Source organism: Mesorhizobium sp. WSM4829, from assembly GCF_055811475.1.
Map to the genome: position 1 here is coordinate 61260 of NZ_JBVVQJ010000008.1, position 55895 is coordinate 117154.

53 protein-coding genes and 1 tRNA gene (2 of these 54 cut by a window edge) are annotated in these 55895 nt (G+C 61.8%); 27 read left to right on the forward strand and 27 right to left on the reverse strand.

What is annotated here, in order from left to right; genetic code table 11:
• On the forward strand, window positions 1-193 hold the final stretch of the coding sequence (dapB, locus tag AC0L17_RS10175; RefSeq protein WP_473515825.1) for a 4-hydroxy-tetrahydrodipicolinate reductase. Its footprint begins 590 nt before the window's first position; the window shows 193 of its 783 coding nt (coding positions 591-783); its start codon lies off the left edge, out of view; it ends in the stop codon at window positions 191-193.
• Window positions 194-269: 76 nt separating this feature from the next.
• Here the strand turns inward: dapB and AC0L17_RS10180 are convergent, their stop codons facing one another.
• Entirely contained in the window at window positions 270-1391 is a 1122-nt protein-coding gene (locus AC0L17_RS10180; RefSeq protein WP_473515727.1) for a DUF2336 domain-containing protein, read from the reverse strand.
• Window positions 1392-1630: 239 nt separating this feature from the next.
• On the opposite strand from AC0L17_RS10180, the gene AC0L17_RS10185 reads away from it, so the two are divergent.
• Window positions 1631-2107 (forward strand): MaoC family dehydratase, encoded by a 477-nt coding sequence (locus tag AC0L17_RS10185; protein ID WP_473476934.1) that lies wholly within the window; start codon window positions 1631-1633, stop codon window positions 2105-2107.
• 3 nt (window positions 2108-2110) lie between these two features.
• A complete protein-coding gene (locus tag AC0L17_RS10190) occupies window positions 2111-2992 on the forward strand; it encodes an HpcH/HpaI aldolase/citrate lyase family protein (protein ID WP_473515728.1) in 882 nt (293 codons plus the stop codon).
• 12 nt (window positions 2993-3004) lie between these two features.
• On the opposite strand, the gene AC0L17_RS10195 is transcribed toward AC0L17_RS10190, so the two are convergent.
• Window positions 3005-3613, reverse strand: a complete 609-nt coding sequence (locus tag AC0L17_RS10195; RefSeq protein WP_473515729.1) for a flavin reductase family protein — start codon at window positions 3611-3613, stop codon at window positions 3005-3007.
• A complete protein-coding gene (locus tag AC0L17_RS10200; protein ID WP_027156268.1) occupies window positions 3614-4198 on the reverse strand; it encodes a nitroreductase family protein in 585 nt (194 codons plus the stop codon). It lies immediately after the preceding gene.
• A 155-nt stretch (window positions 4199-4353) separates the two neighbouring features.
• On the opposite strand from AC0L17_RS10200, the gene AC0L17_RS10205 reads away from it, so the two are divergent.
• A complete protein-coding gene (locus AC0L17_RS10205) occupies window positions 4354-5319 on the forward strand; it encodes a hypothetical protein (protein ID WP_128168969.1) in 966 nt (321 codons plus the stop codon).
• Between the two features lie 52 nt (window positions 5320-5371).
• Here AC0L17_RS10205 and AC0L17_RS10210 read toward each other — a convergent pair whose 3' ends face one another.
• The 5 genes from AC0L17_RS10210 to AC0L17_RS10230 form a co-directional block, all read right to left on the reverse strand.
• Window positions 5372-6310, reverse strand: coding sequence for a lysophospholipid acyltransferase family protein (locus AC0L17_RS10210; protein WP_473515730.1), 939 nt, complete (start codon window positions 6308-6310; stop codon window positions 5372-5374).
• Between the two features lie 100 nt (window positions 6311-6410).
• The gene (gene thrS, locus AC0L17_RS10215) at window positions 6411-8387 is read right to left on the reverse strand and encodes a threonine--tRNA ligase (protein ID WP_473515731.1); all 1977 of its coding nucleotides are present in this window, start codon (window positions 8385-8387) and stop codon (window positions 6411-6413) included.
• 165 nt (window positions 8388-8552) lie between these two features.
• On the reverse strand, window positions 8553-9392 hold the full coding sequence (gene blaOXA, locus AC0L17_RS10220) for a class D beta-lactamase (protein ID WP_473515732.1): 840 nt from the start codon (window positions 9390-9392) through the stop codon (window positions 8553-8555).
• Window positions 9393-9516: 124 nt separating this feature from the next.
• Window positions 9517-9894, reverse strand: a complete 378-nt coding sequence (gene yidD, locus AC0L17_RS10225) for a membrane protein insertion efficiency factor YidD (RefSeq protein ID WP_473515733.1) — start codon at window positions 9892-9894, stop codon at window positions 9517-9519.
• Between the two features lie 7 nt (window positions 9895-9901).
• Window positions 9902-10348 carry an iron-sulfur cluster assembly scaffold protein gene (locus AC0L17_RS10230; protein WP_023801044.1) on the reverse strand — a complete coding sequence of 149 codons (447 nt, stop codon included), beginning with the start codon at window positions 10346-10348 and terminating at the stop codon, window positions 9902-9904.
• A 240-nt stretch (window positions 10349-10588) separates the two neighbouring features.
• On the opposite strand from AC0L17_RS10230, the gene folE reads away from it, so the two are divergent.
• From folE to AC0L17_RS10245, 3 genes are all read left to right on the forward strand, one after another.
• The gene (gene folE, locus AC0L17_RS10235; protein ID WP_023801043.1) at window positions 10589-11224 is read left to right on the forward strand and encodes a GTP cyclohydrolase I FolE; all 636 of its coding nucleotides are present in this window, start codon (window positions 10589-10591) and stop codon (window positions 11222-11224) included.
• Between the two features lie 138 nt (window positions 11225-11362).
• Complete coding sequence (gene hisI / locus AC0L17_RS10240; RefSeq protein WP_473515734.1) at window positions 11363-11833, forward strand: phosphoribosyl-AMP cyclohydrolase; 471 nt, start codon at window positions 11363-11365, stop codon at window positions 11831-11833.
• Between the two features lie 84 nt (window positions 11834-11917).
• Window positions 11918-12886, forward strand: coding sequence for a patatin family protein (locus AC0L17_RS10245; RefSeq protein ID WP_473515735.1), 969 nt, complete (start codon window positions 11918-11920; stop codon window positions 12884-12886).
• Window positions 12887-12931: 45 nt separating this feature from the next.
• Here the strand turns inward: AC0L17_RS10245 and recJ are convergent, their stop codons facing one another.
• The 5 genes from recJ to AC0L17_RS10270 form a co-directional block, all read right to left on the reverse strand.
• Window positions 12932-14716: a single-stranded-DNA-specific exonuclease RecJ gene (gene recJ, locus AC0L17_RS10250; protein ID WP_473515736.1), complete on the reverse strand. Its 1785-nt coding sequence runs from the start codon at window positions 14714-14716 to the stop codon at window positions 12932-12934.
• A gap of 29 nt (window positions 14717-14745) precedes the next feature.
• On the reverse strand, window positions 14746-15762 hold the full coding sequence (glpX, locus tag AC0L17_RS10255; protein ID WP_473515737.1) for a class II fructose-bisphosphatase: 1017 nt from the start codon (window positions 15760-15762) through the stop codon (window positions 14746-14748).
• A gap of 142 nt (window positions 15763-15904) precedes the next feature.
• A complete protein-coding gene (locus AC0L17_RS10260; protein WP_473515738.1) occupies window positions 15905-17218 on the reverse strand; it encodes a homoserine dehydrogenase in 1314 nt (437 codons plus the stop codon).
• A gap of 47 nt (window positions 17219-17265) precedes the next feature.
• Window positions 17266-18483 (reverse strand): LL-diaminopimelate aminotransferase, encoded by a 1218-nt coding sequence (locus AC0L17_RS10265; protein WP_077383891.1) that lies wholly within the window; start codon window positions 18481-18483, stop codon window positions 17266-17268.
• Window positions 18484-18575: 92 nt separating this feature from the next.
• On the reverse strand, window positions 18576-18893 hold the full coding sequence (locus tag AC0L17_RS10270; protein WP_353682513.1) for a hypothetical protein: 318 nt from the start codon (window positions 18891-18893) through the stop codon (window positions 18576-18578).
• Window positions 18894-19065: 172 nt separating this feature from the next.
• Between AC0L17_RS10270 and phaC the strand changes: the two genes are divergently transcribed.
• From phaC to AC0L17_RS10295, 5 genes are all read left to right on the forward strand, one after another.
• Window positions 19066-20904, forward strand: a complete 1839-nt coding sequence (phaC, locus tag AC0L17_RS10275; RefSeq protein ID WP_473515739.1) for a class I poly(R)-hydroxyalkanoic acid synthase — start codon at window positions 19066-19068, stop codon at window positions 20902-20904.
• Between the two features lie 213 nt (window positions 20905-21117).
• On the forward strand, window positions 21118-22362 hold the full coding sequence (locus tag AC0L17_RS10280) for a YcbK family protein (RefSeq protein ID WP_473515740.1): 1245 nt from the start codon (window positions 21118-21120) through the stop codon (window positions 22360-22362).
• 190 nt (window positions 22363-22552) lie between these two features.
• Window positions 22553-22627, forward strand: a tRNA-Glu gene (locus AC0L17_RS10285).
• A gap of 122 nt (window positions 22628-22749) precedes the next feature.
• Complete coding sequence (locus AC0L17_RS10290; protein WP_473515741.1) at window positions 22750-23022, forward strand: hypothetical protein; 273 nt, start codon at window positions 22750-22752, stop codon at window positions 23020-23022.
• Between the two features lie 115 nt (window positions 23023-23137).
• Window positions 23138-23488, forward strand: a complete 351-nt coding sequence (locus AC0L17_RS10295) for a hypothetical protein (RefSeq protein ID WP_473515742.1) — start codon at window positions 23138-23140, stop codon at window positions 23486-23488.
• Between the two features lie 47 nt (window positions 23489-23535).
• On the opposite strand, the gene AC0L17_RS10300 is transcribed toward AC0L17_RS10295, so the two are convergent.
• Both AC0L17_RS10300 and AC0L17_RS10305 read right to left on the reverse strand, forming a co-directional pair.
• Window positions 23536-23682, reverse strand: a complete 147-nt coding sequence (locus AC0L17_RS10300; RefSeq protein ID WP_473515743.1) for a hypothetical protein — start codon at window positions 23680-23682, stop codon at window positions 23536-23538.
• A gap of 167 nt (window positions 23683-23849) precedes the next feature.
• Window positions 23850-24197, reverse strand: coding sequence for a hypothetical protein (locus tag AC0L17_RS10305; protein WP_473515744.1), 348 nt, complete (start codon window positions 24195-24197; stop codon window positions 23850-23852).
• 77 nt (window positions 24198-24274) lie between these two features.
• Here AC0L17_RS10305 and AC0L17_RS10310 point away from each other — a divergent pair, with 77 nt between their 5' ends.
• Together AC0L17_RS10310 and AC0L17_RS10315 are read left to right on the forward strand one after the other, a co-directional pair.
• Entirely contained in the window at window positions 24275-24481 is a 207-nt protein-coding gene (locus tag AC0L17_RS10310) for a ribbon-helix-helix domain-containing protein (protein WP_236374471.1), read from the forward strand.
• A gap of 325 nt (window positions 24482-24806) precedes the next feature.
• Entirely contained in the window at window positions 24807-25595 is a 789-nt protein-coding gene (locus tag AC0L17_RS10315; protein ID WP_473515745.1) for a S1 family peptidase, read from the forward strand.
• Here AC0L17_RS10315 and AC0L17_RS10320 read toward each other — a convergent pair.
• The gene (locus AC0L17_RS10320; RefSeq protein WP_473515746.1) at window positions 25592-25951 is read right to left on the reverse strand and encodes a hypothetical protein; all 360 of its coding nucleotides are present in this window, start codon (window positions 25949-25951) and stop codon (window positions 25592-25594) included. The genes AC0L17_RS10315 and AC0L17_RS10320 overlap by 4 nt on opposite strands.
• A gap of 332 nt (window positions 25952-26283) precedes the next feature.
• Window positions 26284-27216 carry an alpha/beta hydrolase family protein gene (locus tag AC0L17_RS10325; RefSeq protein ID WP_473515747.1) on the reverse strand — a complete coding sequence of 311 codons (933 nt, stop codon included), beginning with the start codon at window positions 27214-27216 and terminating at the stop codon, window positions 26284-26286.
• Window positions 27217-27353: 137 nt separating this feature from the next.
• Here AC0L17_RS10325 and AC0L17_RS10330 point away from each other — a divergent pair, with 137 nt between their 5' ends.
• A complete protein-coding gene (locus AC0L17_RS10330; RefSeq protein ID WP_473515748.1) occupies window positions 27354-28418 on the forward strand; it encodes a DUF2332 domain-containing protein in 1065 nt (354 codons plus the stop codon).
• A 58-nt stretch (window positions 28419-28476) separates the two neighbouring features.
• On the opposite strand, the gene AC0L17_RS10335 is transcribed toward AC0L17_RS10330, so the two are convergent.
• The 4 genes from AC0L17_RS10335 to AC0L17_RS10350 form a co-directional block, all read right to left on the reverse strand.
• On the reverse strand, window positions 28477-30189 hold the full coding sequence (locus AC0L17_RS10335) for a GNAT family N-acetyltransferase (RefSeq protein WP_473515749.1): 1713 nt from the start codon (window positions 30187-30189) through the stop codon (window positions 28477-28479).
• A gap of 51 nt (window positions 30190-30240) precedes the next feature.
• Complete coding sequence (locus tag AC0L17_RS10340; RefSeq protein ID WP_473515750.1) at window positions 30241-31245, reverse strand: D-alanine--D-alanine ligase family protein; 1005 nt, start codon at window positions 31243-31245, stop codon at window positions 30241-30243.
• A gap of 194 nt (window positions 31246-31439) precedes the next feature.
• Window positions 31440-32504 (reverse strand): glycoside hydrolase family 88 protein, encoded by a 1065-nt coding sequence (locus tag AC0L17_RS10345; protein WP_473515751.1) that lies wholly within the window; start codon window positions 32502-32504, stop codon window positions 31440-31442.
• Between the two features lie 335 nt (window positions 32505-32839).
• Window positions 32840-33334: a hypothetical protein gene (locus AC0L17_RS10350; RefSeq protein WP_473515752.1), complete on the reverse strand. Its 495-nt coding sequence runs from the start codon at window positions 33332-33334 to the stop codon at window positions 32840-32842.
• A 492-nt stretch (window positions 33335-33826) separates the two neighbouring features.
• Between AC0L17_RS10350 and AC0L17_RS10355 the strand changes: the two genes are divergently transcribed.
• Window positions 33827-34354, forward strand: a complete 528-nt coding sequence (locus AC0L17_RS10355; protein WP_236389063.1) for a transglutaminase-like cysteine peptidase — start codon at window positions 33827-33829, stop codon at window positions 34352-34354.
• A 193-nt stretch (window positions 34355-34547) separates the two neighbouring features.
• Here AC0L17_RS10355 and AC0L17_RS10360 read toward each other — a convergent pair whose 3' ends face one another.
• Both AC0L17_RS10360 and AC0L17_RS10365 read right to left on the reverse strand, forming a co-directional pair.
• Window positions 34548-35030, reverse strand: a complete 483-nt coding sequence (locus AC0L17_RS10360; protein ID WP_027156248.1) for a hypothetical protein — start codon at window positions 35028-35030, stop codon at window positions 34548-34550.
• Between the two features lie 8 nt (window positions 35031-35038).
• Complete coding sequence (locus AC0L17_RS10365) at window positions 35039-35749, reverse strand: helix-turn-helix transcriptional regulator (protein ID WP_473515753.1); 711 nt, start codon at window positions 35747-35749, stop codon at window positions 35039-35041.
• A gap of 662 nt (window positions 35750-36411) precedes the next feature.
• Between AC0L17_RS10365 and AC0L17_RS10370 the strand changes: the two genes are divergently transcribed.
• Window positions 36412-38496, forward strand: coding sequence for a hypothetical protein (locus AC0L17_RS10370; protein ID WP_473515754.1), 2085 nt, complete (start codon window positions 36412-36414; stop codon window positions 38494-38496).
• Between the two features lie 147 nt (window positions 38497-38643).
• A complete protein-coding gene (locus AC0L17_RS10375) occupies window positions 38644-40647 on the forward strand; it encodes a type I secretion protein (protein ID WP_473515826.1) in 2004 nt (667 codons plus the stop codon).
• 585 nt (window positions 40648-41232) lie between these two features.
• On the opposite strand, the gene AC0L17_RS10380 is transcribed toward AC0L17_RS10375, so the two are convergent.
• Window positions 41233-41823 carry a hypothetical protein gene (locus AC0L17_RS10380; RefSeq protein ID WP_473515833.1) on the reverse strand — a complete coding sequence of 197 codons (591 nt, stop codon included), beginning with the start codon at window positions 41821-41823 and terminating at the stop codon, window positions 41233-41235.
• On the opposite strand from AC0L17_RS10380, the gene AC0L17_RS10385 reads away from it, so the two are divergent.
• From AC0L17_RS10385 to AC0L17_RS10395, 3 genes are read left to right on the forward strand one after another with little or no spacing between them, the layout of a single operon-like run.
• The gene (locus AC0L17_RS10385; protein WP_473515827.1) at window positions 41813-43696 is read left to right on the forward strand and encodes a type I secretion system permease/ATPase; all 1884 of its coding nucleotides are present in this window, start codon (window positions 41813-41815) and stop codon (window positions 43694-43696) included. The genes AC0L17_RS10380 and AC0L17_RS10385 overlap by 11 nt on opposite strands.
• A 14-nt stretch (window positions 43697-43710) precedes the next feature.
• Entirely contained in the window at window positions 43711-45048 is a 1338-nt protein-coding gene (locus tag AC0L17_RS10390) for an HlyD family type I secretion periplasmic adaptor subunit (RefSeq protein WP_473515755.1), read from the forward strand.
• Between the two features lie 21 nt (window positions 45049-45069).
• A complete protein-coding gene (locus tag AC0L17_RS10395) occupies window positions 45070-46758 on the forward strand; it encodes a GNAT family N-acetyltransferase (protein ID WP_473515756.1) in 1689 nt (562 codons plus the stop codon).
• 36 nt (window positions 46759-46794) lie between these two features.
• Here AC0L17_RS10395 and AC0L17_RS10400 read toward each other — a convergent pair whose 3' ends face one another.
• Both AC0L17_RS10400 and AC0L17_RS10405 read right to left on the reverse strand, forming a co-directional pair.
• Window positions 46795-47475, reverse strand: a complete 681-nt coding sequence (locus AC0L17_RS10400; protein ID WP_473515757.1) for a DUF2161 domain-containing phosphodiesterase — start codon at window positions 47473-47475, stop codon at window positions 46795-46797.
• A 134-nt stretch (window positions 47476-47609) separates the two neighbouring features.
• Window positions 47610-47906, reverse strand: a complete 297-nt coding sequence (locus AC0L17_RS10405; protein WP_236377189.1) for a DUF982 domain-containing protein — start codon at window positions 47904-47906, stop codon at window positions 47610-47612.
• A gap of 301 nt (window positions 47907-48207) precedes the next feature.
• Here AC0L17_RS10405 and map point away from each other — a divergent pair, with 301 nt between their 5' ends.
• Window positions 48208-49035, forward strand: a complete 828-nt coding sequence (gene map / locus AC0L17_RS10410) for a type I methionyl aminopeptidase (protein WP_023802538.1) — start codon at window positions 48208-48210, stop codon at window positions 49033-49035.
• Window positions 49036-49084: 49 nt separating this feature from the next.
• Complete coding sequence (gene radC, locus AC0L17_RS10415; RefSeq protein ID WP_023802539.1) at window positions 49085-49849, forward strand: RadC family protein; 765 nt, start codon at window positions 49085-49087, stop codon at window positions 49847-49849.
• Between the two features lie 45 nt (window positions 49850-49894).
• Here the strand turns inward: radC and AC0L17_RS10420 are convergent, their stop codons facing one another.
• A complete protein-coding gene (locus AC0L17_RS10420) occupies window positions 49895-51343 on the reverse strand; it encodes an MFS transporter (protein ID WP_473515828.1) in 1449 nt (482 codons plus the stop codon).
• A gap of 147 nt (window positions 51344-51490) precedes the next feature.
• Here AC0L17_RS10420 and AC0L17_RS10425 point away from each other — a divergent pair, with 147 nt between their 5' ends.
• The 4 genes from AC0L17_RS10425 to AC0L17_RS10440 form a co-directional block, all read left to right on the forward strand.
• The gene (locus AC0L17_RS10425) at window positions 51491-52399 is read left to right on the forward strand and encodes a LysR family transcriptional regulator (RefSeq protein WP_473515758.1); all 909 of its coding nucleotides are present in this window, start codon (window positions 51491-51493) and stop codon (window positions 52397-52399) included.
• A gap of 444 nt (window positions 52400-52843) precedes the next feature.
• Window positions 52844-53659, forward strand: coding sequence for a cytochrome c oxidase subunit II (gene coxB / locus AC0L17_RS10430; protein ID WP_023802543.1), 816 nt, complete (start codon window positions 52844-52846; stop codon window positions 53657-53659).
• 89 nt (window positions 53660-53748) lie between these two features.
• Window positions 53749-55518 (forward strand): cytochrome c oxidase subunit I, encoded by a 1770-nt coding sequence (ctaD, locus tag AC0L17_RS10435; RefSeq protein WP_023802544.1) that lies wholly within the window; start codon window positions 53749-53751, stop codon window positions 55516-55518.
• Window positions 55515-55895: the 5' portion of a cytochrome c oxidase subunit 3 gene (locus AC0L17_RS10440; protein WP_091596997.1), read on the forward strand. It continues 324 nt past the right edge of the window; 381 of the gene's 705 nt are visible here — the first part of the coding sequence; its start codon is at window positions 55515-55517; its stop codon lies off the right edge, out of view. Before ctaD ends, AC0L17_RS10440 begins: the two co-directional genes overlap by 4 nt.

Here is a 55895-nt window from a genome sequence, read left to right on the forward strand (position 1 = left end):
AGGCGGCGGCATCATTGGAGAGCACAGTGTGGTATTTGCCGCCGACGAAGAGATTCTGACACTGTCGCATTCCGCTTTGGATCGCGGCATGTTCGCGCGCGGTGCGTTGACTGCCGCACGCTGGGTTTCAGACCATGAACCCGGCGAATACGACATGCAGGACGTTCTTGGGATGTCGCCAATCTCCCGCTGAGTTTGCAACTGCCGCAAAGACTGCTCTTCACCCATTGCTGCAATTCGATTGGGTATCAACCGTCAGATTTTCACCACTAGGCCGCCGCGATCGCCAGCGCGTGACCGCGCGCGTTTTCGCGCAGCGCATCGAGGTGGATCGATTTGACCAATCCGGCGAGATCGCCTTCGGCGGACTGCCCGCCCAATTCCTTCAGCATCAGCCAGCTGACTTCCTGGACGCCGGCGAGGCGCTTGCCATTGGCGACCTCGCGCCAGACCTTCAGCGCGCGCAGGATGATGGCGTGCGTGGCCGCGGCCAGGCCAGCGCTGCGGAGCAGTGCCTGCAGCGCCACGTCGTGCCCGCCGGCCAGCAGCGCCCTCACCCGTTGTTCGGATTGCTGGCTGAGCGCGACCAGCGCCGAGCCGAAGAAATCGACCTTGCCGTGCGCGATGGTGCGAATGATGAAGCTTGCGGTCAGGTCGCCGCGCAGGCGCAGATGCTCGATGAGCGCCGCATGTTCTTCCTGGCGCGTGCCTTCGATCAGCGTCAGGGAAGCCTTGACGCAGGCGTCGCGCATGACGCGCTCGGTTCTGGCACGGCCCATCAGCGCCAGGACCAGCGGCGAACCCTTGAGCGTTTCACCAAGTTTTATCAGCAGCATATGCCGGCAGTCAGCGGGCAGACGCGCATCCGATATCAGCGCTTCGCGCAGCGAAGGCAGATGGCCGTGGCGTTCGGCGATACGGCGGAAGCTGAGCGAAGCAATGTCGGCGCCGCTGTTGGCGAGAAGCGTGGCGCAGGCTTCCGGCTCGCCGATTTCGGCGATCGCGGCGGCGACCGCCATGGAGACGCGCGGACGATCGGCGATCACTTTCTGGATCGCCTTCTGGCCGCCGGCAACCCGGTCGATCAGATCGGCATCGGTAAGCAGCGGCGAACGTGCCAGCACCAGGCTGGCGACTTCCGGCTGATCAGACGCCAGCGCGCTGATGATCTGCAGCGGCGCGTGATGGCTCATCGACAGCGCCTCTGCAATCGCCAGCCGCACTTTCGACGAGGCATCGTCGAGCAGCAGCGTCAGCGCCGCCTCCGCCGCGCAGCGATCCTCGAAAGGCAGCTCGGCATTGATGTAGGCGTGAGCCAATGCGCTTGCTGCCGCGGCGCGCTCAGAGACCCTTGCCGTATGAATCCATTTCAGGAAATGCGAAACAACCATGCCGTCCGCTATGCCCCTAGCCCGAGTCCGTTCCCGCCCCAGTGAAGACCGTAGGCAGAAATGGTTTACGAACGGTTCACCATGTTTGTTAACTGGCCCATCTTTGTTAACTGGCTTGCGAGCGCGGTAGGCAGCGCCTATCAACCCTTCGAGCGACTTGCGCGCTTTCGGACGCACAAAGCACGCTAACACTTTGAAGCATCGTGCTTTCCAAAAAATCGATTCCGATTTTCGGGGCGATGCGGCAGCGGAGGAGATCGACCATGGCCGGGCTTTATCTGGAAGAGTTCGTCGTCGGCCACGTCTTCCAGCACACGCTGCGGAAAACCGTCACCGAAAGCGACAACATGCTGTTCTCGGTAATGACGCTGAACCCGCAGCCGCTGCACATCGATTTCGATTTCGCCGCCAAAAGCGAATGGGGCAAGCCGCTGGTCAATTCGCTGTTCACGCTGGGCCTGATGATCGGTATTTCGGTGAACGACATCACCGTCGGCACCACCGTCGCCAATCTCGGCATGAAGGAAACGGTGTTTCCGCATCCGGTCTTCCACGGCGACACCATCCGCGTCGAGACGACGGTGGTGTCGGTGCGCGACTCCAGGTCGAAGCCGGACCGCGGCATCGTCGAATTCGAGCACCGCGCCTACAACCAGGATGACGTGCTCGTCGCCAAATGCACGAGGCAGGCGATGATGATGAAGAAGGCGGCGTGACCGATGCGCTCGCTGCTGTTCGTTCCCGGCGATTCGGAAAAGAAGCTGGAAAAGGCGATTGGCGCCGGCGCCGACGTGGTCATCGTCGATCTCGAGGATTCGGTCGCGCCACAAAACAAAACCTTGGCCCGCGATATCGCCGCACGCTTCATCAGCGGACACGGGCATCAAACCAGATCCGCAATCTATGTCCGCATCAACGATCTTTCGACAGGCCTGGCGGATGACGATCTGGCGGCACTCGTGCCAGTGAAACCCGACGGCATCATGCTGCCGAAGTCGAACAGCGGACAGGATGTCCAGCAGCTCTCGGCCAAGCTCAGGGTGCACGAGGCCGAAAGCGGGGTGCCGGACGGTGCGATAAGAATCCTGCCGATCATCACCGAAACGGCTGCCGGCGTGCTGGCGGCCGCGAGCTACGCCAACGCAAGTGCGCGGCTTGTCGGCGTGACCTGGGGTGCGGAAGATCTCTCGGCAGCAATCGGCGCGCGCACGGCGCGCGACGAGAATGGCCGCTACACCGATGTGTTCCGCTTCGCCCGCACCATGACCATCCTCGCCGCCGGTGCCGCGGAAGTCGCGGCGATCGACACGGTTTTTCCGCACTTCCGTGACATGGCCGGCTTCGAGGCGGAATGCGCCGAGGCCGAGCGCGACGGCTTCACCGGCAAGATGGCGATCCATCCGGCGCAGGTGCCTGTCATCAACGCCGCCTTCACGCCGTCGACCGAGGCGGTGAAACACTCCCTGGCGATCGTCCAGGCATTCGAGGCGGCTGGAAATCCCGGCGTCGTCGGCATCGGCGGCAAGATGTACGACCGGCCGCATCTCAAGCTGGCAGAGCGGCTTCTGGCACGCGCCAGGGCGGCAGGGATTTCGGCCTAAAATTTTCCCAGCCTAGTCTTTTCCCCAATGAGGCCGGCGCATCGAGAAGATCTCGCTGACGCTGGCATAATCCATATAGCCGAGACGGCCGACATTGCCGGCCCTGACGATATCGAAGATGCCGTCTATCAGGAAGGCATCGTCGATATGCACACCGACGACTTCGCCGGCGACGACGATGGCGCCGGTCGGTGTCCCGTCCAGCGCCTTTGGACGCATGATCTCCGTCACCCGGCATTCAAGCGCCGCGGGCGCCGCCGCCACGCGGGGTGGCGCAACCAGCCGCGACGGCGCCATGGCGAGATCGGCATAGTCGAATTCGGTGACGCCGCGCGGCGCATCGACTGCGGTGCGGACCATTTTTTCAGCGAGATCGCGGCTGACGAGATTGGCGACGAACTCGCCCGTTTCTTCGGCGAAGGTGGCGCTGTCCTTCTCGCCTTCGGACGAAAACCAGACGATAAAGGGCCGCGTCGAAAACGCATTGAAGAAAGAATAGGGGGCGAGGTTGACCTCGCCGGCCTTGTTCACCGTCGAGATCCAGCCGATCGGCCGTGGCGCCACGATCGCCTTGGACGGATCATGCGGCAGCCCATGCCCCTTTGCCGGCTCGTAGAACATTCAGCCCACCCATGGCCCTGCATAATCGGCATAGAGTTTTGCCGGATCCGGCCGCGGCCGCTCCGGCGCCGGCCCTTGGTAGGTGCCGATATGGATGAAGCCGACCACCCGCTCATGCGGCGCCAGCCCCAGGATCGCCCTGCCCTCCGGCACGTCGGAATACCAGTTGCTGATCATGTTGGTGCCATAGCCCAGCGCATTGGCTGATAGCATCAGGTTCATCGCCGCCATGCCGCCGGACAGGAACATCTCCCATTGCGGGATTTTTGGGTTCTCCTTCGGGCTCGACACCACGCCGATCACCAGCGGCGCGCGCGAAAAACGCGCCAGTTCCTGGTTATGGCGGCCTTCCGGCAGCGGCCCTTCGCGCTGTGCGGCAAGGGCTGCCAGCTTCTTGCCGATCTCGACGCGCGCCTCGCCCCGGTAGAGGATGAAGCGCCAGGGCTCGAGCCGGCCGTGGTCCGGCACCCGCGAGGCGGCTGCAATCATCGTCGCGATGTCAGCGTCGCTGGGCGCCGGTTCCTTCAACTCCGGGATCGGCGCGGAATTTCGGGTCAGCAGAAAGTCGATGATCGGCGACGCCATGGGCGCAAGACTCCTTGGAATTTAAGCTGAAGCGCACCATCGGGGCATCGGGCGGCTCGGGCATTGGCGCGGCGCGCCGACAAAGAGCCTCTGGCAGAAGCTGATCAGACTCTTAAGCCTTGAAATTGCCACCGCCTTGGGCTTCAACGCAAGCCATGTTTGAGGGGACATTGCGACTTTTCCTGATCTGGCTCGCAGCCGCACTGTTGATGGTGCCGGTGTCGCTTGCCGTCGCGCAGGATGCGGACGGCCTCGGTGATCTGAAACTTCCCGGAATGTCGAACTATGCGCCCCCGAAAAGCGATGCACCGCTGGCAGCGGCGAGCAGCGGGGCGATCACGCTGTCGGCGCAATTGACCGACAAGGGCGCCGACATCACACGCGGCATCGTCTGGCGCGTCTTCAAGCCTGACGCCACCGGCGACGGCAAGCTGCCGATGGTCGCTTCCGCCCATGGCGGCAGCGCGGTGTTCCAGCTCGAGCCCGGCAGCTATCTGGTCCACGCCTCTTACGGCCGGGCCGGAGCCACCAAGCGCATCACCGTCGGCAAGGACGCCAAGCGCGAAAGCCTCGTGCTCGATGCCGGCGGACTCAAGCTCGACGCCGTGCTGTCAGGCGGGGTGCGCATACCGCCGAAGAAATTGCGCTTTTCGATCTATGAAGGCCAGGCCGAGGCCAATCACGATCGCGCCCTGATCATACCCGACGTCGAGCCGAACAGCGTCGTGCGGCTGAACGCGGGCGTCTATCATGTCGTCTCGACCTATGGCTCGGTGAATGCGGTCATCCGCTCCGACATCCGCGTCGAGGCCGGCAAGCTGACCGAAGCGGCCGTCGAGCATCGTGCGGCGGAGATGACCATGAAGCTGGTGCGCGAGCCGGGTGGAGAGGCGATCGCCGACACCTCCTGGTCGTTGCTCAACGAATCCGGCGATCCCATCCAGGAAACCGTCGGCGCCTTTGCTTCGATGGTGCTTGCCGAGGGCGACTACACAATCATCGCCAAGAACCGCGACCGCATCTACCAGAAAGATTTTACGGTCGTGGCCGGGCAGAACCAGGAAATCCAGGTTTTGGCCACGGAGGCCTCGGCGATCGATCCTCAGGAAGGCGCGGACTAGACGTCCGAACCCTGTGCGGGAACCGGTCCAGCAGCGTATGATTGATTGCCGATCAAGCCGCGTTGCGCATGCGTTGCGGCAGAAACTGGCCGCGGCCGCGCGGTTCCGCCGGAGCCAGATCGAAGACAGCCCGGTAAAGCCGCTCGAGCAAAGCCTTGCGGTCGCCCACCTGCTCCAGTTCGTCCCATCCCAGCACGTCGCCGACGCGCACGTCGATCGATTTGCCGGACAGCCGACCGAATTCGTGGATGAGCAGCGAAGTACGCAGCGTCAGCGAAGCCCTGCCGACGAACTTCGCGACGCGCCCGTCACGCTCGGCCAGGTTCATGGGTCCGCTGACCAGGTGGAACAGCCGCCCGTTCTGGCCGGAAAAGTGCATTGGGACAACCGACGCCTTGGCATCCCTAACGAGACGGGCCGGAAACATCTTCCACGGCAGGTCGCGCGCCCGGCCAAAACCTTTCGGCGCGGTGGCGACGCCGCCCGCGGGGAAGACGACGATGATGACGCCGTCTTTCAGCAGCCGCACCGCCTCATGGCGCACCGCCATGTTGTTCCTGAGCGCGTCCTTGGTCTCGGAAAAGTCGATCGGCAGCGAATAGGGCTCCATCTCGCGGATCTTGAGCAGATCCTTGTGGATCATGACACGGAACGGGCGCTGAAGCTGCTCGGCCAGCGACAGCACCGCAATGCCGTCGCCGATGCCGAACGGGTGGTTGGCGACGATCACCAGCGGCGTGTCAGGCAATTTTTCCGGCGGCCATTGGCCGGTGGTCCGCACCCTGACATCGATCAGCTCCAGCATGCGGCTGAACACGTGCTCGCCGGTCGGTACCACATGGCGGCGCCAAAAGTCATAGAGCGCCGCGAAGCGGTCGCGGCCGGACAGGCCTTCGATGGAGTGGATGAACCAGCGCGTCAATGTCGGCTGATGCGGGCTGGCATAGGAGAGCTCGGGAAACGGTCTTTCGCGCATCTTCAGCTTGAGCATGAGGCTCGTTACTAGGCTGGCGTGACAAGCGTATGAAATGGGTGCAGGTGAAAAGGCGGCGGATCGCTCCACCGCCATTTCGTCGACAATCCAGCTGAACTCAGGCCGCTCGTTTGCGCTTGCGGTCGGGCGTCACCGCCTCTTCGGCAAGCATCGCCACCGCCTGGCCAAGGCCAAGCGACTCCTGGTCGCGCGAGCCGAGCCGGCGGATGTTGACGGTCTCTTCCTCCGCCTCGCGCTTGCCGCAGACGAGGATGACCGGAACCTTGGCCAGGCTGTGCTCGCGGACCTTGTAGTTGATCTTCTCGTTGCGAAGATCGGCTTCCGCCAACAGTCCGGCCGCCTTCAGCTGCGCGACGACCTTTTGCGCGTAGTCGTCGGCATCGGAGGTAATCGTTGCAACCACCACTTGCAGCGGCGCGAACCACAGCGGGAAATGGCCGGAATAGTTCTCGATCAGGATGCCGAGGAAGCGCTCCATCGAACCGCAGATGGCGCGATGCACCATCACCGGCTGCTTTTTTTCCGAATCCGAGCCGATGTAGAAGGCGCCGAACCGTTCCGGCAGGTTGAAATCGACCTGCGTGGTCCCGCATTGCCAATCGCGGCCGATGGCATCCTTCAGCACATATTCGAATTTTGGCCCGTAGAACGTGCCCTCGCCCGGATTGACGCCGGTCTTGATCCGGTTGCCCGACCGCGCTGCGATCTTGTCGAGCACGTCCTGCAGCACGCCCTCGGCATGATCCCACATAGCGTCGGTGCCGACCCGTTTTTCGGGACGCGTCGCCAGCTTGACGGTGATTTCGTCGAAGCCGAAATCGGCATAGGTCGACAGGATCAGGTCGTTGATCTTGATGCACTCGTCGGCGAGCTGTTCCTCGGTGCAGAAGATGTGGGCATCGTCCTGGGTAAAGCCGCGCACGCGCATCAGCCCATGCAGCGCGCCGGACGGCTCATAGCGATGCACATTGCCGAATTCCGCAAGTTTTACCGGCAGATCGCGGTAGGACTTCAGGCCGTGCTTGAAGATCTGGACGTGGCCGGGGCAGTTCATCGGCTTCAGTGCAAACATCCGGTCGTCGTCGGTGTCGTCGCCGGCAACCGTCACCTTGAACATGTTGTCCCGGTACCAGCCCCAGTGACCTGACGTCTCCCACAGACTCTTGTCGAGCACTTGCGGCGCGTTGACTTCCTGATAGCCCTGCTCGTCGAGGCGGCGGCGCATGTAGTTGACCAGGTTCTGGAACAGTCTCCAGCCCTTGGCATGCCAAAAGACGACGCCCGGCCCCTCCTCCTGGAAATGGAACAGGTCCATCTCGCGGCCGAGCTTCCTGTGGTCGCGCTTTTCGGCTTCCTCCAGCATGGTCTGATAGGCATCGAGCTGCGCCTGATCGGCCCAGGCCGTGCCATAGATGCGGGTCAGCATCGGGTTGCTCGAATCGCCGCGCCAATAGGCGCCGGCCACCTTCATCAGCTTGAAGGCGCTGCCGATCTGTCCGGTCGAGACCATATGCGGGCCGCGGCAGAGGTCGAACCAATCGCCCTGCGCATAGATTTTTAGGTCCTGATCTTCGGGAATGGCGTCGATCAGTTCCAGCTTGTAGCGCTCGCCCTTGTCGGCGAAGATCTTCTTCGCCTTCTCGCGCGACCAGACCTCTTTGGTGAACGGCTTGTTACGCGCGATGATCTCGCGCATCTTCTTCTCGATCACCGGGAAATCGTCGGGCGTGAACGGCTCGGTGCGGGCAAAATCATAGTAGAAGCCGTTCTCGATCACCGGGCCGATGGTCACCTGCGTGCCCGGCCACAATTCCTGCACGGCTTCGGCCAGCACGTGCGCTGCGTCATGACGGATGAGCTCCAGTGCGCGCGGGTCTTCGCGGGTGATGATCTCGACCTTGCCGGACTTGCCGAGCGGGTCGGAAAGATCGCGCACTACGCCATCGATCGAGTAGGCGACCGCCTTCCTGGCCAGCGACTTCGAGATCGATTCCGCCAGGCCGGCGCCGGTCATCGCCGCTTCGTAGTCGCGGACGGAGCCATCGGGAAATGTCAGGGAAACGGCATTCAGCATAAAATTCTCCTATCCAGTCCCGCAAACGAGCGCGGGTGGTGAAATGCATGTCGCCCAAAAGTGTGCAGCGGTTTTTGCCGACGACATGCATAAAGTAAAAAGCCGGATGCGTCCGGCGGCAGTCTTTTATGGGCAGATTTTCGTGCCGTAAAGGCGAATGGCCGATCACTTGCTGTTGTTGATGAGATTCGGCAGCTCTTTCAGGAACATCGCCCGCGCCTGAGGCCCCTTCGGCGTATCGGAACGTTTCGTATCGATTACCAGGCGGGCAAAGACGATGCTGCGCGCATCCTTGTTCGCCCAGCCGACAAACCAGCCAAGCGAGCGCCAGCCAAGCGGGCCCTTGTCGGCGCTGTCGCCAAGCCTGGTGGTCCCGGTCTTGCCCTGCACCGTCCAGCCACCTGACCGGAAGGTCGGCAAGATCGCTTTGGTCATCGCGTGGGCTTTGGCCGAAACCGGCAGTTCGCCGGCAAGCAGCCGGCGCATGAAATTCACCTGTTCGACCGGCGATATCTCAAGGGAAGAATTCACCCAGGACCGGGTGAGGCCATCATTCTTGCCGGCATTGCCGGCAACATCGGTGTTGCCGTAGTCGAATTTCGAGACATAGCCGGCAAACCGCTCGTTGCCGAGCCGGCGGGTGATTTCCTGCGAAAACCACAGCACCGAGTCTTTTTCCCAGATCGTCGGGTCGACGGTTTTCTGATCCCGCTTTGCCGCCTTGAACTCGGGCTTGTAGTCCCAGGCCGGCGTGTGCTCGTCGCTCAGGATTCCCGCGTCATAGCCGATCAGGGCCAAGGCGACCTTGAAAGTCGAGGCGGGACTGAAGCGTTGGTCGCAGACCCCGTCCCGATACAGCGTTTCACCGCTTGCAGCATCCAGGATCAGCGTGCATTCGACCTCCCCCAGCGGCGCCGATTGTGCGCGGATCGGAAAACCAAAAAGCCAGGCCAGAAGGTAGATAACCAAGGCGAAAACGAATGGACGGCGGTCTATCTGGCGCATTGGCAATCTCTCCTGATGGCGATCAGGAGCGGCTTAGCGAGGCGTCTTGTCTCGATTTTGTCTTAAATGCGCAACGTGCGGTTAACCCTAGCAAATCGTAAAGATCCTGCTCTGGTTGCAGAGCTTACGTCCCACCGGCATCGGTTTCCGGATCACTGCGCTTTTTCCCGATCCGCCAGTACCGCCAGGGTGTGAACCAGACATAGCGCTCGGCCAGCACCTCCGGCACAAGGTCGATGCCATGCGTTCCGCCCGGCCCGCAGCGCAGCACGCGGAAAAACCCCATCCAGCCGCCGGCCCATAGCCCATGGCGGGCGATCGCTTCGTGCGCGTATTCGGAACAGGTCGGCAAATGCCGGCAGGAATTGCCGACAAAGCCGGACAGCGTCAGCTGGTAGAAGCGCACGAGTGAGGTGCCGAGGATTCGGCCGGGCGTCTTGCGCCAGGGGCCCGGCCAGTTGCGTGTATATCGCGGCCTCTGATGCGTGTGATCCGTCGCCATTTGACGGCTACGCCGCCTGTTCGGCGCGCTTCTTCTCGATCTGGCCGATCGCGTCGACCACCGCATCGAAGGTCAGCATGGTCGAGGCATGGCGCGCCTTGTAGTCGCGCACCGGCTCGAGGTATCTGAGATCGGCGAAGCGGCCTTGCGGCGGTGCGCCGTTTTCCTTCAGCATCTTCAGCATCGTCTCGCGAACGCTGCGCAACTCATCCGCGCTGGCGCCGACGACATGCTGCGCCATGATTGAGGACGACGCCTGGCCAAGCGCGCAGGCTTTGACGTCATGGGCGAAATCGGTGACGATACCGTCATCCATCTTCAGATCGACGGTCACCGTCGAGCCGCACAGCTTGGAGTGCGCGCGCGCGGTTGCATCGGGATGGTCGAGCCGGCCGATCCGCGCGATATTCCCGGCAAATCCCAGAATTTTCGCATTGTAGACGTCGTCGATCATATTTTTCCAATCCGTCGCCGCCGAGCGAACAGCGATTGCCGCAGACGGCCTTCCTTTCGCTCGCAACGATCATATATAATGCTGGTACTCGGGTATGGACAAGGCGACCAACGACCGCGTCCCTGCTCAATTCACTTCACGCCGCTTACGGGCTGGAAACAGGGCACGTTTCTAACACCCGAAAGGTCGTGGTCCGTTCAACTCGTTCCTCCTGAGAGGGGAACTACGGGAGACGCCTTTATGGATGCCGTCATCAAGAAATTCATGCCCCCTTCCGCCTATATGGAAAAGCCGGTCACCGATCGGCCGACCGAAGCCGAAGCCGAGGCCGCGGTGCGCACGCTGTTGCGCTGGACCGGCGACAATCCGGACCGGGAGGGCCTGGTCGATACGCCAAAGCGTGTGGTGAAGGCCTATCGCGAAATGTTCGGCGGTTACGACAAATGCCCGGCCGAAGAACTCGGCCGCACCTTCGAGGAGGTCGCCGGCTATGACGATCTTGTACTCGTCAAGGATATAACCTTCCATTCGCATTGCGAGCACCACATGGTGCCGATCATCGGCAAGGCGCATGTCGGCTATCTGCCGGACGGCAAGGTCGTCGGCCTGTCCAAGATCGCCCGCGTCGTCGATATCTTTGCCCAGCGCCTGCAGACCCAGGAAGCGATGACCGCACAGATCGCCGGCGTCATCCAGGATGTGCTCAATCCCCGCGGCGTCGCCGTCATGCTCGAAGCCGAGCATATGTGCATGGCCATGCGCGGCATTCGCAAGGAAGGCTCGACGACGCTGACCTCGACCTTCACCGGCGTCTTCAAGGACACGCCCGAGGAACAGGTCCGTTTCGTCACCATGGTGCGCGGCGGCAGGGGCTGAACGAGCCTCGCCGGCCGCCAGCCGTGGTCGCGAGAAATGAGAACCGGTTCTCGGATCAGATCATGGCCAAACAACAAGACAGAGCCTCGCCCATTCCGATCCTTTCGGACTGGGCGAGGTTCTGAACAAGGACCGGCGATGTCGGCAGTGGAATTTCCGAAAGCTCCATCAGACAAGAAAACACTGGAAGAAAGCACGGTCTTTTCGCCGCGCTTCGATGCCGGCGGCCTGATCACGGTCGTCGTCACCGATGCCGAAGACGGCATGCTGCTGATGGTCGCGCATATGAACGCCGAGGCGCTGGCGCTGACGCTGGAAACCGGCATCGCCCACTACTGGTCGCGCTCGCGCAGCGCTCTGTGGAAGAAGGGCGAAACATCCGGGAATGTCCAGAAAATCGTCGAGATCCTCACGGATTGTGACCAGGACGCAATATGGCTGCGCGTCAAAGTGATGGGCCACGACGCAACCTGCCACACCGGCCGGCGTTCCTGCTTTTATCGGACGGTGGGACTGATCGACGGCAAGGGGACGCTTGCCAGCGATGGCAGCAAGCCGCTGTTCGATGCGCAAGAAACGTATCGAAAGCCTCATGAACCATCTATTTGAACCATTCGCCGAACTGCAATCACGTATATTCATGATTTCGATACGGCCTGCCGATAATTTAGCCGCGGGACAAGGGAGATTGTGATGCTCGAATGGGCGTCATTGCATAACAGACCAGACGTTCGGGAGGCCAATGGCCTGTCATCGTCCGCCGGTGCATTCGAAAAGAGCCCCGCCGGGAAAACAGGCATTTCGCTGGCATTGGGCGGCGGCTGCGCGCGTGGCTGGGCCCATATCGGCGTGCTGCGCGCGCTCGACGAAGCCGGCATCGAAGTGACGATGATCGCCGGCACCTCGATCGGCGCGCTGGTCGGCGGCTGCTACCTTGCCGGCAAGCTGGATGAGCTGGAAGAATTCGCCAGAAGCCTGACCAAGCGGCGCATTTTTGGTCTTCTCGATCTCAACCTGCGCGGCAGCGGACTGTTCGGTGGCATGAAGCTCGATGCACGGCTGCGCGAGCACATGGCCGGCATCCGTTTCGAGGATCTGCCAAAACCTTTCGTCTGCGTCACCACGGAGATCCGCACCGGCCATGAAATCTGGCTGTCGGGCGGCTCGCTGATCACCGCCATGCGCGCCTCCTACGCCCTGCCCGGCGTGTTCGAACCGGTCAGTTGCAACGGGCGCGTGCTGGTCGACGGCGCGCTGGTCAATCCGGTCCCAGTCTCGGTCTGCCGCGCCTACGAGCAGCCGCTCGTGGTCGCGGTGAACCTTCACTACGATCTGTTCGGCCGCGCCGCCGTCATCAAGCACAGCGCCGGCGAACTGGTCGTCGAGAAGGACGCGCCAAGGCCCGGCCTGATCGACACAGGGCATCAGTACCAGACACGGCTCGGCATCACCGGGGTTATGGTCGAAGCCTTCAACATCATCCAGGATCGCATTTCGCGGGCGCGTCTTGCCGGCGACCCGCCTGATATGTCGCTGCAGCCAAAACTCAGCCATATCGGCCTGACCGAATTCCATCGCGCCGACGAGGCGATCCGCATCGGCTACCAGGTGACGATGGCGCAGATCGACGAGTTGGCCCGCCTGCAGGCGGTTCTCGCCTGAAGCGCGACCCGAACTGAAGGTCCGCGCAGAAAACGGAAGCTATCCTCAGGCGCGCGCGGCATCGACGATGCGGAACTGCACCGTGCGGTTGCCGTTCCAGTGATTGCCCGACAGCGAACCGGCGACATGCACCGGCTTGCCCCTGTTCTTGAACAAGAATTCGCCGAGCGCCGTATCGACGGCGCGAAACGCGATCGCCTGGATGCGGCCGCCGCTTTCCGACTGCAACTCGGCGCGGATGTGATTGGTGCCGACCGGCCTTGCATCGGCAAGGCGATGGCGCGGCAGCGCGAAGACCGGTGCGACATGCCCGGCGCCGAACGGGCCGGCTTTCTCCAGTGCATCGAGCAGGCCAAGCGTCGCGCCTTCGGCGGCGAGCGCGCCGTCGATCGCCAGGCTTTCCTCGCCTTGCAGCCGGAACACCTCGGCCGCCGCTCGTTCCTCGAAGAAGGCCCTGAGCGCGCCAAGTTTCGCCCGCTCCACCGTGATGCCGGCCGCCATGCCATGGCCGCCGCCCTTGACGATCAGCCCGGCAATGGCCGCCTCGCGCACCAGCCGGCCAAGATCGAAGCCCGACACCGAACGGCCGGACCCGGTGCCGACACCATTGGCGTTGAAGGCGATGGCGAAAGCCGGCCGGCGCGCATGGTCCTTGAGCCGCGAGGCCAGCAGGCCGACGATGCCCGGATGCCAGTTGGAGCTCGCGGTGACGACGATGGCCGGGCCATTGCCGCCGGCAAGCTCGGCATCGGCCTCGACGCGCGCCGCGGCCAGCATTTCCAGTTCCATCTGCTGCCGCTCCTGATTGAGCCGGTCCAGCGTCTCGGCGATGGTGCGGGCCTCGACGGGATCGTCGGTGGCGAGCATGCGGCTGCCGAGTGCTGCGTCGCCGATGCGCCCACCGGCATTGATGCGCGGGCCGATCAGATAGGCCAGATGAAAGGTGCTGACCGGCTCGCCGATGCGCGAGACCCGCGCCAACGCCGCCAATCCTTCGTTCCTCTGCTGGCGTGCGATCTGCAGTCCCTTGACCACGAAGGCGCGGTTGACGCCGGTCAGCGGCACCACGTCGCAAACGGTGGCCAGCGCAACGAGGTCGAGCAAGCCGAGCAGGTCCGGCGGTGCGGCATCGGGCAACCGGCCGCGCAGGATTCTCGCCGTCTGCACCAGCGCCAGGAAGACGACGCCGGCGGCACAAAGATGGCCCTGCCCCGAAAGGTCGTCCTCGCGATTGGGATTGACGACCGCAACCGCTGCCGGCAACGGACCGCCGAGCTGGTGGTGGTCGAGCACCACGACATCGGCGCCGGCAGCGTTCGCCGCGTCGACGGATACGGCGCTGTTGGTACCGCAATCGACGGTGACGATCAGCGTCGCGCCGCGCGAGACGAGTTCGCGCATCGCTTCCGGATTGGGGCCGTATCCTTCGAAGATACGATCCGGTATGTAGATCTCCGCAGGCACCGAGAAATGCGTGAGGAACCGCTTGAGCAGCGCCGACGAGGCGGCGCCGTCGACATCGTAGTCGCCGAAGATCGCCACCTTTTCCCTGGCAACGACTGCCCCGGCGATGCGGGCGGCGGCCTTGTCCATGTCGGTCAGCGACGCCGGGTCCGGCAAAAGATCGCGGATGGTCGGATCCAGGAACCGCTCGGTCTGCTCGGCGGTCACGCCGCGCCCGGCAAGCACGCGCGCAACGATGTCCGGCACGCCATAGCCTTGCGCTATGGCAAGCGCGGTCATGTCCTGCCGCTCGGTCAACCGGTGCTCCCAGGAAACACCTGATGCCGACTGCCTGACATCGAGGAAGATACGGTTTTCGCCCGTCATGCGACGCGCCGTCTGCGGATTGTCATTTCTCACAATATGCGACGGCCACCCGAGTCGGGAATCAAAACCTTTTCCAGATCCTGGTGCCTGGCCTTGATCTCGCGCACGGTGCGCGACGACGAGCGCAGCACGATCGTATGCGTTGTGATAAAATTGCGGCCGAACTTGACGCCGGCCAGCATGTTGCCGTCGGTCACGCCGGTTGCTGCGAACAGCACGTCGCCGCGCGCCATGTCCTGCGCGCGGTAGACCCGCTTCGGATCCAAAATGCCCATCTTCGCCGCGCGCGCCAGCTTTTGCGGCGTGTCGAGGATCAGCCTTCCCTGCATCTGGCCGCCGGTGCAGCGCAACGCTGCCGCCGCCAGCACACCCTCCGGCGCGCCGCCGGTGCCGAGATAGATGTCGATGCCGGTTTCGTCCGGATCGGTGGTATGGATGACGCCGGCGACGTCACCATCGCCGATCAGCCGGATCGCAGCGCCCGTGGCGCGCACCGCCTCGATCAGCGCGCCATGGCGCGGCCGGTCGAGGATGCAGGCGGTGATCTCCGACACCGCCACGCCCTTGGCCCTGGCCAGGCTGGCGATGTTTTCGGCTGGCGCGGCATCGATGTCGATGACGCCGTCCGCATAACCCGGGCCAATGGCGATCTTGTCCATATAGACGTCGGGCGCGAACAGAAGGCTGCCCTTTTCCGCAATGGCGATGACCGCCAGTGCATTGGGCAGGTTCTTGGCGCAGATCGTCGTGCCTTCGAGCGGATCGAGCGCAATATCGACCGCCGGGCCCTTGCCGGAACCGACCTCTTCGCCGATATAGAGCATCGGCGCCTCGTCGCGCTCGCCTTCGCCGATCACCACCGTGCCGTTGATGGCGAGGCGGTTGAGCTCTTCGCGCATCGCGTCGACCGCGACCTGGTCGGCGGCCTTTTCGTCGCCGCGTCCGCGCAATCTGGCTGCCGCTACGGCGGCGCGTTCGGTGACACGCACCAGTTCCATGGTGAGTATCCGGTCAAGGCCGGCGACGATGTTCTGGGCAACGTTCATCGGTGGACAATCCTCGTTGGCACATTGCCTCCCGCCAGAGGCGCGCCGGTTGTGTCAAAGCTCCATGACAACAGCAAGACCTCTGCGGGCCTTTTTTGAAAACACAACGATATCAATCGATTGAAGGAGAAGAGCGATATGCCTATTCCGCCCGCTCGATGCGGATGACCTGCGGCTTGTCGGTCAGATGATCGTCCCTGGTGATGCCGTCGACGGCCTTGCGGACCGCCGCTTCCGTCGTCTCGTGGGTGACGAGGATCACTGTCTTCTGCAAGGCGGTATCCGGCCCGGCGGCGTGCTGCACGATCGATTCCAGCGAAATCTCGTTGTCGGCCATGCGCTTGGCGATGGCGGCAAAGACCCCGATGCGGTCATGCACGGTCAGCCGGATGAAATAGCCGCCCGCATGGCTGCGCATCTGCGCCTTCTTGTACGGCCGCAATTCCTTCGCCGGCAGGCCGAACACCGGACCGTGCTGGAAGCCGGGCCGGCTCTTGGCGATGTCGGCAATGTCGCCGACCACCGCCGATGCGGTGGCGTTGCCGCCGGCACCCGGACCGGAGAGCAAAAGCTCGCCAAGGATATCGGTTTCGATGGCCACCGCATTGGTGACGCCGTGCACCTGCGCGATGACCGAGGCCGTCGGCACCATGGTCGGGTGCACGCGCTGTTCGATACCGCTTTCCGTGCGCTGCGCGACGCCGAGCAGCTTTATCCGGTAGCCGAGATCGCCGGCCGCGCGGATGTCGGCCTGGCTGATGTTGGAAATGCCTTCCATGTAGATGTCGTTGGCGGCAATCCTCGTGCCGAAGGCAAGGCTGGTCAGGATCGACAGCTTGTGCGCGGTATCGTGGCCCTCGATGTCGAAGGTCGGGTCGGCCTCGGCATAGCCCAGCCGCTGCGCATCTTTCAGGCATTCGTCGAACGACAGGCCCTCGGCTTCCATGCGGGTCAGGATGTAGTTGCAGGTGCCGTTGAGGATGCCGAAGACGCGGGTCACCGAATTGCCGGCCATCGCCTCGCGCATCGTCTTGATGACCGGAATGCCGCCCGCCACCGCCGCCTCGTAATTGAGCAGTACGCCCTTCTTCTCGGCGGTCTCGGCCAGCGCCACGCCATGTTTGGCAAGCAGCGCCTTGTTGGCGGTGACGACGTGGCGGCCGGCTTCAAGCGCCGCTTTCACGGATGAATGCGACGGCCCCTCGTCGCCGCCGATCAGTTCGACGAAGACATCGATCTCGGCGGTCTGCGCCATTCTTACCGGATCGTCGAACCACTTGGCCGCGCCGAGATCGACGCCGCGGTCGCGGTTGCGATCGCGGGCCGAAACGGCCGACACGACGACCTCGCGGCCGCATTGCCGAGTCAGTTCCGCCGCCTTGTCGCGCAGCACGCGCGCCACCGAAGCGCCGACAGTGCCGAGACCGGCGATTCCAACACGCAACGCTTCAGCCATGTCCGGCGACGCCCCTCAAGAATTTGGTCGATGTGATCTGTGGCAACTCAACGATGCGCGGCGAGCGGCACCACATTGTTGGGCTGTTTGGCGCTGGACGCCAGGAAGCGCTTGATGTTGCGCGCCGCCTGCCGGATCCGGTGCTCGTTCTCGACCAGCGCGATGCGCACATGGTCGTCGCCATGCTCGCCGAAGCCGACGCCCGGCGCCACCGCCACGTCGGCGTGCTCGATCAGAAGCTTGGAGAATTCGAGCGAGCCGAGATGCTTGAACGGCTCCGGGATCGGCGCCCAGGCGAACATCGACGCCGCCGGCGCCGGGACGACCCAGCCGGCACGGCTGAAGGCGTCGACCATGACGTCGCGGCGCTTGTGGTAGATGTCGCGCACTTCGGCGATGTCGGCGCCGTCGCCGTTGAGCGCATGCGCCGCCGCCACCTGGATCGGCGTGAAGGCGCCGTAGTCGAGATAGGATTTCACCCGCGTCAGCGCCGAGATCAGCCGCTCGTTGCCGACGGCAAAACCCATGCGCCAGCCGGGCATCGAAAAGGTCTTCGACATCGAGGTGAACTCGACCGCCACGTCGATCGCGCCCGGCACCTGCAGCACCGAGGGCGGCGGATTGCCGTCGAAATAGATTTCCGAATAGGCAAGGTCAGACAGGATGATGATGTCGTTCTTCTTGGCGAAGGCCACCACCTCCTTGTAGAAATCGAGCGAGGCGACCTGCGCCGTCGGGTTCGACGGATAATTGAGGATCAACGCCAGCGGCTTGGGGATCGAATGGCGGATGCCGCGCTCCAGCGCCGGAATGAAGCCGTCGTCCGGTTCCACCTGCAACGAGCGGATGACGCCGCCCGACATGATGAAGCCGAAAGCGTGGATCGGATAGGTCGGGTTTGGGCACAGGATCACGTCGCCGGGCGCAGTGATCGCCTGCGCCATATTGGCGAAGCCCTCCTTCGAGCCCAGCGTCGCCACCACTTGCGTGTCCGGGTCGAGTTTCACGCCGAAACGGCGGGCATAGTAATTGGCCTGGGCGCGGCGCAAGCCTGGAATGCCGCGCGACGATGAATAGCGATGCGTGCGCGGGTCGCGCACGACCTCGCACAATTTGTCGACGATGGCCTTGGGCGTCGGCAGGTCCGGATTGCCCATGCCAAGGTCGATGATGTCGGCGCCGCGCGATCGGGCACTGGCCTTCAGCCGGTTGACCTGCTCGAAGACGTAGGGCGGAAGCCGGCGGACCTTGTGAAATTCTTCCATGTCGTTTCCAGTGGTGGGTTCAATTCCAGACGGTCAAAGTGGTTTTGGCAAAGGTGCCCGTCGGTGGTGCTTGTCGGTCGCGCGATATAATCCTATTTGCAGGTAGGGTCGAGGGCGGGATCGCATTTGGCTTCGATCTGCTTCAGCGCATCGGCGCCGTGCTGCTTCGCCAATGTGTTCAGCGCCGCCGGGTTCGCGACCTTGACCGCGCCGCGCTTTGAGCCCTGCGCCTGTGCCTCCGCCTTCAACTGGGCGAGCTTGGCGTTCTTTTCCGCCTCGGTGAATTGCTCCGCCGCCGCCTGCGGCGGGATATTCAGGTTCGGATAGGTGCCGGTGTTCTTCGGCCCGTCGGTAGCCGCGACAGGCGTGGCGCCCTCGATGTTGGTGCTCGAACAGCCGGCGATCGCCAAAAAGACGACCGCCGCGCCTGTGCGGCAAAAACGACCGGTGCCAGAAAAAACAGTTTTGCCAGTATCAGTCGTCATATTGTTTCCCGGGCAGCCAAGATAGAGCACGTTGGACCCTGTTGGATGTGCCATGATACTATGTCAAGAAAACGCTTCGGGAGGAACCCCGCGAACCATGTCCAAAACACCCGATTCGGGCAAAGCGGAAGATGACCGGCCTTCGACCGTCGAGCAATATCTGGTCAAGGATCCGGAGCGCTTCGCCTTGAACATGGCCCGCATGATCGAGCAGGCCGGCAAGGCGGCTTCCGCATGGGCCGAGCCGCGCGAAAAAGGCGACGTGCGCGATCATGTCGCGGAGCCGGTCGTCGACATGGTGAAAACCTTCTCCAAGCTCAGCGAATACTGGCTTTCCGATCCGCAGCGCGCGCTGGAGGCGCAAACGCGGCTGTTCTCCGGCTACATGACCGTCTGGGCCAACTCCATCCAGCGCCTCAGCGACGGCGGCGAAGACGCCGAAGGCGCGTTCAAGCCCGAGCCCGGCGATAAGCGTTTCCAGGACCCGGAATGGGGCCGCAACGCTTTCTTCGATTTCCTCAAGCAGGCCTATCTCGTCACCTCGCGCTGGGCGAACGACCTGGTCGAACACGCCGATGGCCTGGACGAGCACACCCGCCACAAGGCCGGTTTCTACGTCAAGCAGGTGTCCAACGCCATTTCGCCGTCGAATTTCATCCTGACCAACCCGGAACTGTTTCGCGAGACCATCGCCTCGAATGGCGAAAACCTGGTGCGCGGCATGAAGATGCTGGCCGAGGACATCGCCGCCGGCAAGGGCGACCTGAAACTGAGGCAGGCCGACTATTCGTCCTTCGAGATCGGCAAGAACCTGGCCACGACACCCGGCAAGGTGGTGGGCCGCAGCGACGTCGCCGAGATCCTGCAATATGATCCGGCGACCGAGACCGTGCTCAAGCGGCCGCTGCTGATCTGTCCGCCATGGATCAACAAATTCTACATTCTCGATCTCAACCCGCAAAAATCCTTCATCCGCTGGGCGGTCGAGCAGGGCCACACCGTCTTCGTCATCTCCTGGATCAACCCGGACGAGCGGCACGGCACCAAGAGCTGGGAGGCCTATATCAGAGAGGGCCTGCAATACGGCCTGGACACGATCGAAAAGGCCACCGGCGAACAGGACGTCAACGCCGTCGGCTATTGCGTCGGCGGCACGTTGCTGGCAGCCGCCCTGGCGCTTTTGGCGCAGGAGGGCGACCACCGCATCAAATCGGCCACCTTCTTCACCACGCAGGTCGATTTCACCCATGCCGGCGACCTGAAAGTGTTCGTCGACGAGGAGCAGGTCGCGGCCGTCGAAAAGGCGATGAACGAGAAAGGCTATCTCGACGGCACCAAGATGGCGACCGCCTTCAACATGCTGCGCTCGGGCGACCTGATCTGGCCCTATGTCGTCAACAACTACATGCGCGGCAAGGATCCCCTGCCCTTCGACCTGCTCTACTGGAACGCCGATTCGACCCGCATGGCCGCAGCCAACCATTCCTTCTACCTGCGCAATTGCTATCTCGAGAACAGACTTTCGCAAGGCGAGATGGAACTGGCGGGCCGCGTGGTATCGCTGAAGGATGTCACCATCCCGGTCTACAACCTCGCCTCCAAGGAAGACCATATCGCGCCGGCGCTTTCGGTGTTCCTCGGTTCGAAATATTTCGGCGGCGAGGTCGACTACGTCCTGGCCGGCTCCGGCCACATCGCCGGCGTCGTCAATCCGCCGGCGGCGCAGAAATATCACTACTGGACCGGCGGCAAGCCAACCGGCGACTTCAACGAGTGGCTCGCCAAGGCCACCAACCATCCCGGCTCCTGGTGGTCGCACTGGCAACGCTGGATCGAGGCCAAGGAGGACGACACCCGCGTGCCGGCCCGCAAACCCGGCAAGCACATGAAAACCCTGGGCGATGCGCCAGGCACCTATGTCAAGGTGCGTGTGTAACCTTCTGTAATGTGTGGTGAGTTGACGCGCCGGTAAAAGAGGGCGAAATGGGTTCGTCAACCCTTAAGCACTCCCGATTCTTCTCTAGCCGTCGAAATACTCTGGGGCTTGCGGATTTGACACAGGTCTCGTTTCCGTTCGGGGACAAGGGTTTGTTGCGGCAAGACGTTTCGGTGCCGCCAATGAAGTACCGACCGGACATCGAGGGGGAATTTGGTTTTGAAATCAGCAGGATCGCGCCTCGCGAAGGGAGAAAGCCGCGCCATTGCGGCCGCGCTTTTCTCCGTGCTCCTGGCGTCCTGCACCTCGGCCGGCGACCCGTCCCTGTCCGTCGGCATGCCCGGCTACAATGCCTCGGCACCGGACACGGCCTCCGGCAGCCAACAGGTCACCACTGATTCATCGTCGCAGATGACGACTTCACAAATGACGATGACCGCCAAGGGCGACGCAAGCCTTCCTGAGCAGGTCGCTCATGTGCCAGCGGCCAAGCCGGGGGCGCAGGCCCCCCAGGGAGGCGCCAAATCGGATGCCGGCTTCCCCGTCCCGGCTAAAGCGGGCGCAGAGACGGCTGCGGGCCAGACGCCGCAGCCACAGGCGGCGCAGACGGTTGAACAGGCCGACGCTGCTGCGCAGAAGACTGAAACCGCCGATGCCGGCACGGCCGCGCCGAACTCCGCCGCGCCGGCGATGAACAACCCGGTCTATGTGACTGCCGCAGAGCCGCAGGCCTATGCGCCGAAGAAGAAGGGGCTTTTCGCCTCTTTGTTCAGCGCCACGCCGGCCTCGGCAGCATCTGCCCCGCAGGCCAGCAACAGGTCGGGCGAGCAGCCGCCGGCGGCGCAGCCCAAGGTCGCTCAGCCCAAGGCGGCGGCAAAACCCGCCATCACCCTGGCCTCGGCCAAATCGGCTGAAAAGCCGGTGCAACTGGCTTCGCTCGGCGATACCAGCCGTTTCACCGATGACGCGCTGCCTGGCGTGCGCAAGACCGCGCTTTTCGAGATCAAGCGCAAATCCGGCCTCGACGACGACAGCGACGTCGATCTGAACGAGGATGAAGGCGGCGCCTATCAGGTGGCATACGCTCCCGGACTTGCCCGGCTGGCGCCCAACGGTCTTTTGAAGCAGACCGAGAATGTCGACGTTGCCTGCCTAAAGCCGTCGCTGGTCCGCGTGCTGAAGACGATCGAGGGCCACTACGGCAAGAAGATGATCGTCACCTCCGGCTATCGTGACCCGGCCCGCAACCGCCGCGCCAACGGCGCCAAGAATTCGCTGCACATGTATTGCGCCGCCGCCGACATCCAGGTTCCAGGCGTCTCGAAAGCGCAACTGGCAAGCTACATCCGCAGCATGCCAGGGCGCGGCGGCGTCGGCACCTACTGCCATACCGAATCCGTCCACATCGACGTCGGTCCCGAGCGCGACTGGAACTGGCGCTGCCGTCGGCGGCGGTAACGGCTGGTTGTCCCTCTCGTCCATGCAACGCCCGCCGTGTGCCGTCTCAGGACGGCATAAGGTGCCGCGTCGAACCAAGGGAAATCGCCGAAAATGCGCGGTTTTGCGGTCACCGAAAAAAGTTGTCGCAGGTAGCGGCAGACGGGTTGCCGGTTTGGTGCAACGCAACTATAAGCGCTCACATCTGAGCGCGCCCATCGTCTAGCGGTCAGGACACCGCCCTTTCACGGCGGTAACAGGGGTTCGATTCCCCTTGGGCGTACCAGAAAAATCAAACACTTAGCTGAAAATCCCGCCTTACTGTCCAATATCTGGCCAATTTCCTTCTGGCCTTTGTCGAGTCCAGCGATTCCTGCCACACTCCTCTCGTCACCACCGGAGGGGAAAATGATCGATTGGGACGAGATCCGAAAATATCGATATACGAAGGGTGCCCCACCGCCAGAATGGCCTGAGGGCGTCAGGGCCATAAGCCTGGAAGGTGTTACGCTCTTAGGCGTCAACCCAAAAACCAACAAACTCTATTGGGACGGCCAAGAGCTCGCGACGGAGAAGCGACTCGCCAATTTTGAGCGACGCATGGCGCTGGCAGTCACCATTGCTACAGTCGTCATGGCCGGAATCGAGATCGGGCGCGCCGCCGGCGTGATTACGCACTAAAAAGCCCGCCACCGTGAGGCACAGTGCGCGGGCCGGACAAGAGCGCTTTCCCATTCTGCGTGCTTGTAGGAATTCTCCGCTGTTTGCTAGTGTCGATGCGGGTAAGGAGGCTACTATGAAGACAATTAAGCGCATTCGCACTGCTAGCATTTCGATTGCTGCGCTGGCCCTTGCCGTCGCCTCGCTCGGGTCAACCAATGCCCAAGCCGGATCGGAGGCCTTCGACACCGGGTACCAAAAACCCGCCACCGTGAGGCCGCTGAGCAGAAGCAGAATTCTTAAATTCTTAAGCGGTTTCCCACCATTTTCCGATCCGAAAGGGTTCTTTTGGTGTGGCGCCATCTGCTTCGGTCTCGTGGCCGGCAGTCTTTTCTGGGTTGGTTCGCCGTTGTCACTCACGTTTGGGGCGATCGCCGTGGCGAGCATAGCACTGGCCATCCTGTTCAGCGTCACGGGCAGGACATAAAAAGAACCCGCCACCGTGAGGCAGCGGCCTAAACGGGTTGGAAGTCGTCAGTGGCGCTCTGCCGGTGCGTCGAGAAATTCGAGGAATATGCGCTCGCCGTTTCGCTCGGCCTTTCCTGGAAGGGTGTAGCAGCCTCGCACGATGGCGGCGGCGATCTCCAGCATGTCCGATCGGCTTCCGACAAGCTTGGTCACCACGGCGTTTTCAGGGCTGCCGTCATAGGATCGCTGCGAGACGAACAAAGTCAGCCTGAGATTGTCGCCATGAACGTGAGCGGCGCGGCCCCAGTGACGAAGACATCAGAGCAGACACTTGGTTCGACGATCGGTGCGGTGCTCATATTCCCCGTGCCCTCTCCATCTCATTTTGCTGCAACCGCGTTCTGACAAAATCCCTGATCGCTTGGCGATCTTCGCCTCGGGCGCACATCTCTTTGACAGCGGAAATGATCGCTATGAATTCTATCCTCCAGTTGGTTCGCCTCTTCCGGCGGCAGCAACAGCAGCTTTGCATCGAGACTGGCTCTGCCCGTAGATGGGATCGCGCCAGCGACAGACGGCGCTGCGGTCGCGTCGATGAGCGTTGAAGCGGCAGCCAAGGCCGCCGCAGCGGCAGCGGCGGTTGAGGTAACCACGAGGCCAAGCAGAAGGCGGCGGCGGTTGATTGCGGGCATGCCTTCGGCGGCTGCCCGAACATGGGTGTTCGGCATCGGATCTTCTCCAATTCGGTTTCATGTGAGGTTCTAGCGGCTTCCGCCAGAACGGGAATTCTGATATCAGAGTTTTTATGGCAAAGCAAGAAACCGTGGTATCAAAGAAACGGCGGGGACCAGCCCCAACGGGAAAAGGCGTGCCGATCATGGTCCGCCTTCAACCGGACATGCTCGCGGGCGTCGATCAATTTGTTGCCGAGCATGATGTTTCGCGACCTGAAGCCGTCCGATTGATCATTCGTGATTGGTTGATCAGACACCAGGTACTGAAGGCTGAGTGAAAACCCGGGCGACTTTCCGTGCTGCCCTCGAATCCGCCGGCGTCGAGTTCATTCCCGAAAGTGGTGGCGAAGCTGGAGTGAGGCTACGGAAATGAAGATGGTCGTGAGTGCAGCACTCATCGCGTCCGCGCTCGGAGTTGCGCCCTTCCTTTATGGCGGACGCTATCAGACGGTAGCCGCTCGGAGAGAGCGCCTACGTCGTCGACCGCTTCACAGGCTCCGTGAAGTCTTGTTCTGTTATCGGCTGCACCGTGCTTAAAAACTATGGGTGAATGCGAACCACGCCCTTGCGGGGGCGAAGCTTTGCGCAAGGAATACTAGCATTATGTTTCTACAAACGTATGTTATGCCCGTTGCTATATGGGAAGTCCGTGGCCCTGACAGTGTGAACGTCATTGGAACCGTGGGCACCGCTTTTCTGATTAACGACCAAGGCTGGATTTTGACCGCTCGGCACGTGGCCGATCAAGCGCTCCAACGCGTCAACAGTATAAAAGGAATGCATGCTGGAGTTGTTGGAAAAGCTGACAACGGCACGGCAGCCACAAGCGTACTTGCGGAATTTCTTCAAATCGAAAACGCCCCGCCTCCGTTCGATGTTGCCATCGCCAGGACGGCTTATTTCGCTCCAACCAAGATACGGTTGCAAAGCTTTGATATTGAGGTCTGGCAGGACGTTGCATCTATTGGCTATCCAATTTCAGCACACGGCGGCACGCCTAGCGGATTTCGGCTCAACTTGAGAGCTCTAAGAGGTTATGTACAGCGCAAAACTTTGCCTCAAGACATGCGCATCGGGAGCCATCCAAATGGCTACGAATTGAGTTTCAACATAAGCCCGGGGATGAGTGGGGCGCCTGTGTTCCAACATCAAGGCGAAACGGATTTGCTGCTTGGAGTTGCGGTAAGTTCATTCCGAGGTGAAACTACCGAGTCAGAGATTTCAGAAGTCGCTGAAAACGGTCAAAAGTACACGGAGCGGCGATTAAGGATAGAGGAGTTTGGTTTTGCACACGACATCCGAGGATTGCTCGACTGGAAGCCGGGCATCGCCGGAGGTGCGACCAGCCTCCTCGATTTAAGCCGAGCCCCCATCACGGCCGAGCGGATCTAGATCAGGCAGACCCCCAACGATTTCATAGCCTCGCCAAAGGCGTCTGCCTGCTCGAAATCCCGGCGTGCCTCATCCAGCGTTGTCAAATCTTCCTCCGACAGCCGGCCGGTGGCAGCGAGGTGCGCTATCTCGGCTTCCTCGTCATAGGCGCCGGTGTTGTGATCGACGCGATATTGATCAGCGAGCGCCTTGGTGTCCTCGGCCTTGGCGATGAGCGCCTGCGCCGCCGCCAGGCCGGCAGGGAGTGGGTCAGGACGGGCTTGGGTCGTGTCTACCTTGCCGGCGACGATCGCCTCCCCACGGGCCTTCTGGCCCTCGTAGTAGCTGAGAAGCTCAGGAAGCTCGGGGGTGAACACGGAGTTTTTAGCTACGTCGCCGGCAACTCGAGAAATAGGCCCTGTCGCGTTCGGTGAAAGCCGGATGTCTTCTCCATGGACAATGGCGTCGATGCCTTCATTCAGCGCAATGCGGGCTTCCTGTGTGGTCTTCAGCGTCGAGAGCCGGGTTTCTGCCTCCGTCCTCGCCCGTGCGCTTTGGATGGCATCGCCATTAATTCATGGCAGATTGTGAATCTCCAACCTACCGGCCCTCCCCTGTCGCAACTTGTGCAGAAAACCGCACACTCCCCCATTCTGCCACGTCGGAATCCAGCTCGAACAACTGCCGGTAAACGCTGGCGGACTTCCTGCTATTTCCATTCATACCTGTCGGTCGGCTCAAGGCTGGATTGAAACGTTTGGCGAAGGGCCGCCAGGGCCGCTGTTTTCCCGTTCAGGTAGGCATCGAAGAACGACACTGCTGCGTCTTGTACAACGCGCGTGTAGCGGGTCTCCTCCTCGGGGCCGTGGGCGTGTGGTCCGTGCTTCAGGCCGGAAAACGCATTGTGGCCAGCACCGTCGAGAACGAGCAGATATTGATGAGGGATGGTCAGCGCTTCGTAAGGGAGGGTCCGCTGTATCGGATCGAATTCCTTGTTGCCGGGCACCGCATTGCCATCTTTCGTGCCGGTGATGTGAAACAGCGGGATACTGATATCGCGGTAAAGGGCGGCCAAGTCGCCGCCCTGGATGGGTATGTTCGGGCTCATGATCAGGCCAGCGCGAATTCCTGGCTCCTTGAACGACCACTGCCCGCCCGGACCCATTCTCTGCCCTGCGGCAACCATCGTCGAGACGCCTCCATAAGAGTGTCCGGCCATGCCGATGCGTGTCAAATCCAGGCGGCCGGCGAGCCGCCCCTCGCCGTTCATGCGCGCAAGCTCGCGCAGGGCAAAGGGCACGTCCTGAAATCGCGCGCGCGCCGCATTGGCGTCCCACATGGCTTCACGAAGAATGCGGTAGACTTCCGCAAGCGAGTTTGCCTGTTGCCAGATCGAACTGTCCGTCCCGGTATGCTGCAGGTGCACCGCCACGTAGCCGCTTTGCGCCAGGCGCCGCCCGAGGTAAGGCATCGCCTCGCGCGATCCGCCAATGCCATGCGACACAAGGATCACCGGGTAAGCGCCAGAGAGGGGAGCCGGGGCATAAAGCCGGTGCGGCACCGAACGGCTGCGCGATTCGTCGCGAAAGGCGCCATCAATGGTAGTATATCCCAAAGGTGAATCGTCCACGGTTTCGTTCATCCGCCAGTCTCACATGGGTGTATGCTCGAGAGCCTCTCTTGTTCGGCCGGTTCCTTGACCCGCTGGGCCGAAAGCATTAAGGCAATTACAGGTGGAAGCCACATTCAAGACAATCTATTACCCGCTAGGTCCGTGCTATGGTGGTGTTTGAAACAAGCGCTCACTATTACCGCTTCTTTGCCAACGAGTCTCGTCGTGGCGGCTCTCCCCTCTATGAAAAGCTGTCGCTTGGGATTGCGGACAACGTCGCGCTGCAGCGCCTGGCGGCAGGGCGCAGGAAGGGTCAGCCGGCGGCGAACCTTGTCTTCGGCGCGGTACAGTATCTCCTGCTTGGGGGCGTCGACCATCCTCTCAAGGATTATTATCCGAGTCTGGGCGGAACGCGGCCGGCCGACGATCGCGCATTCGAACTTTTCGCCGCTTTTTGCGGTGCCCACGAAGCCGAACTCGTCGACATCATCGCGAAGCGCGCCACCAACACCAACGAGGCTGGCCGCAGCGCGCTGCTGCTGCCCGCATTCGATCTGGTTGCGCGCGAGGCCGCCGCTCCGCTTGGTCTCGTCGAGATCGGATCCAGCGCCGGCCTGAACCTGAACTTCGACAGCTATGGATATCGGTATACGGACGGGACAGGCGCTCCGAAGCTGGAGCGGTGGACCGATGCGGATTTCGTCCTTTCCTGCATCCTTGAAGGGCCTGGCGTGCCTGTATTGGGGACGTTCCCGCCCCCCGTTTCATCGAGGATCGGCCTCGAACTTTATCCGACCGATGTTCGGGATGAAAATGAACGCCGGTGGCTCAAGGCGCTTGTCTGGCCCGAGCGCATTGACCGGCTTACAAAACTGGATGGCGCCTTGAAGGTCGCCGCCGCGCATCCGCCCCGGATCAGAGGCGGCGACGCCGTGCTGAACCTGGCCTCTGCGCTGGCGGAGATTCCGCCTTACCAAGCCCGGTGCGTGTATCACACGATCATGGGCTATCAGCTTTCCGGCGATCAACACCGACGCATAAACGATATCCTGTTGGAGGCGAGCAAGACGGCGCCGGTCTGGCGCGTCACCGTGGAGGGCGAGGTCGCACACCCCAACCCCACTGAGACGTTCAATCCTCTCAAGGTCAGCAGATACTTCAATGGCGAGCGCAGGGTCAAAACGCTCGCGATCTGCGATCCGCATGGGCTATCGATGGAGTGGAAAGGTTAGCAGGTCGACGGTTTATCCGGCCATTCCTGTCCTTGACCAGATGCAAACGCGATGCGCTTTACTCTAAGGTGTCCACATCATCGGCGATGGACAAACGATCGCGCGGCAGGGGCACACGCAACTGGTTGCGATTGGACAAGGCCTTGGCAAAGTCCGGTTTGAGCGTCAGCGCCTCGTCGAAGCTGGCGAGTGCTTCATCAATGCGCCCCAACGCCCGCAACGTCACCCCCCGATTGTTCATTGCCTGCACGAAATCGGGCTTCACCCCGATGGCTTTCTCGTAGCAGGCGAGAGCCTCGTCATACCGTTTCAAGCCGCGCAAGGCATGCCCCCTGTTGTTGTAGGCGGCTGCGGCTTTCGGATTGATCTCAGTGGCGCGAGCCAGGTAGGTGTCCGCTGCCTGATACCGACCGGCCTGAAGACATAGAACGCCCAACAGATAATTAGCGTCGTAATGCCGGGGACTTGCTGCCAGGACCTGCAGATAAATCCTCTGGGCATCCAAAAATTGCTTGCTCCGATGGCATTGCAAGGCACGCGCAAATTGCTCCTCAATACGCCTAGCCGCCACAAGCTCGTCCAGAAGCCGGCGCGCCTCCAGATTGCTCGGTTCAGTTTCGAGCACCTGCCTGCAACCGCGCTCGGCCAGATGGAACTTCCCCTCCTGACGCAGCTTTCGCACCGACGAAATCACCGAGGGAAGGCTTCTTCGATCCAGCCTGTTTCCGCGGCTGTTGGTGGAGTCGATCCGGACACCCTCTACAAGCCGCTCCTTCGATCCGAAACTGTACTTGTAAGAAAAATCTCCAGTGCCAAGGTCGTAGGTCCTGAGGCCGTTTTGAATTGCCCAACGGATGCTGTAGGCGTGAAGCACCAAGCCCGGTGGAGGCTTCCGAATTGCGAGATTGCGGCTGACAAGGAAACAGACGAGTGAACGCTTCGACCTGTCGATAAACGCAATGTGTACTCCTAATGGAGTATCGCCTTTCCACAATACCGGCGCGAACAGCACACCCGCCTTGTGGCATTCAAGTAACATATGGCGGCAGTTGGCAATAACACCCTGAGCATAAACGCGGCTTTTGGCCTCCCACTGCGCAAGCCAAAGTTGATAGAAAACCTCCAGGTCGCTTTGGATTGTCTCGACGTCCGCCAAACCTATCCGGTATTCTCCGCTATTTTCGACCTGACGAAGAAAATGGCGGACATCACGACGGGTTTTCGGGCCAAGGTTGCCATCCAGGAATTCGTCCCAATCGGTTGGCAAATCGACATACATATAGATGTCATGATTTATGTTTTCGCCTATTCGGGTTGTATGGCGACGTCGTTCAATCTTTTCTTTCACAAAATCATTGTCGGAAAAGCTTCCAAGCAGCATTTGACGGCGCTTGGCCGATATCGAAATGTCGTCGCAGTGTAACGTTGCCCAATTCAGCGCCTGCAGGCGATCGGCGAACGACGAAATGACTCGCTCCTCGAATTCGGGAACGCAGATGAAGCCCGTATAGGTGGCGAAATACGAGCCGGCCATCCTTATGCTGCTATAAAACCCCGTCTGCTCATCAAGCCCGGTGACGAGTTGCAAAGGGAGGAAGGCGACATACTCGTTCGACCCGGGAGACCGCGCAGCCAAAATCACCCAACCTGGGCGTCGCAGCCAATTCGACATCCATGGCCACGACAGGAAGAAGTTCGCCTCCGGATCGGAGTCATATATCCGATCCCAATTCTCTCTCAGCGGCTGCAACGCTTCGAATTTGTCGACCATATCGATTTGCATGCGCTGACCATCACTGAAGTGCCCAATCGAGCGTTGCGGTTATCTTTGCCGCTTTCTCTGACGCCTGAGACTGTGCGTCAAAACATGTCCCACCAGTTCTGCATACTTGATCCCATGCAGGGCGGCCGAACGATAGACCGCCGAGGCCGGCGCCATGTTGCAGGCGATGTTCACTTCGATGAAAACGGTCCGCCGCGTGTCGGGATCATAACGGAAGTCGAAGCGGGCATAATCGAATGGCGACATCTCGGCCACCATTCGTGCGGTTGCCTCCGAAACCTCTTCAGCTCCCGGTCCGTCGTAAGGAGCGGACTTGTAGGAACTGTTGAGCCCACGCTTTGCTTCATTGGTCAGAACATTGTCGCCAGGGCGGCCGCGCTCCTCGAAGACCGCCAATGAACCCGGGGGGAAGCCCTCGACAATTGGAACCGTCAGATTGAGGCCCGGCACAAACTCTTCTGCAATGAATTCACGGCCGCCGTGACGTGGATCCGAGATGGTTGTCAGCGCATCCCGCCAATCCGCTTCATTCTCGACCTTTACAATTGCGTCGGAAGCGATACCCCCTCGCGGCTTGACAATCCAGGAACCGGGCAGGCTGAACTTGTCATTGCTGACCTCACCGGGCTGCATGATCCTGTGCTTGGCGACATCGAGCCCCAGGGAAGCAGCCAACTGCTTGGCCAATACCTTGTCTTCCGAGACCGCCCGACTTGACGCCGATGCGCCGAGACAGGGGACGCCACGATAGGCCGCGATTGCCGGCGCCAGGAGCTCGTGACCATCGAATATCGCATGCGAGTGAATGGCATAGAGGAAATCGAAGTCGAGAGGCCCGAACAGCACCTCGTGCTCGCTCGCCGGCGTGACCCTGAAACCCAGCCCGCGCAGCGTTTCGAGCATGATGGCATGGTAGACGACGTGGTAGCCGTACTTGGCCCTGCGCTCCGGGCTGGAGTCGAGGGCATGACGCGCCAAAAACAGCACATGGGTTTGCGCCAGCTCTTCCGGCGATGGGGTCAACAGGTATTCCAACGTCGGCATTTATGAGCCTGATGTGTTCAAAACGCTTTTCCATGCTTGCATCATGGCTTGAGCCGGTCAAGCAGAACCATGGGCAATATTTTGGGTGGCGTTGAAGGTCGAAATGGTACAGATCCAGACTGGGTTGCTGGCCGCACTGCCCGGGTGAAGAAAAGCAAGAGCAGTTCGGAGCTCCCGGCTGTCCTTTGACGGAGTCAAAGCCCCAGCTCGAATGTAGAAGCCTGCTTGCTTCCGAGAAAATTCCCCAAGGCCTGGATAGCGTCTATCGTATGCTGGGCATTGTCTATGCGAGCCCACCTATTTTTCTCTGCATTGGTCCTGATGGCTCCTCGGTACGCATAAAAAGGAAGAGAAGATTCATCCAGTTTTTCTCTATACTGCAAGGATGCGATGTTTTTCAACGAGAGCATAATAGCGTCAAGGTATCGCCCTGCCCTCACCTCATCCCCTGTCCGCTGCGCCATCTCGAATGCATAAGCCAGCCCCTCGGTATAAACTCCGTCCGAGGACGCGTGCGGAAGGCCGTACTGAGGGGTTTCTGGATTGAAGAATCGTCCAATCCTGTACGACCGGTCCTGAAGTTCAAGCAATTTGTCGTTCAGAGTAAACACCGCCTCGGCGAATTTATCGGCTTTCGTCAACTCATATAGATGCCGATAAGCGATGGTGTGCCAAGGCACGTATGCCGGGTAATAATTATCTGCGATATTGCGGACATATTCATCTAAATAGAATTCTGCACTGCGCGACGCTTCGTCGAAATAACGGGTTAATCCAGTCCGGAAATAATATTCCAGCAAAGCTACCAGTGCTTCCCCTGAGTAGAATGTTAGGAGGTATTTTGCGTCGAAGGAATAATTCGGCTCCTTTAGCCAAGGGCGAAAAGACCCGTCTGCATTCTGGAGCGCAAGGATGCCATCCGCGGCTGCCCTGGCCTTTGACTGGAACTGTTCAAAATGAGGGCTTGCCGCGAATGTGCGAAGCAGCATCGCATTTGCTCCGAGCTTTGACTTGCCATCATATTCAATATAACCAATACCACCCTCCTCCCTATACCACGTATTCATGATGAACGACAAATTCCGGCGATGAACAGGGCGAAGCGAGAGATTTCCTACGCTCATTTCCGCCAACGTGCGCGATGACATAAGCTGTCTTAGTTCATTGTTTTTTTCAGATTTCTCGCCCGTATACGGATTAATACTGTAGGTAAACAGGCCTCTTTTTCCAATATTGCGGATTATCCAGGCTTCCGCCAAGTCTCGGATCCTTGCCATCTCCTCAGGCAGCGACACGTCCGTCCGTCGTTCGGGAGACCGTTCGGCGCGATGAAAGCTCGTCTTCGGCATGAGGCGTTTGGAGGTTTGAACCCGGTGGGCGGACATGGTTTCGCCGAGATTGATCGAGTTTTGGGCTGCTCTTCAACCGTCGACTGTAATGGCAGGGTCTATGCGGTGGCAACGGCCTCGGCTGTAGGGCCGGGCTCCAAATGAGCGTAGAGAGCCGTGAAGATCCTGGTTTGTCGCTGCAATTGAAGGGCCGGTCTGCGACGAAGCCCGGCGCGGAGGAGTGAAGATAGCTTCGCGGCCGATAGTCAGCCTCGCGCCGGCCCTCCAGTTGAGTATCCCAATCGGAAGGTGAGCGCCTTTAGACGCTCACCTTCGCGATTATCGAGCGAACATCTGGTGGGGTCGTTAGCCGCCGCTGCCGCCGCCACCGCCGCTGCCGCCGCTACCACCGCCGCCGCCGCCGCTGCCGCCGCCACTGCCGCCGCTGCCGCCGCCACTGCCGCCACTGCCGCCACTGCCGCCGCTGCCACCGCTGCCGCCACTGCCGCCACTGCCGCCGCTGCCGCCACTGCCGCCGCTGCCGCCGCTGCCGCCGCTGCCGCCGCTGCCGCCACTGCCACCGCCGCCGCCGCCGCCGCCGCCGCCATTGCCGCCGTCGCCGTCACCATCGCCGTCGCCGTCGCCGTCACCATCGCCGTCGCCGTCACCATCGCCGTCGCCGTCGCCGTCGCCGTCACCGTCGCCGCCATTGCCGCCGCCGCCATTGCCGCCGCTGCCGCCGCCATTGCCGCCGTCACCATCGCCGCCATCGTTCAAGGCGGCGGTGATAAGGGCCGTGGTAACCGGCGGGCACATGTCGATTTGCGCGGCGGAAAGAATGCTGGTGCGGTTGGCTGCAATACAGCAAAGCGCGAAATTGGCTTCAGTGAGAGGTTGGCACTGTGCAGCCGCAAGCCGAGGACGTTGACTCTGCTGTGCGGTTGCCGGTGTGATCATTGCCACCGTGAAGGCAGCGGATGAAAGGAGCAGTATTCTTAGAATCGTGCTTGAGACGTCAGGGTACAGGTGCATTTTCTTCCTCCTTGAGGGAAAAAAAGGCGCTCCCGTCCCCTTGGTTGCGCGAAAGGGTCAATATTACCGACCATCGGTAACACTTTGTTAAGTATGGCAAACAATTTGTTCCTGCGCAATCGCGATTCTCAGGGTTGATTTACCAATCCCCATAAGGATTATGCCGACCCACCAAAAGGGGACACTCAGTGATTCGTTCGGCGGCGCTTCTCGCGGCGGCCATTTTGTTGGCCGGCTGCAGCAATCAAACAACCGGAACAGCAACGAAGATGGCCACGCAAGGCTACGCCTTTGCACCGGCCGCCTTCTACAAATTCTGCGCCAGCGATCCGGCGCTCTGCAGCACCCGCGGCAAGGTCAAAGCGGTCGAACTCACGCCGAGGCTGGAAGCGGAACTTGCGAGCGTGAACAAGTCGGTCAATCGCCGCATCAAGGAGAGAGGCGACAGAGACTCCGCAGGCCGAGCCGATGTCTGGGGCTTGCCGACCGGCGAAGGCGATTGCGAGGATTTCGCCATCCTCAAGAAAGCCGAGCTGTTGAAGCGCGGGTGGCCCGCATCCGCCATGTTGCTGACCGTTGCGACACTTGGCGGCGCAGGTCATACGGTCCTTACGGTGCGGACGAACCAGGGCGATCTGGTGCTGGACAACAGGACGGGCGCGATCAGGAACTGGTCACGGACCTCGTACCGTTATTTTGCTCGGCAGTCCCAGTCCGAAAACGGCAAGTGGACGCGGATAAGAACCTGACACCCGTGCCTTGATCGCCCCGCGCCGATTTCGACGCGGCGCAAACCGGATCTATCTTTCATCTGGCGTCCTCAGCCCGACGGTTGGCCGCTACCGTTACCGGCTCTGCGCGATAATGCGTACAGGCAGAGGTCACGGCGGCCTGATCGTGGCCCACGTCAACCTCGATGCGCGGCGGCACAGGGCAAGCAATTCAATGCGGAAAGGAATTGCTTTCGACGACCCGCCAAATATCCTTGTTGATTGCGCTGATCGCCTGGATGGAGGCGCTGATCCGCTTCATCTCGGAATCGTCGAGCTCCTCGATCTTCCCATATTTGATTGCATCCTTGCTGTCGAAGATGCGCATTAGTTGCGTGCTCGCATGCGTTCCCGTTTCGTCGAACGAATAGATGCAGTGGCTGTATTTGTTGCGCAGCTTTCCCTGCCGGGTAAGCTGGCTGGCGATCTCCAGGACCTGGCGTCGGCATTCAACCGGTGTTCCCGCCATCTTCGCCAACCGCTCGACCAGCTCGATCCGTGCACGCGTGGTGTTCAGCGTCAGGAAAATGACGATCGCAGTCTCCTTGTCTACTTTCGCCAGACCGGCAATCAGGTAAATCAGCAAGCTTTCTGTGTTGGTCCATGTGTAGTTCAATTGACCAACAAGCAGTAAAATCTCCTGGAAGCGTGGCATCGACCTGCTCACGTGAGAGTTAAGATCACCGGGCGATCCGCACCGGGAACCATTCCAGCGGCCGCAACCCGTCGGGCATGAAAAAGGGCTGCGGCTTCAGTCCTGTTGTGGGCGCCCAACTTGTTGATGATGTTGTGCATGTGAATTTTGACGGTGTGTTCGGAAAGGCGAAGCGCGGCGGCTATGGTTTTGTTCTGCAGTCCCTGCGACGCCATCTCCAGGATCTGGCTCTCCCGACATGTCAGCTGGCCTGACTCCTCGAGTGCGGCTTGCCGTTTGATGGTGGGCTTCGCTTCCTTCGCGTCGCTATGCGGGATGCCGTTGTTCAGGTACGGCTGAAACATGGCCAAGGGAAAATACTCGCCTCCGCGCAGCATGAGCCTGATCACGGAAAGCCACACATCCAGCTTCAGGTTCATGGGAAGCACGCCGCGCACCACTCGCGACGCAAAGACTTCATCGGGGGAAAGCGGCCTCCTGCCGTCGTCCTGCATCACAGCGGTCATGGCTGCCGGGTGGAAGCGGGCCAGCTGGGCGGAACAGGAATCGATCTCGCTCAGAAACACCGCATCGATCAGAATGAGGGAAACCGAAGGATCGAACGCAGCCCAGGTGGCGGACAGGTCGCGAACGCGCTCAGCCCCGATCCACGGGAATTCCCTTTCGACGGCATGCACCAGGCTATCGGAGATCGTGTCGTCAGGGGCGATGAACAGCAAGGTTCGTCGGGCCCAGGATTCTCTATCGGCTGTATCAGCTCGACCGCGTCCGCTCGCCTCCACCCCATCCACCCCACTCATGGCCCACCCGTTTACTTGCACTCGCTAAAGGCCGGGAACCCCTAACCCGGACGACACACGTTAACGACTTCCTAACTCAAAAATAGGCAAAAAAATATAGTCCTGACGAGCTAGGCAATTGCTAGGGCAACCCGTGCTGGCAGCGGCGCGGCGCGCAACTGTCAGCGATTCACGATTGCTGCCGACCTGGTCTTCCCCCCAGGATTTAACACTTCATGGCGAGCAGCTCGTCCCAAACGGGCTAGCTCCAACTATCAGCTTACAATTTACCGCTGACGGTCACAAACTTCCAATGTTCCGAATTGGGAGCTTGGGGAACATCCAGAGAGTCACGAGAGCAGCGAGCGACCGCACCGTTGGGCGGCGCAGGCGGAAACTCGTGCGCAACCTGGCTGCCTCGCTCCCCCGTTAAAGGGAGGTGACGCCGTACAAACAGACGATGACCGGATCTCCGGCCTTAGTCCCCTAGGCGCAGGCGATCCAAAACCAACCACATGAAAACTTAACGGCCGCGATGAGCCCAAGACCACGTCAGAATGAATGTGGTTCGGTTGTCGCGGCCCCTAACCAAGGGAACGACAATGACTACTCGCAACAACAATACTTCCAACACCGGTTGGCAGTTCATCGGCGACGTCGCCGATGCCGATGCCGATGCAAAATCCGACGCTGACGCCAAGAGCGACGCCGACGCCGACGCCAAGAGCGACGCCAGCGCCGACGCCAAATCCGATGCCGACTCAAAATCCGACGCTGACGCCAAGAGCGACGCTGACTCCACCGGTGTCGGCGTCGGCGTAGGCGTGGGTATCGGCGCCGGCATCGGCATTGGCGACGCTGACGCTACGGCCAATTCGACCAGCAACAACAACAACAACAATAGCAATTCGAGCAGCAACAACAACAGCAACAATAGCAACAACAACAACAACAACTCCAACTCCAACACCAACCACACCGACGTTAAAGCCAGTGTTAGCGCCCACGCGTCGTCGGACGGAAAGTCGGACGACGATTTCGCTGACCTCGACCACGTGGCTGTCGGCCTCGGCGGCGTCATGATGTTCAGCCGCGACGGCGACATCAGCTTCGATCCGGGCGACGACGTCAGCTTCTCGGACGTCCTGAACGGTGCGTTTGCCGGTGCCGGCAATGGCCACAGCGCCACCATCATCAACCAGACCGGCGACATGAAGGACAACGACTTCCTCGGCAGCGCGACGGTCAAGAATGATGGCTACTTCGGCAACAAGGGCGACGCCAAGGGTGGTTACGCCAAGTCCGAGGAAGGCATTGATGCCGGCGGCGACGGCGGCCATGCCGGCGATTCGGTCGCTTTTGGTGGCTTCGGCGCCAAGGGCGGCGATGCCGATAGCGGCGACGCCAAGGCTGGCGACGCCAAGGGCGGCGGTGTGGCCGTGAGCGTGCCGATTGTCGTCGGCTCCGCTGACGCCAAGTCCGACGGCGGCAACGCCAATGGCGGCGACGCCGTGCCGATCGCGGTTAGCGGCGACGCCAAGGGCGGCGACGCGAACGGCGTGGCAGTCGGTGCAGGCCTCGGCGGTGACGGCAAGGGCGGCTACGGCGACAGCGGCGAAGCCGATGGCGGCGACAGCGGCGACGCCAAGGGCGGCGACGGCGGCGACGGCGTCGGGCTCGGTCTGGGCCTCGGCCTGGGCGTCGGCGTCGGCGGCGACTCCAAGGCCGACGGCGGCAATTCCGACGCCAAGGGCGGCGACGCTGGCGCGCTTGGCTTTGCCGACGCCAAGGCTGGCGACGGCGGCAACGGCGGCAACGGCGGCAACGGCGGCAACTCGACCGCGGTGCCGGTTGCCCTGGCGCTGATGGACGATGCCGAAGCTGGCAGCGACAGCGATGCCTGGTTCTCCAAGGATGACAACGTCGCCGTAGCTATCCCGATCGCCGCGAATGGCGACACCGATGCCGGCCACACCGGCGGCGGCGGCGGCGGGGGCGGCGGCGGCGGCGGCGGCGGCGCGAATGCCGGCAACTTCGCCGATGTCGATGGCGGTGCTGCAACCTCGACTGGCGGCGCGGCAGACTCGACCGGCGGCGCTGGCTCAGGCTCCGGCTCCGGCACTGGTTCTGGCTCTGGCGTCGGCGGCGCCGGCGGCAGTGGGACCAGCGGCGCGGGTGGGGCTGGCACGAGCGGCGACGCAACCGGCGGTGCCGGCAGCGGCGGAGCCGGCAGCGGCTTGGCAAGCAACGTCAACACCGGTGGCGCAGCTGCCAGCGGTGCGGCCACGAACGGCGACGCGACTGGCGGCGATGCTACTGGCGGCGCTTCGACGGCGACCGGTGGAACGGGCGCGGTTGCTCTCAGCGGCGCTTGGGCTGACGGTGCGGACGGTGGCTATGCCTGGAGCGGCGACGCCACGGGCGGCGCTGGCGGCAACGGCGGCGCAGCGACTGCGACCGGCGGCGCGGCTGGCGCTGGCGGCGACGGCGGCAGCTGGGGGTCGAACATCGGCCACGACCAGCACATTGAAGCCATCAGCCAGGCCAACGCCAATGGCACCATCGACATGAACGGCTTCAACCAGCAGATCGTCATGGGCGCCAACCTGCAAGGCCACTCGGTCGACATGACCGTAGTGGGCGGCAACCTCACCAGCTCGCTGGTTGGCGAAGACGACGCCACATAACTGGCATGGCAGGTCTCGCAACGGCGGGACCTGCAAAAAAGGGACTGCGCGGGGGAAAACCCCGCGCAGTCTTTCGAACCAGAGAAGAGAAGCGCGACCCGGCAAGGGCGCGGATGATCTCGAAAACCGGAGGAAACTTCCGTGTATATGGACAAGATCACCGAGGCGATCAGCCACTTTGTGGGACTCTTTGAAATCACGCTGGAGCAAACCCGTCTCAGGAAAGCCTATGACGAATTCAAGGCGGCCCAGGCGGTCGAGGAAGAAACGCCGGAGCTTGCCAGTCAGACGGTCAACGTCGACGCAGGATACACTCTGAAGGATTTCGTTCCCTCCATCGAGTATTCGCCAGTTCCACCAAAACTTGTCCTGTCGACACCCTGGTCGGATTTCCAATTCGTTCCTCCAGACATCCCCGCGATCCCGCAGCCGGACGTCGCCTATCCAGGTTTCCTGCTTCCCCAGGAAGCGTACCCGATGGGGAGTGCGCCCTCACGCCTGATCCTGCCCCATATCGAGCCCCCTGGCTCGGTGGCGGTCCTTATCAATCAGGAGGTTCGGCTCTCCGACAACGACTATACAGGCGCTGGCGGACATGGCCTGAAATTCTCTCCCGCAGCAGCGGACCATGCTGCCGAAATGGCAACCTTGCTGGGCGCGGCGGCGGATCTGTCGCCGATCGACGATCTGGAAATGCCGGGTTCGTCCGAGGAGATAGTGGCTGTCATCAAGACAGCCGGCGAACGGCTCAACGGCTATCCGGAGGAAACGGATGGCGAAGCCGATGTTTTCGTCGTCAAGGCCGACGTCATCGAAGGCACTTACGTTAATGGGCAATCCGTGGACGAAGCGCCCAAGCTCGACGATCACCTCCCGGAGAAGCACCGTCGAGCCGACGAGGAGGACGAGGACGAGGAAGAAGAGGCCGAGCAACCCTCCTACACGCCTGGGTCCGGAAGCATCGACATCGATGTTTCGGTCGAACTGGAAGCCGGCGGCAATCTCCTCGTCAACAGCGTGGCGATGGCCAACAACTGGCTGCAGTCGCCGGTTTGCGCAGTGATGGGCGACCATGTCGAGCTCAACGCGATCATTCAGATCAATGTCTCGTGCGACAGCGACCTCGTCAGTTCCTCCATCAACGGTTGGGGCCTGAACGCCACCGATCCGACCCAAGGCTTCAATATCGCGATGTTCAAGCGCATCGATCCGTCGGCGGAAGCTGCGGCGTCGCAGGCCAAGCAGGGTGACTTTCCCAAGCACTGGGTTGTCACCGAGGTCGAAGGCGACCTGCTCATCATGAACTGGATCCAGCAATACACCTTCATGATGGACAATGACGTTTCCGTCCTGTCGTCATCGGGAGTCAAGACGCTGGTGACGGCCGGCGCCAACACGGCGGCTAACGACATTTCGCTGGACGAACTGGGCTTCAACTACGACCTGATCGTCGTCGGCGGAAACATTTATGACGCCAACATCATCCATCAGTTGAACGTGCTCCTGGACAACGACCTGATCGGCGCGGTCGATGGTTTCCAGACAACCGGCCAAGGCGCGGCCTCCACCAGCGACAATCTGCTTTGGAACCAGGCCAACATCGTCAATTACGGCGCCGGCGATCGCTTCGAGGCGATGTCTGAAGCTTATCGCAAGGCGTGTGAAAGCCTGCAGAACGGCAAAGCTGACCTTTCCGACATACTGGGCGACGGCGCATTCGCGGGCATCGGGGCGATTCGCGTGCTCTACATCTCCGGCGACATCCTCAATCTGCAATACATCAAACAGACCACCATTCTTGGCGACAGCGATCAGGTGGCGCTGGCCATGAATGCGCTGGCGCATCCGGAGGCGGACTGGACAATTTCGACGGGAACGAATTCGCTGGTCAATTATGCCTACATCGCCGACGTGGATTCCACCGGCAAGACCTATGTCGGCGGCGGCATCTATTCGGACGAGATCCTCATCCAGGCGGAGCTGATTTCCACCGGCCCCGATCTTGGCGGCCAGAATCCCGACGTGCTGGTGAATGAGGCGGTCGCTTTCCTCGATGACGACATGCTGGCGCCGGAAGCCTCTCAAAACGTGGCGTATCCCTCGCTCGTGCCTGAGACCTATTCCGATCCGATGCAAAGCGTTCTCGCGTGATTTTCGAACCGGGGTGGCAGCAATGACCGAAGATCGCGATCAAACCGGGCGCGCTTTCGCCCAGGAACCAGAATGGGATCGGCCGGATGACGGCGGCGACGCAGTCGGGCGAAGCGCCGCCGAGCCGATCGCACAGACTTGGTTTCGTCACAGCAGGGCGGTCGATCGTTCGGTAGAAAAACTGGACGATGTCGTTGCCGAATTGTGGCGCATAGTGGACGCCCGGCCGGCCGAAACGCCGACATCGCTTCGCGACGCGACGCCAGCCAAGGTCACCGAACAAGCCAAGGTCACCGAACAAGCGCGCCCTTCAACCGCGCCTTTACCTGGTGATAGAAGCGCTCCGCAACGCGAGGTGCAGCCACCCTCCCCGCAAGCAAAAGCGCCTTCGGCTCCGCCGCCGGCCACGCCCGCTGCTCCAGTCGCAGACAGCATAAGAGGCCTCGACCCCATCCGGCCACCGAGCCCTCGGATCTCCGAGCCGGCTCAGCGTGCCGTAGCACCAAAGGAAGAGCCGGCGCGCAAGCCCGAGCCGGAAATGCTGGAACGCAAGACGCCGAACGCACCGAAGGACGCACTTGGCAATCAGGACCAGCCGAGCGCGCGAGTAGGCGAGCCGCCCACGCAGGAGATCCGGCCACCGAGCCCTCGGATTTCCGAACCGGCCCAGCGCGCCGTATCACCAAAGGAAGAGCCGGCGCGCAGGCCCGAGCCGGAAATATTGGAACGCAAGACGCCGAACGCACCGAAGGACGCGCCCGGCAAGCAGGACCAGCCGAGCGCGCGAGGAGGCGAGCCGCCCACGCAGGAGATGCGGCCACCGAGCCCTCGGATTTCCGAGCCGGCCCAGCGCGACGTATCACCAAAGGAAGAGCCGGCGCGCAAGCCCGAGCCGGAAATGCTGGAACGGAAGATGCCGAACGCGCCGAAGGACGCGCCCGGCAAGCAGGACCAGCCGAGCGCGCGAGTAGGGCCGCCCACGCAGGAGATCCGGCCACCAGGCCCTCGGATCTCCGAGCCGGCCCAGCGCGCCTTACCGCCAAAGGAAGAACCGGCGCGCAAGCCGGAGCCGGAAATATTGGAACGCAAGACGCCCAACGCACCGAAGGACGCGCCCGGCAAGCAGCACGAGCCGAGCGCGCGAGTAGAGCCGCCCACGCAGGAGATGAAGAACAAGCCGGTTCTGCCCGGCGTGACAATCGAGGGCGACCGCGGTCCCTTGCTTGCCCGGGAAGTGCCTGGCGGCGGCGGCCCGACCGGAACCGGCAAGGGGGGCGGCGGTGGCGGCGGCAATGGCGGCGGCGGCGGCGCATTCCACAAGCGTCTCGGCCCGGTCGATCTCTCGGCAAGCCTCACGGCCGGCCTTCGCGCGGTCAAGAAGAACCTCATCGCAGTGATGATCTTCACGATCGCGACCAACGTGCTGGTGCTGGCGATACCTGTCTACCTCTTCCAGATTTCGGATCGCGTGCTGACGAGCCGCTCGGTCGACACCCTGGTGATGCTGACGATCGTGATCGTCGGCGCAGTCATCCTGCAGTCGGTTTTTGACGCCATCCGGCGCTTTATCCTCATGCGCACAGCGGTCGAGGTCGCCGCCCAACTGGGCGGACCAATCCTCAGCGCAGCCGCCAGGGCTTCACTGCACAGCAATGGGCGCGAATATCAGACGCTGGGGGATCTTCAGCAGCTGCGCACGTTTCTGGTGTCCGCCACGTTGCTGTCTCTTCTCGATGCGCCGATGGCCCCGTTGTTCATGCTGGCCATATTCCTGATCCACCCCGACCTCGGCTTCATCGTCGTGGCGACGGCGCTGCTGCTGCTGGCCATCACGCTCGCCAACCAGCGCGCAACCGCCAAGCCGTTCGGCGAGGCCAACACAAGCCAAACCAAAGCCAACCTCCACGTCGATTCGATGTCGCGCAACTCGCAGATCATCAACGCGCTCGCGATGATCCCGGAAGCCGTGTGGATCTGGGGCAAGGATACCGGCAACTCGCTCAGATGGCAGGTCATAGCTCAGGACCGAAACATAGCCTTTGCTTCTCTTTCCAAGGGCGTCCGGCTGCTGACCCAGGTCATAATGCTCGGCTGGGGCGCCTATCTGGCCATCGAAGGCTCGGTCACGGGCGGCATGGTCATCGCCGCGTCAATCATTGCCGGTCGCGCACTTGGCCCGATCGAGGGTGCGATTGAAGGGTGGAACCAGGTTGTGCAGTCACGCGCCGCCTTTGGCCGCATCAGTGCGCTGCTGAAGGAATCCCCGCTGAACTTCGAACGCCTGAAGCTGCCGCGTCCGGAAGGGCGCCTCGATGTCGAGCGGCTGCTGTTCGTGCCGCAAGGAACCAAACGTGTCGTGCTCAATGGCATCGGCTTTGGGCTGGAGGCCGGAGACTCGCTGGCGATCATCGGCAATTCGGGCGCCGGTAAAACGACCTTGGGCAAAATGCTCGTCGGCTCGATCCTTCCAACTTCGGGAAGCGTGCGGCTCGACCTGATGGACCTGCGGAACTGGGATCAGCGGCAATTTGGTGAAAGCATCGGCTACCTTCCCCAGGACGTGCAGCTTTTCCCGGGGTCGATCAAGGCGAACATCGCCAGAATGCGCGAAGACGTCGACGATGGCGCAATTTACGAAGCCGCCAAGCTGGCCGACGTGCACGAACTGATCGCCTCGCTCCCGCATGGCTACGAGACCTTTGTCGCCGCCGATGGCGCGCCGCTTTCTGGCGGGCAGAAGCAGCGGATCGCTTTGGCGCGCGCCTTTTTCGGCAGCCCGAAATTGGTGGTCCTCGACGAGCCGAATTCGAACCTCGACACCGCTGGCGAGTTGGCTTTGTCGCGCGCCCTGCAGCAAGCCAAAGAGCAAAAGATCACGATGGTGACGATCACGCAGCGGCCTGCTTTGCTGCAGACCGTGGATAAGATCCTGGTGCTCGTCAACGGCACCGTGGCTCTTTTCGGGTTGCGTCAGGACGTGCTCCAGGCTTTGGCGGCGCGCGGCATGAGCCTCGATGGCGGCCATTTTGCCAATATTCAGGTCAAATGAGAGAGAGAGCGGCCGTGAAGGAAATAGCCAAGATCGAAGACGCTCAATGGTATGGCGCCGTTCCGCGTTCCATTTGGAAGCAGACGACCGCTGGATTGCTGCTGATGGCCGTCACCTTCGGCGGATTTGGCACCTGGGCATTCACGGCACCGCTCGCAGCCGCGATCGTCGCGCAAGGAAGCTTCGTGGCCACTGGGCAGAACAAGATCATCCAGCACCTCGAAGGGGGTATCATCAAGCAGCTTCTGGTTAGCGAAGGCGACCATGTCGTAACCAATCAGCCTTTGGTGCTGCTCGACGAAACGGCCGCGCGGGCAAAGGAACGGCAGTTGTTCTTCCGCCAGGCGCGCCTTGAAGCGATCGTGGCGCGCTTGACCGCCGAGGTGCACGGGGCGGAGACGATTGCGTTCCCGGCCACAATAACCGAAAATCGCGACGACCCGGAAATTGCTTCGATCGTGCATAGCCAGCGTCTCAACTTCGAGGGCTCGCGCACCAAAATGAGCAGCGAGATCCGATTGCTCGACCAGAACATCGGCGCCCTGAAGTTCCGGGCGGGCGGTTATGAGCAGTTGCTGAAAGCGGTCACGATACAGCTCGGTCTGCTACGCGAGGAGTATACCGGCAAGAAGACCCTGCTCGACCAGGGATTGATCCGCGCGACCGAAATCAAGGCGATTCAGCGCGCCATAGCAGATGCCGAAGGTCAGATGGGGCGGCTCTCAGCCGAGATATCCGAGACCGGCGCCCAGGTCATCAAGCACGAACAGGAGATGCGGCAGACAGAAAACGCCTACCGCCAGGCGGCGCTCGACGAACTCGAGGGCGTTGAAACCGAACTGGACAGCATCCGCGAACAGTCCCGCGAGGCGCAAAACGTGCTGCGCCGAGCGACGATCAATGCGCCGGTTTCGGGCACTGTCGTGCGGCTGTTCTACCACACGTCCGGCGGCGTCATCGAGAGCGGCAAGAGCATCATGGAGATCTTGCCGGCGAATGTGCCGCTTATCATAGAAGCGCAGGTGCCTCGCACCGAGATCGACAATGTCAAGGTCGGACAAAAGGCGACGGTACGGCTGGTCGCGCTCAACGCGCGCACGACGCCGGTTCTGAACGGCGAAGTCTACTACGTCTCGGCCGACTCGCTCCCCGACGCCTCCGGCCCGACCGCAAAGGAGGTTTATCTGGCGCGCGTCAACCTGCCGGTCAGCGAACTGGCTCGCGTGCCTGGATTTGTTCCGACGCCAGGCATGCCCGCTGAAATTCTCATCCAGACGGCGGAGCGGACCTTTTTCAGCTACCTGTCCAAGCCGATCAAGGACAGCATGGCTAGGGCATTTAATGAGCGCTGACCGTAGAGGCGGGGGGTAAGTATGCAGATCGACGTCTTGACACGCCCGGAAGAACTGAACGGGCTTCGCGACAACTGGGACGACCTCTACGCCAGGGATCCCGACGCGCATTTCTTCGTCTCGTGGGACTTTCTTTCCCACTATCTTCGACGCTTCGACGGTGAATGGTTCATTTTGGCGGCGCGCAAGGGGCCGCCGGGCTCTCCCTATGTCGCGCTTCTGCCGCTCCGGCTGCGCACCAGCATGAGGAAAAATACCGGCGAAATCTACCATGAAGTGTATATGGGGGGAAACCTCGCAGCCGATTATACCGGCATCCTGTGCGCGCCGGAATACGCCTACCGGGCAATCGCGGTTTTCGCGAAGCATCTGAAGACGATGCATTGGGCCAGCCTGCATCTGGAAAACCTGCGGATGTCGGAACGCAGGATAGGCTGGCTGATGGAGCAGCTTTCCGACAATCGGCTGACGATGCGTCGAATGAGGCGCGTCAACCAGGTTGACAATGTTGACAACTGCATATGCCCGGCGATCGACCTCCCGTCCTCATGGGAAGATTATCTTCTGCACAATCTCAGCGCTAACACCCGCCAAAAGATGCGGAGATTTCTCCGGAAACTGGAGAACTCTGACGAGTTTCGCATAACGCATGCCGACGCCTCTACCATCGAGCGCGATATCGACATCCTGCTCGAGTTCTGGCGCATCAAGTGGACGCCGCGGAAGGGGAAGCTGGTTCCCGGCCTGGTCAAGAGCAACCGATCGCTGTTCAGGCAAGCTTTCGAACGGGGCACGCTGTTTGTGCCTGTACTTTGGCACGGCGACCGGCCCTTGAGCGCTCTCGCGATCTTCCTCGATCCGGTCAAGAAGAGCATGCTGTTCCACATGGTCGGGCGCGACGAGACGGCCGACATGCTGCCGTCGGGACTGGTCCTGCACGGTTATTGCATCCGCCGCGCGATCGAGAACGGTTTCCGGACATATGATTTCCTGCGCGGCAACGAACCTTACAAATATTCCTTCGGAACCCACGACACCGTCCTCAACTGCACATTGGTACGAACCAAAACCGGCCGGAACCTTGGCGACCGGCTGGACAGGCGATCCTTGGTCGGCGCGTTGCAGCAGGCGGCCGGCCTCCACAAGAAGGGTTGGATCATCCAGGCCGAAAACATCTATCGCCAGATCCTGAACACCGAGCCGACGCATGATCAGGCTCTGTACGGACTCGGTCACGTTCTGGGCACCAAGGGCGATCACCGTCAGGCTGCGGAATGCTTCGGCGCGCTTGCAGCGATGTCGCCGCAATCTGTAAACGCCTGGCTTTGCCTGGGCATTGCGCAGCAGTCGCTAAACGACCACTCCGCAGCCATCGAGTCGTTTGGGCGAGCCACGGACCTCAATCCAGGCTTCATCCTGGCGCGTTATGCCCTGGGCCGCAGCCTTCTCGCCCTGCAGCGGACGGATGAGGCGGCCCAGGCTTTCACTCTGGTCCTTGAGAATGGATCGCCCGCCCCCGCGGAAACCGCCCTGCGCGCCAAGGCCCGGCGACAATTGCAGCAGTTGAGGACAGCCAAGCCGCTCTACATTCTAAAGAAACCTGAGCGCGAGAAGCCCGTCATCCAGCCGTCGCTGCCGCTGGGGCTGACCACTCTGCTCACGGTTGCGCGGCCGGCAACCGTAAGCCGCTCCACCTCTTCTGTCACTTGACGGGGGCTTCGTTGTCTGCCTGCCGCTGCAAGTCGCTCAAACGACTCGTGCCGCCTCGTCAGAAGCCGATTGAGGCCAGCGCTGTAGCGCAGCACGGCCAACGTCGGTAAGCGCATAAACGCCGCGCTCGGCCCTGGCGAACCAGCCATAGACATTGTGAAGCAGGATATTGGCGGCGCGTGGCGAAATGGTTTTCAGATCGCGCGGGCGTTTTGGGCCGTCGACCATGGCAGCGGCGCAGGCCAGCGCGTCCTGCCGGTAAGCGGTCATGACCGGCATACGCGAGCCGCCGCCGACTACAGGGTCGCCGCGCCGGCGCCGATGCTCGTCCACCAGGCGCGATCTTCGCCTCGGGTCTCGCCGGGGCGGCAAGGCGGCCGGACTGAGCAGCAATTCGACGTTGCCGGCGGAGCCAACCACGAGAAGGCCGAAGCCGAGCCGCCGGCACAGCGCACGGAACCGGCGATCGTGCTCGCGGCCCTTGCCTCGACTTGACATCCTCGCCGCGAGCCAGACCTCATCGCATGACGCAGCACGGTCAACACCTTGAAGAATGAGTTCGAGGTTGAACTGCAGCTTCAATTCGCAGATGACGAGCACGGGCGGCTCGCCGTCACGCAGTCCCACGACATCGCAGCCGCCAACCTCGCCTTTGACAGTGAAGTCCAGACTCTCAAGAAACCGCTTCACCGGGATGTAAAGAGACGTTTCCTGCATGCGCGACGCATAGCCGATTCGTGGCTGGTTGGCACAGCATCACCGACAGGCGTTGCCACCGAGGGCAGATTTGCCACTCGTCAACACACGGAGCCATGCATCAAGCAATTTGCTGGGACTTGCCCACTCAGCCGTTAAGCCCTCAGCCCCCTCGCCTCGCCTCCGCGCTTGCGCGGGACCATCATATCCCTGGCCAGCAGGCGGCTCACCCGGCAGAATGCCATGAACGCCCGGCAAGCCTCCTCGGTCTCGACCAGGTCGACGGTGGCGCCGAAGCAGGCGTTGAACGCGGCCTGATAGACTGGGCCCTGGCGGCGAACCGGCCAGCCTTGCAGGAAATCCAGCGCCTGTTCGACGCTGTATATTTCCTCGACCGGCAGGCCAGGCGCGGTCGTGATGCGCACCGGCACCTCGAATTGCAATCTGTCCATTCCTGTCTCTCCAGAACGCGCAGCAACGCCGCTCGCCGCAAAAAGTTGCTTTGACCAGCTTTCCGCTCAGGCCCCGCTTCTTGCCCAGAAACTTCTTGCTCACAAAATATGTCGTCAGTGCGGACGAACGGCCCGGCATGGGGCCGGACACGCACAAGATGAAGCCGCAAAGCATGAATATCGCCGGCCTGAGCCCAATCGCCGGCAGTTCGTCCTTGAACCTGGCGCCGTCCGGTGCCAAATCTGGGGGACTTTTCTCGCGGGCTCAACAGAAGCCCTTTCACCCGGCAAGACGGACACAATGGTCACCTATCTCGACGCCGCCACGGCACCGCTCAGAAACACCGGCCAGATCCGCCTCTATGGCGAAGAAGGCTTTGCCGGCATGCGCAAGGCCTGCGATCTCACCGCGCGCTGCCTCGACGAACTGGTGTCGATCGTCGCGCCGGGCGTCACCACCGAAACCATCGACCGCTTCGTCTTCGAGTTCGGCATGGATCACGGCGCATTGCCGGCGACGCTCAACTATCGCGGCTACACCAAGTCGTCCTGCACCTCGATCAACCACGTCGTCTGCCATGGCATCCCCGACAGCAAGCCGTTGAAGGACGGCGACATCGTCAACATCGATGTCACTTACATCCTCGATGGCTGGCATGGCGATTCCTCGCGCATGTATCCGGTGGGCACGATCAAGCGCGCCGCCGAGCGCCTGCTCGAGGTCACGCACGAATGCCTGATGCGCGGCATCGCCGCGATCAGGCCCGGCGCCCGCACCGGCGCCATCGGCGCCGCCATCCAGACCTATGCCGAAGCCGAGCGCTGCTCGGTGGTGCGCGATTTCTGCGGCCACGGCGTCGGCCAGCTCTTTCACGATGCGCCGAACATCCTGCACTATGGCAGCGCCAGCGAGGGCGTCGAGATGCGGCCGGGCATGATCTTCACCGTCGAACCGATGATCAATCTCGGCCGGCCGCACGTAAAAGTGCTGTCGGATGGCTGGACGGCGGTGACACGCGACCGCTCGCTGTCGGCGCAGTACGAGCACACGATCGGCGTCACCGAGACCGGATGCGAGATTTTCACGCTGTCGCCAAAAAACCTCGACCGCCCCGGCCTGCCAGCATAGTGTTTGCGCGAGGGCCGGATCTTTCCGGTCAAGAAAATGCGGGCGGCCTATGGGAAAGACCAGCGACGATGACGAACGGATCTTCTTTCCCGAAACACCGATAAAACCGCTCGCGAAAGCCAATTCGGTCGATAAGTCGCCCGAAAAGCCGCACTATCTCGGCCATCGCGACCGCTTGCGCCAACGGTTTGCGGCCGGTTCCGACGCCCTCCCCGACTACGAATTGCTGGAGCTCTTGCTGTTTCGCCTGATCCCCCGCGCCGACACCAAGCCCGTCGCCAAGGCATTGCTGGCACGCTTCGGCACGCTGGCCGAGGTGCTTGGCGCCCCCGTCGCACGGCTTGAGGAGGTCAGCGGTATCGGTCCGGCAGTGGCACTCGATCTGAAGATCGTTGCCGCGGCCGCCCAACGCGCGGCGCGTAGCGAGATCAAGGGCCGCGAGGTCCTGTCGTCCTGGACGCAGGTTCTCGGATACTGCCGGTCGGTCATGGCCTTCGAGGAGCGCGAGCAGTTCCGTATCCTGTTTCTCGACAAGAAGAACGCGCTGATCGCCGACGAGGTGCAGCAGGTCGGCACCGTCGACCACACGCCGGTCTATCCGCGCGAAGTGGTCAAGCGGGCGCTCGAACTCTCCGCCACGGCGATCATTCTGGCGCATAATCATCCGTCAGGCGACCCGACGCCGTCGCGCGCCGACATCGAGATGACCAAGCTGGTCATCGAGACGGCCAAACCGCTCGGCATCGCCGTCCACGATCACATCATCATCGGCAAGAAGGGTCATGCCAGCATGAAGGGCCTGCTGCTGATCTGACGCCCTGTTTGGACAAGCATCGGCCCCAAAGCGTCCGGTCTCGTGTCATGACACGCCAGGCAGCGACGGGCGTGCCGCGAGAACGCGGCCTCCGACCGCAACGACGAGCGCGACGATGATCAGTATTGCCGCGACTGCAAACGTGATCCGCATACCGGTCGCGACGGCGTCGGGCCGCGCCGTTGCGATGTCGATGGCCTCTGAGGCGAATGCGAACACAGCGCCCATGACGGATGCGCCGGTGATGAGCCCGAGATTGCGCGACAAATTGAGCAAGCCGGAAATGACGCCCCGCTGGTCCGGGCGGATATCCGACATGACAGCGGTGTTGTTTGCCGTTTGAAACAGCGCATAGCCAGATGTGATGACGGCGATCGGGGCGATGTAGCCAGGGATGCCCGATATTGCCGGCATCACGGATAGAATGAAGCAACCGGCGGCTATCGCGATAAGCCCAATGACGGTCATGCGCCCAGCGCCAAAACGGTCGGCTATGCGACCAGCCGGCACACCTGTCAGCGCGGCGACAAGCGGACCGACCGACATGACGATGCCAACAACAGCGGCGTCGAGCCCGAGCGCACGAGACAGATAGAACGGCCCGACCACCAGTGTCGCCATCATCACCGTCGCCACGAGCGCGCTCATGGCGAGGCTCGCGCTCAACGTCGTATTGCCGAAAGCGGCCAATCGGATCAAAGGCGACGCCACTCTCGCCTCGACAAGCACAAACAAACCGGCCGCGAAGACTGCAGCCACGAATAGAGCCAGGTTGAGCTGACCAAAACTGCCACGCCCGATCGTCATCGCGAGCGCATAGGCGCCAAGCGTCAGGGCAAGCAGCAGCGTGCCGACAACGTCGAAGCCGGCCCGATCGGTCTTCGGCTCCCGGCGATCAGCCGGCAGATAGCGGTAGGCGAGACAAAATGCCAGCAAGCCCAGTGGCACGTTGACGAGGAAGATCGCCCGCCAACCGGCTCCGGCAATCAGGAGACCGCCGAGCGAGGGACCGAGAGCGGTGCCGATCGCCGACATCGTTCCGAGCAGCCCCATGGCGCTGCCGGTCCTTGCCTTCGGCACCGTCTCACCGACAAAAGCCATGGCCAGGGTCATCATGATGGCCGCCGCCAAGCCCTGGGCCGTCCGGGCTGCAATCAGCAGCCAGAGCGTCGGCGCGACGCCACACAGGACCGAGGCCACCGTAAACAGGAACAGCCCGGCCAGCAGCAGCCGCCGGCGACCGGTGATGTCACCCAGTCGCCCGACGCTGACGATCAGGGTGGTGATGGCGAGGAGGTAAGCCAGCACGATCCACTGGACCTCCTGGAACGAGGCGTCGAACGCCTGCGTCAACGTCGGCAAGGCGACATTGGCGATGCTGATGCCGAGCGAGGACAGCAACATCGATAGCGAAAGGCTGGCGAGCGCCCACCGAACCGCAGGTGCCTGTTCTGGATTTTCGGCGACTGCCCGTCCTGCATCGATTGGCTTCAACATGAACTCCGTTTTCTGGCGCGACTCCCGAAACGGAGCTGGCAGACAGGTAGTCCTTTGCTTGAGATGGCGGAAGGCGCATCATTTGCACGTAATCATTGCGTTTGACGACATGTCAGATCGTTCCGGCCATGCTACGATCATCATATGTCGCATCCCGACCTCAATCTGCTTGTCACGCTTGACGTGTTGTTGACGGAAGGCAGCGTGGCGCGCGCCGCTAGAAGGCTGCGGCTGAGCCCGTCGGCGATGAGCCGGGCGCTGGCGCGATTGCGTGAGACGACGGGCGATCCGCTGCTGGTCAGGGCCGGACGCGGCCTCGTTCCGACACCTCGGGCCCTCGAGCTCCGCGAGCGCGTCGGTCAGCTTGTGCAGAACGCCGAAGCCGTTTTGCGTCCTGTCGAGATGCTCGACCTGAAACGGCTTGAGCGGACCTTCACGCTTAGAAACAGGGATGGCTTTGTCGAGAATTTCGGGCCGGATCTCATTGCGCGCGTCGGCGAACAAGCACCGGGCGTGCGGCTGCGTTTTGTGCTGAAGCCGGACAAGGACAGCACGCCTTTGCGCGACGGTAGCGTAGACCTGGAAACCGGCGTTGTCGGAAAGGCCACGGGACCGGAGATGCGCGCGCAAGCGCTGTTCCGTGATCGTTTCGTCGGCGTCGTGCGGATGGGACATCCATTGTGCGAGGTCACGATGACCCCTGCCCGCTACGCAGCCGGCCGGCACATCCTCATCTCCCGTCGCGGACTCGACAGGGGACCGATCGACGATGCCCTTGCGCCGTTAGGGTTGAAACGGGAGATCGTGACGGTCGTCAGCGGCTTTTCGGAAGCTCTGGCTCTGGCGCGTGCCTCAGACCTGATCGCCAGCGTTCCCGAACGCTATACGGGAAACCTGCGCGATGGAATGTTCTGGTTCCCTCTGCCGGTTCCCCTGCCGGAAATCGCGGTCTCACTTTTGTGGCACCCGCGGCTGGATGCCGATCCGGCGCACCGGTGGCTGCGCGGCTGCGTTCGAGACGTTTGCACCGGAAAAGCCCACTGGATCTCTTAAAGCGCAACGGTCAAGGGAGCGTTGCTGATTCGATCATAGCAACTCTAGGTTGCAGGTGCCGGCGATTCCGACCGACCGCCTCGCTGAACCCGGTTAGGTCGAAATCGGCCTCGCCTCGCCCCGACAGCAGCTGAATCGCCAGGACAGCAGGAGCCGGTCGGCGAAAAACAATCGCCTTTATCGCGTCGGCACCATTCCGAACCAGCCTCCTCCACCGCGAGCCGGCGGCCTTTCACGATCCGGCAGAACGCCGTGTTGTTCGGTGCCCCAGCAGGTTTTTTCTTCGCCGCAGCCTTCTTCTTCTTGGGTTCTTCCACATCATCGCCATTGCGTTTTCGTCTGACGGGAAGACCGCACTAGAATTTCGACCGGAAATCGAGCTATGATGCATTTGGCATTTCCTGGGACGGCTTCGCGCCCTTGGAATGCCGGGAGGAACGGGATATGGCCATAGCGCTTGTACTCGTTTTGGTAGTTGTGGGCTCAGTGTTGTTCCACTTCCTGAGCCCATGGTGGTGGACGCCGATTGCCTCTAATTGGGACTATATCGACAACACCATCATCATCACCTTCTGGATCACCGGCGTCGTCTTCGCCGCCGTCGTCCTATTCATGGCTTATTGCGTCTTCCGCTTCCGTCACCGGGAGGGCAACCAGGCTGCATACGAACCCGAGAACAAGCGGCTCGAATGGTGGCTGACGATCGTCACCGCAATCGGCGTCACCGCCATGCTGGTTCCCGGCCTGTTCGTCTGGAACCAGTTCGTCAGCGTCCCAAGCGACGCAACCGAGGTCGAAGTCGTCGGCCAGCAATGGCAGTGGAGTTTCCGCTTGCCCGGCAAGGACGGCAAGCTCGGCACGTCCGACACCCGCAACGTCAGCCCTGAAAATCCTCTCGGCGTAGACCCCAGTGATGCCAACGGCCAGGACGATGTCGTCGTCGAAGCCGCCGACCTGCATCTGCCGGTCGGCAAGCCGGTCAAGATGCTGCTCCGCTCGATCGATGTGCTGCACGATTTCTACGTGCCGGAATTCCGCGCCAAGATGGACATGATCCCGGGCTCGGTCACCTATTTCTGGTTCACCCCGACCAAGACCGGAACTTTTCAGGTCCTGTGTGCCGAGCTTTGTGGCCAGGGGCACCCGTTGATGAATGGCGTGGTGATGGTCGACACGCCGGAAGACTATCTGGCGTGGCTCGGCGAACAGCAGACTTTTGCGCAATTGTCGGCCCCCCAGCAGGTGGGCTCGGCAGAGTAGACGCCGGCAAAGACGGCGATTTGGGTTGAAATTGCGGCACGGCTCGAAACTGTCGAGCCTGGCCGAAAAGGACACGGAGGTGTTCCTATATGGTCGATGTCACACCTGCAGATGGGGTACCGCCGGCCGAAGTCGCGGAGATGGAACTCTACCATCCGCACAGCTGGTGGACGAAGTACGTCTTTTCGCAGGACGCCAAGGTCATCGCCATCCAGTATTCGGCGACGGCGACGGCAATCGGCATGGTGGCGCTGGTGCTGTCCTGGATGATGCGGCTGCAGCTCGGCTTCCCCGGCACCTTCGACTTCATCACCCCGGAAGCCTACTACCAGTTCATCACCATGCACGGCATGATCATGGTGATCTACCTGCTCACGGCACTGTTCCTGGGCGGATTCGGCAACTACCTGATCCCGCTGATGGTCGGCGCGCGCGACATGGTCTTTCCCTATGTCAACATGCTGAGCTACTGGATCTACCTGCTCGCCGTGCTGGTTTTGGTGTCGAGCTTCTTTGCGCCCGGCGGACCGACCGGCGCCGGCTGGACGCTTTATCCGCCGCAGGCGATCATGACCGGCACACCAGGCGGCCAGGACTGGGGCATCATCCTGATGCTCGTCTCGCTGATCCTGTTCATTATCGGCTTCACCATGGGCGGCTTGAACTACGTCGTGACGGTGCTGCAGGCCCGCACACGCGGCATGACGCTGATGCGCCTGCCGCTGACCGTCTGGGGTATCTTCACCGCGACAGTCATGGCGCTGCTCGCCTTCCCGGCGCTGTTTGTCGCCTGCGTGATGATGTTGTTCGACCGTGCGCTCGGCACCAGCTTCTTCATGCCGGCCATCGTCGAGATGGGCGAACAACTGCAGCACGGCGGCGGCAGCCCGATCCTGTTCCAGCATCTGTTCTGGTTCTTCGGCCACCCCGAGGTCTACATAGTGGCGCTGCCGGCCTTCGGCATCGTGTCCGACCTGATCAGCACCCATGCGCGCAAGAACATCTTCGGCTACCGGATGATGGTCTGGGCCATCGTCGGCATCGGCGCGCTGAGCTTCGTGGTCTGGGCGCACCACATGTATGTCAGCGGCATGCATCCCTATTTCGGCTTCTTCTTCGCCACCACGACATTGATCATTGCCGTCCCGACCGCGATCAAGGTCTACAATTGGGTGCTGACATTGTGGCGCGGCGACATCCACCTCACCGTGCCGATGCTTTTTGCGCTGGCCTTCATCGTCACCTTCGTCAATGGCGGGCTGACCGGACTGTTTCTCGGCAACGTCGTCGTCGACGTTCCGCTATCGGACACGATGTTCGTCGTTGCCCATTTCCATATGGTCATGGGCGTTGCCCCGATCCTCGTGATCTTGGGGGCGATCTATCACTGGTATCCGAAGGTCACTGGCCGGATGCTGAACGAGGCCATGGGCCAGTTCCATTTCTGGGTCACCTTCCTCGGGGCCTATCTGATTTTCTTTCCCATGCACTACATCGGCCTGATGGGCGTGCCGCGTCGCTACAACGAACTGACCGCCACGACGGTGATGACCGAGTCGGCCCACGATCTGAACGCGTTCATCAGCATCATGGCGTTCCTCGTCGGCTTTGCCCAAATCGTGTTCCTGTTCAATCTGATCTGGAGCATCCGCCACGGCCGCGAGGCCGGCGGCAATCCGTGGCGCGCCACGACGCTTGAATGGCAGACGTCCGAAACACCGCCCGCCCATGGCAATTTCGGCAAGGAACTGCCGATCGTCTATCGCTGGGCCTATGACTACAGCGTCCCGGGCGCCAAGGAGGACTTTATCCCGCAAAACATGCCGGGCTCCTTCGGATCCTCCAGGGAGCCGGCATGAGCGTCATTCTGGTCTTCCTCCTCGTCATCGTCGGCTTTGTCGGATGGTGGCTTTCCCATCAGAGACTGATGGCCAAGCCATGGCTCGAGCAAGGTTTGATCGGGGATATTATCGGCCCGGAAGGATCGGCGCTGCCGACCGCCAAGATCGGGCTCGGCGTCTTCCTCGCCGTCGTCGGCTGCCTGTTTGCGCTTTTCACCAGCGCCTACTTCATGCGCATGGCGCTGTCGGACTGGCAGGCGCTGCCGCTGCCGCGCGTGCTCTGGTTCAACACCGGCGTGCTGGTCCTGAGCAGCATCGCGCTGCAATGCGCCTCGGTCGCTGCGCGCCGGGGCGAGATCGACGCGGTCAGGCTCGGCCTCGTCACGGCTGGGCTC

What these genes read in the sequence shown, in the direction of transcription:
- AC0L17_RS10180 (WP_473515727.1), bottom strand. Translation starts at nt 1,391, where the DNA reads ATGGTTGTTTCGCATTTCCTGAAATGGATTCATACGGCAAGGGTCTCT.
- AC0L17_RS10185 (WP_473476934.1), top strand. Translation starts at nt 1,631, where the DNA reads ATGCGGCAGCGGAGGAGATCGACCATGGCCGGGCTTTATCTGGAAGAG.
- AC0L17_RS10190 (WP_473515728.1), top strand. Translation starts at nt 2,111, where the DNA reads ATGCGCTCGCTGCTGTTCGTTCCCGGCGATTCGGAAAAGAAGCTGGAA.
- AC0L17_RS10195 (WP_473515729.1), bottom strand. Translation starts at nt 3,613, where the DNA reads ATGTTCTACGAGCCGGCAAAGGGGCATGGGCTGCCGCATGATCCGTCC.
- AC0L17_RS10200 (WP_027156268.1), bottom strand. Translation starts at nt 4,198, where the DNA reads ATGGCGTCGCCGATCATCGACTTTCTGCTGACCCGAAATTCCGCGCCG.
- AC0L17_RS10205 (WP_128168969.1), top strand. Translation starts at nt 4,354, where the DNA reads ATGTTTGAGGGGACATTGCGACTTTTCCTGATCTGGCTCGCAGCCGCA.
- AC0L17_RS10210 (WP_473515730.1), bottom strand. Translation starts at nt 6,310, where the DNA reads ATGCTCAAGCTGAAGATGCGCGAAAGACCGTTTCCCGAGCTCTCCTAT.
- thrS (WP_473515731.1), bottom strand. Translation starts at nt 8,387, where the DNA reads ATGCTGAATGCCGTTTCCCTGACATTTCCCGATGGCTCCGTCCGCGAC.
- blaOXA (WP_473515732.1), bottom strand. Translation starts at nt 9,392, where the DNA reads ATGCGCCAGATAGACCGCCGTCCATTCGTTTTCGCCTTGGTTATCTAC.
- yidD (WP_473515733.1), bottom strand. Translation starts at nt 9,894, where the DNA reads ATGGCGACGGATCACACGCATCAGAGGCCGCGATATACACGCAACTGG.
- AC0L17_RS10230 (WP_023801044.1), bottom strand. Translation starts at nt 10,348, where the DNA reads ATGATCGACGACGTCTACAATGCGAAAATTCTGGGATTTGCCGGGAAT.
- folE (WP_023801043.1), top strand. Translation starts at nt 10,589, where the DNA reads ATGGATGCCGTCATCAAGAAATTCATGCCCCCTTCCGCCTATATGGAA.
- hisI (WP_473515734.1), top strand. Translation starts at nt 11,363, where the DNA reads ATGTCGGCAGTGGAATTTCCGAAAGCTCCATCAGACAAGAAAACACTG.
- AC0L17_RS10245 (WP_473515735.1), top strand. Translation starts at nt 11,918, where the DNA reads ATGCTCGAATGGGCGTCATTGCATAACAGACCAGACGTTCGGGAGGCC.
- recJ (WP_473515736.1), bottom strand. Translation starts at nt 14,716, where the DNA reads ATGACGGGCGAAAACCGTATCTTCCTCGATGTCAGGCAGTCGGCATCA.
- glpX (WP_473515737.1), bottom strand. Translation starts at nt 15,762, where the DNA reads ATGAACGTTGCCCAGAACATCGTCGCCGGCCTTGACCGGATACTCACC.
- AC0L17_RS10260 (WP_473515738.1), bottom strand. Translation starts at nt 17,218, where the DNA reads ATGGCTGAAGCGTTGCGTGTTGGAATCGCCGGTCTCGGCACTGTCGGC.
- AC0L17_RS10265 (WP_077383891.1), bottom strand. Translation starts at nt 18,483, where the DNA reads ATGGAAGAATTTCACAAGGTCCGCCGGCTTCCGCCCTACGTCTTCGAG.
- phaC (WP_473515739.1), top strand. Translation starts at nt 19,066, where the DNA reads ATGTCCAAAACACCCGATTCGGGCAAAGCGGAAGATGACCGGCCTTCG.
- AC0L17_RS10290 (WP_473515741.1), top strand. Translation starts at nt 22,750, where the DNA reads ATGATCGATTGGGACGAGATCCGAAAATATCGATATACGAAGGGTGCC.
- AC0L17_RS10295 (WP_473515742.1), top strand. Translation starts at nt 23,138, where the DNA reads ATGAAGACAATTAAGCGCATTCGCACTGCTAGCATTTCGATTGCTGCG.
- AC0L17_RS10305 (WP_473515744.1), bottom strand. Translation starts at nt 24,197, where the DNA reads ATGCCGAACACCCATGTTCGGGCAGCCGCCGAAGGCATGCCCGCAATC.
- AC0L17_RS10310 (WP_236374471.1), top strand. Translation starts at nt 24,275, where the DNA reads ATGGCAAAGCAAGAAACCGTGGTATCAAAGAAACGGCGGGGACCAGCC.
- AC0L17_RS10315 (WP_473515745.1), top strand. Translation starts at nt 24,807, where the DNA reads ATGTTTCTACAAACGTATGTTATGCCCGTTGCTATATGGGAAGTCCGT.
- AC0L17_RS10325 (WP_473515747.1), bottom strand. Translation starts at nt 27,216, where the DNA reads ATGAACGAAACCGTGGACGATTCACCTTTGGGATATACTACCATTGAT.
- AC0L17_RS10330 (WP_473515748.1), top strand. Translation starts at nt 27,354, where the DNA reads ATGGTGGTGTTTGAAACAAGCGCTCACTATTACCGCTTCTTTGCCAAC.
- AC0L17_RS10335 (WP_473515749.1), bottom strand. Translation starts at nt 30,189, where the DNA reads ATGGTCGACAAATTCGAAGCGTTGCAGCCGCTGAGAGAGAATTGGGAT.
- AC0L17_RS10340 (WP_473515750.1), bottom strand. Translation starts at nt 31,245, where the DNA reads ATGCCGACGTTGGAATACCTGTTGACCCCATCGCCGGAAGAGCTGGCG.
- AC0L17_RS10350 (WP_473515752.1), bottom strand. Translation starts at nt 33,334, where the DNA reads ATGGTGACGGCGGCAATGGCGGCGGCAGCGGCGGCAATGGCGGCGGCG.
- AC0L17_RS10360 (WP_027156248.1), bottom strand. Translation starts at nt 35,030, where the DNA reads ATGCCACGCTTCCAGGAGATTTTACTGCTTGTTGGTCAATTGAACTAC.
- AC0L17_RS10370 (WP_473515754.1), top strand. Translation starts at nt 36,412, where the DNA reads ATGACTACTCGCAACAACAATACTTCCAACACCGGTTGGCAGTTCATC.
- AC0L17_RS10375 (WP_473515826.1), top strand. Translation starts at nt 38,644, where the DNA reads ATGGACAAGATCACCGAGGCGATCAGCCACTTTGTGGGACTCTTTGAA.
- AC0L17_RS10385 (WP_473515827.1), top strand. Translation starts at nt 41,813, where the DNA reads ATGAAGAACAAGCCGGTTCTGCCCGGCGTGACAATCGAGGGCGACCGC.
- AC0L17_RS10395 (WP_473515756.1), top strand. Translation starts at nt 45,070, where the DNA reads ATGCAGATCGACGTCTTGACACGCCCGGAAGAACTGAACGGGCTTCGC.
- AC0L17_RS10400 (WP_473515757.1), bottom strand. Translation starts at nt 47,475, where the DNA reads ATGCAGGAAACGTCTCTTTACATCCCGGTGAAGCGGTTTCTTGAGAGT.
- AC0L17_RS10405 (WP_236377189.1), bottom strand. Translation starts at nt 47,906, where the DNA reads ATGGACAGATTGCAATTCGAGGTGCCGGTGCGCATCACGACCGCGCCT.
- map (WP_023802538.1), top strand. Translation starts at nt 48,208, where the DNA reads ATGGTCACCTATCTCGACGCCGCCACGGCACCGCTCAGAAACACCGGC.
- radC (WP_023802539.1), top strand. Translation starts at nt 49,085, where the DNA reads ATGGGAAAGACCAGCGACGATGACGAACGGATCTTCTTTCCCGAAACA.
- AC0L17_RS10425 (WP_473515758.1), top strand. Translation starts at nt 51,491, where the DNA reads ATGTCGCATCCCGACCTCAATCTGCTTGTCACGCTTGACGTGTTGTTG.
- coxB (WP_023802543.1), top strand. Translation starts at nt 52,844, where the DNA reads ATGGCCATAGCGCTTGTACTCGTTTTGGTAGTTGTGGGCTCAGTGTTG.
- ctaD (WP_023802544.1), top strand. Translation starts at nt 53,749, where the DNA reads ATGGTCGATGTCACACCTGCAGATGGGGTACCGCCGGCCGAAGTCGCG.